The following is a 56203-nucleotide window of genomic DNA, read 5'->3' on the forward strand; positions in this document are numbered from 1 at the left end:
TCCGGCCACCTGGCGAAGAGCACCCCGCAGATCGAGGACTTCCTCCGCAGGAGCCCCGCCAAGATGCAGGCCGTCGGGCGGCTCGCCTCGTACGGGTCGTGGCTCAACCTCTACCTCTGCGAGGCCACCGTCACGGGTGTCACCACCTCCGACGGCTCGAAGCCGCCCACCGGTATCCCGCTCACGGAAGCGAGGTGCCGCGGATGAGACGCCTCCTCGCACCGCGCGTGCCCCGGGCCCGTTTCCGCCTCACGCCCGTACGGGAACGCAACCCCGTCCTCACCGGCCTCGTCGGGCTCCTCGTCCTCGCCCTCATCGGCCTCGGCGCGTACAAGATCGACGCTCTCGTGGCCCGCACCGCGTACACCGCCGACTTCACCGAGGCCGCCGGCCTCGACGAGGGCGACGAGGTGCGCGTCGCAGGCGTCAAGGTCGGCGCGGTGACCGGCGTCGCCCTCGACGGCGCCAAGGTCAAGGTCACCTTCGAGGTAGACGACGGCACCTGGATCGGTGACGCGAGCACCGCCGCCATCGCCATCAAGACGCTCCTCGGCGAGAAGTACCTCGCCGTCGACCCGCTCGGCACCCGCCGTCAGAACCCCGCCACCCGCATCCCCGCGTCCCGCACCACGTCCCCGTACGACGTCACCCAGGCGCTCAACGGCCTCGGCGACACCATCAACGCCATCGACACGCGGCAGCTCGCGGCGAGCTTCGACGCCCTCTCCGCCACCTTCGAGAACGCCCCGCCCGACGTGCGCAGCGCCGCCGAGGGCCTGTCGGCGCTGTCGCGGACCGTGTCGTCGCGTGACACCCAGCTCGCCGAACTCCTCAAGGGAAGCAAGCAGCTGGCCAAGACCCTGGCCACCAAGAAGAGCAGCTTCGAGACCCTCCTGGAGGACGGCGGCCTGCTGCTCGGCGAGATCCAGGCCCGGCGCGACGCCATCCACCAGCTCCTCACCGGCGCCCGGAACCTCGGTACCCAGCTCACCGGGCTCGTCCAGGACAACAACCGGCAGCTCGGCCCCACCCTGGAGTCGCTGAGCCGGGTCACCGGAGTCCTGCTGAAGAACCGGCAGAGCCTCGACCGCACCCTGGCCCTGGCCGGCCCGTACTACCGGCTCGTCGGCAACACCCTTGGCAACGGCCGCTGGCTCGACACGTACGTCTGCGGCCTCGTCCCCAGGAACTACCTCCCACCCGGCACGCCCCCGGCCACCGGATGCATGCCGCCCAAACCCACAGGGGGTGCCAGGTGAACCTCAGACGCGCCATCGGCCTCGGCGCCGGCCTCGGCGCCGGCCTCGCCGTCGTCGCGGTCGCGGCGGCCTCCGGCCTCCAGGCCCTCGACGCGGCGCACACCACCCGCGTCACGGCCTACTTCGACCGGGCCACCGGGGTGTACGAGGGCTCCGACCTGCGCGTCCTGGGCGTCAAGGTCGGCACCGTCGGAGCCGTCCGCCCGAAGGGCAAGGAGGTCGAGGTCACGCTCCTGCTCGACGAGGGCGTCCGCGTCCCGGCCGACGCCCACGCGGTACTCGTCGCCCCCAGCATCGTCTCCGACCGGTACATCCAGCTCGCCCCCGCCTACACGGGCGGGCCCCGGCTGCGCGACGGAGCCGTCCTGCCCGCCGCCCGCAACGCCACACCCCTCGAAATCGACCAGCTCTACGCGTCGATCAACCAGCTCAGCCAGGCCCTCGGCCCCGAGGGGGCCAACGCCCAGGGCGCCCTCGCGGACCTGCTGGGCACCGGCGCCGCCAACCTCCGGGGCAACGGCAAGGCGATAGGCGACTCCATCGAGCAGTTCGGCAAGGCCGCCAAGACCCTCGACTCCAGCAGCGACGACCTCTTCGACACCCTCGCGTACCTCCAGTCCTTCACCACGATGCTGAAGGACAACGACGGCGAGGTGCGCACGGCGGAGCGGCGGCTCGCCACCGTCACCGGCTTCCTCGCCGAGGACAAGGAGAACCTCGCCGCCGTCCTCAAGGAGCTCTCCACCGCCCTCGTCCAGGTGAAGACCTTCATCGAGAAGAACCGCGGCAGCCTGAAGCGGAACGTCGACATCCTGCTGCCGATCACCCGCACGCTGGCCGACCAGCGCGCCTCACTCGCCGAGGCCCTCGACACCGCGCCGCTCGCCGCGGGCAACGCGCTCAAGGCGTACGACCCGCTGCACCGCACCCTCAACGGACGCGCCGACATCAACGAGCTCAGCATGGGCTCCGGCGGCTCCGGCGGCTCCGGCGGTTCCGGGGCGCCGGGGCTGGTCCCCGTCGAACCGGCCCGCCGCAAGGACCTGCCCGTCCTCCCGCTCCCCGCGGTCGGCCAGGTCTACGGCACGGCCGAGGACGGAGCCGCGCGGTGAAACGACCCACCACCCGTACCACGACGACCACCACGGGCGTGGCCGCCGTCCTCGCCCTCGCCGTCGGCTTCACCGCGACCGCCGTGAGCTGCGACCCGCCGGCGGGCCCCGAGCTGTCCGGCATCGAGCAACTGCCCCTGCCCGGCGGCGCCGACCTCGGCGACCATCCGTACGAGGTCACCGCGGAGTTCGCGGACGTCCTCAGCCTCGTACCGAACGCGGCGGTCAAGGTCAACGACGTCGCCGTCGGCCGCGTGACGAGGATCGCCCTGGCCGGCGGGGCCGGGAGCGACGCGTGGTCGGCCCGGGTCACCCTGCGCGTCAACGGCGACGTACGGCTGCCCGCCAACGCCCACGCGCAACTGGAGCAGTCCAGCCTGCTCGGCGAGAAGTACATCCAGCTCTCCGCGCCCTCGAAGGCGGCCGGGGGCACGCTCGCGCACGGCGACCGCATCCCGCTGAGCCGCACCAACCGCAACCCCGAGGTCGAGGAGGTCTTCGGCGCCCTGTCCATGCTCCTCAACGGCGGCGGCGTCCAGCAGCTCAGAACCATCACCGCCGAGCTCTCCAAGGCGCTGCGCGGCAACGAGACCGAGGTCCGGTCCCTCCTCATGCGCATCGACACCCTCGTCACCAGCCTGGACGGCAACAAGGCCGACATCACCGCGGCCCTCGACGGCGTCAACCGGCTCTCGGCCACCCTCGCCACCCGCGAGCGGGACGTCGGCAAGGTGCTCACCGGACTCAGCCCCGGCCTGAAGGTGCTGGAGCGCCAGCGCGCCTCCCTGCTCACCATGCTCGGCGCCCTCGACACGCTCTCCACCGTCGCCGTCGACACCGTCAACCGGACCAAGGCCGACCTGGTCGCCGACCTCAAGGCGCTCGGACCGACCCTGCGGGCGCTGGCGGATGCGGGCAAGGCGCTGCCCGACTCGCTCCAGGTGCTGCTCACCTACCCGTTCACGGACGAGGTGCTGCGCGGCGTCAAGGGCGACTACCTCAACGTCTACCTCGACGTCGCCGCCGCACCCGGCACCCAGCTCGTACCACCGCTGGTCCCGCCGCAGGACCCGGCGGCCGCCGGGCCACCCCTGCCCCTGCCCCTACCGCTGCCGTCGGCCGGGAGGAACTGATGCCGACCCTCGCCATCCGGCTGAAGAACCTCGCCTTCCTCCTCATCGCCGTCGTCGTCCTCGGCTACGTCGGCGTGCGGTACGCCGACCTCGGCCGGTACGCGGGCTTCCGCGACTACTACACCGTCCGCGTCCAACTCGACGCGACGGGCGGCCTGTTCACCCACTCCAACGTCACCTACCGGGGTGTCTCCGTGGGCCGTGTCGGCCCCATCGAGCTCACCGGTGACGGAGTCGAGGCGGAGCTGCGCATCGACGACTCGGCGCCCCCCATCCCGGCGGACCTGGAAGCCGTCGTCGCCGGGCTGTCGGCCGTCGGCGAGCAGTACATCGACCTGCGGCCGGCCGGTTCCGGCGGCCCGTACCTGCGCGACGGCACCGTCATTCCGCGCTCCGACACCCGTACGCCCCCGCCCGTCACCACCGTGCTCAGCGGGATCGGCGACCTCGCCGCCTCCGTCGACCTGGAGTCGCTGCGCACGGTCGTCGACGAACTCGGTACGGCACTCAACGGCCGCGGTGACGACCTCCAGGCGCTGCTGGACGGCGGCGACGCCTTCGTACGCGCCGCCGACAAGGCGCTGCCCGCCAACACCCGGCTGGTGATCGACGCCGAGACGGTCCTGCGCACCCAGGCCGAGGAGGGCGAGGCCCTCACCTCCTTCGCCTCCGGAGCCCGGGAGCTCGCCGCGGAGCTCAAGGGCTCGGACGCGGACCTGCGCAGGCTCATCGCCGCCGCGCCCGGTGCGGCCGGCCAGGTCAGCACACTGCTGAAGGACCTCGACCCGGCCTTCGGAGTCGTCCTCGCCAACCTCCTCACCGTCTCGGAGGTGGCCGTGACACGCCAGCGCGGCATGGAGGAGTTCCTGGTCACCATGCCCGCCCTCGCCGCCGCCGGGGCGACCGCCGTCACCCCTCAGGGCGCCAACTTCGGCATGTCGGTGACCTTCTTCCAGCCCCTGCCCTGCACCACCGGTTACGGCGGGACGCCCTACCGCAACGGCCTCGACCTGTCGGCCCCGCCCGCCCTCAACACCCAGGCGCGCTGCACCGCACCGCCCTCCAGCGGCGTCAACGTCCGCGGCTCCGCGAACGCGCCCCGGGGCGGACGCCCATGAGGACGGGCTCGGGGACAGGGATGGGGACGGGGATGGGGACGGGGCTGATCCGGTACGGGTGGTGGGCGGCCCTTCTCGTCGCGGCGCTGCTCTGCGGCGCCGCCGGATGGTCGTACGCGCGTACCGCCGGCGACGAGGGCCGCGCCTACGCCGAGGCGCGGGACACCGCCCTCGCGACCGGGCAACGGCATCTGGCCGTGCTCAACAGCCCCGGCCGGCGCGCATGGCTGGAGGTGTCGGCGGGGGAACTGCGCGAGGAGCTGAGCAGGACCGGCCCCTCCTCGGACGCGTCCGGCACGTCGGTGCGCGCGACCGTCACCGGCGCCGCGCTCACCGCGTTCGACCACCGCGCCGGGACCGCCCGTCTCATCGCGACCGTACGGGTGGAGACCGGCCCGTCGGCCAGGGACCGCAGACGGCTGGAGGCCGAGCTGCTCCGTACGCCCGAGGGCTGGAAGGTCACGGCGCTGACCGCGGTCCCCGCCGCCGGGGCCTGAGAGGAAGGGGGAGGGGTGACAACGAGCGAAGAGGCCCAGGACCGGAGCCCCCGGTACCGCCGTACGGCCGCCGCCCTGCTCACCGTCCTGATGCTGCTGGCGGGAGCGTGGCTGTTCTGGCGCACCGAGGAACTGGCCGACTCCCCGGCCCTGGACAACCGCGCGCTCGCCGACACGCGGGCCACCGAGCGGGTCGTCGGCGACGTCAGCGGCGCGCTCGGGCGAGTCTTCTCGTATGCCCCGCAGGACACCGCCTCGACCCGGCACGCGGCGCGGCAGCTTCTCGCGGGCAAGGCGGCACGGCAGTACGAGGTGCTCTTCGCCGAGGTCGAGCAGCGGGCCGCCCGGCAGAAACTGACGCTCACGACCCATGTCGTACGCGCCGGAGTCACGCGGCTCACCGACCGCGACGCGCACCTCCTGGTCTTCCTCGACCAGGTCGCCCAGCGCGCCGGGAAACCCGCCACCACGGTCGCCGCCCAGCTGTCCGTCACCGCCGAACTACGGGGCGGCCACTGGCGGATCGTCGACATCACCGCACGTTAGAGAGGCCGTCACATCCATGCCCATGCTTTCGGAACGTACGCGCAACGCCACGCCGAGGAAGCCGCTCCTGGCACCGGCCCTCGCCCTGGCCCTCCTCGCGGTCGGCGGCGCCGGCTGGGCGGGCTGGGCCGGCTGGTCCTGGTACGCGGCCGCGCACGACGACTCGGCCGCGTACGCGAAGACGCGGGACGAGGTCCTCGCCGCCGGGGAGCAGGCCGTACAGAACATGAACACCCTCGACCACCGCGACCTGCGGCGCGGGCTCGACACCTGGCAGGACTCGGCCACCGGCGACCTGCGCACCCAACTGACGGAAGGCCGCGCGCAATTCGAGCGGCAGATCCGCGAGGCCAAGACCGTGACCAGCGCGAAGGTGCTGTCCGGCGCGGTGACCGAGCTGGACACGCGCGCCGGCCGGGCGCGCGTGATGGTCGCCCTGCGGATCACCGTGACCCCGTCCGGGGGCAAGCCCGCGGCGAAGCAGAGCCGGCTGCTCGGCGAACTCACCCGCACCCCCGAGGGGTGGAAGCTCAGCGCGCTCGGCCAGGCGCCGGTCGGCAACACCGCCGTGCAGCCCGTGGACTGACCAGCGGACCGGCCAGCGGACCGGCCAGCGGACCGGCCGGGGACTGACCAGCGGACTGACCAGTGGACCGAGAGGAGCCCCGTATGTCGTCGACGACCCGACACCTCATCAACCGGCAGCGCCGCCTGGCGGCCGCGCACACGACCCGGGCCACGCCGGGCCCCGTGGGCAGGTCCCCGGCGCCGCCGCGGGCGCCGTCGCCCCGCCGCAGGTTACCCGTGGTGCTCGGCGCGCTCACCGTGCTGCTGGGCGGCGTCGCTGCCTGGGCCGGCGGCGAGGCGACGGCCCTGCGCGACGACCCGGCCGTGCGCAACACCGCCCTCACCGACGTGGCCCGCACCAGTGAGGTCAAGGGCCAGGTGACGAAGGCGGTGGGCGAGCTCTTCTCGTACAACTACGCCACCCCCGCCGAGGCCGACCGGGCCGCCAAGACACATCTCACCGGCAGGGCGGTCGAGCAGCACCGCGCGATGCTGGCACCCGTACGCGAACAGGCGGCGCGGCAGAAGCTCGTCCTCACCACCACCGTCACGGAGAGCGGTGTGGAGCGGATCAACGGCGACCGGGCCCGGGTGCTCGTCTACGCCGACCAGACCAACACCCGTACCGCGGGCACCGCGGCCGCGGCCGCGGCCAAGAAGGACGCCACGACGTACGGCGCCGCTATGTTCGCGGTGGAGGCGGTACGCGTCGGCGGCGCCTGGCGGATCACCGCCATCGACACCCTGGGGGCGGCTTCATGAGCGGACGGGCCGGGAACAGGCGTGTGCGGGGGCGTGCTCGTGGGCGTGCACGGCGGGCGGTGACCGGGACCGCCGCGGCCCTCGCCGCGATGGCCGCCCTCACGGCCTCGCAGGCCCCCGGCTTCGTACCGCCCCGGGCCGCTCACCCCAACGATCCCGTGGCGCGGCACGACACCGCCCCGGTCCCGCCGTCCGACGACGCCTACCACACCGAACTCCCGCCGCTGACCTCGCCCGTGGCGCCCGGAACCGCTCCGACGCCGGGGGCCTGGGCCGGGGCCGGGATCGCGGCCGGGGTCGCGGGCGGACCGCCGGTGAGCCTGGGGCCGGTCCAGGCGGGCATCCCGGCGACCGTGCTGGCCGCGTACCGGCGCGCCGCGTCCGCCGTGGCCCGCACCGACCCGGGCTGCCGACTGCCGTGGGAGCTGCTCGCCGCGATAGGCAAGGTGGAGTCGGGCCAGGCGCGCGGCGGCCGGGTCGACGCGCACGGCACCACGCTCGCGCCGATCCTGGGCCCGGTCCTCGACGGCGTGGGTTTCGCCCGGATCACGGACACCGACGACGGCGTGTACGACGGGGACCGCACGTACGACCGGGCGGTCGGCCCGATGCAGTTCATTCCCTCGACGTGGGCCCGGTGGGGCACCGACGGCAACGGCGACGGGCGCGCCGACCCGGACAACATCCACGACGCGGCGCTGGCCGCCGGACACTACCTGTGCGCCGGGAACCGGACGCTGACCGTCCGGAGCGACCTCGACCGGGCCGTCCTCAGCTACAACCACTCGTACGCCTATCTGCGCACCGTGCTGTCGTGGCTCGCCTTCTACCAGCGGGGCGCGCACCCGGTGCCGGACGGGACGGGCGTGCTGCCGGTGAGCCCGGGGGCGGGTACGGGGGCGAGGCCGGGGCCGGCGACGCCGTCCGTGCCGGCGCCCGCGCCGAGCCCTCGTCCGGGCGGCGGCATCGTGGTGGGCCCGCAGCCCTCGCCGCGCCCGACTCCCACCCCCCGGCCGCCCAGCCGCCCTTCCCCTTCCCCTTCCCCTTCCCCTTCGCCGACGCCGTCACCCTCGCACCCGACTCCCAGCCCCACGCCCACGGACCCCGGCCCGTCACCGTCACCCTCCCCGTCCCCGACCCCGACGCCGACGCCGACGCCGTCCCCGACGCCCACCGCCCCCGCCTGCCCGCCGCCCACGCCGACCGCGTCCCCGTCGCCCAGCGCCACTCAGCCCCCGGACCCCGACAGCACCGCGCCCAGGTCGTACGAGACCGGCTCCTCCAACTGCGCGTAGCCGCAGCTCTCCGGCGTGCGGTCCGGTCGCCAGCGGCGGAACTGCGCCGTGTGCCGGAAGCGGTTGCCCTCCATGTGGTCGTAGCCCACCTCGCACACCCGCTCGGGCCGCAGCGGAACCCAGGACAGGTCCTTCTTGCCCGACCAGCGGCTCGGCGCCCCGGGCAGCCGGGCGGTCTCGTGGGCGGCCTCGTCCGCCCAGGCGGCCCAGGGGTGGCCGTCGGGCGTGTCCATGCGCAGTGGCTCCAGCTCCTCCACGAGCTCCGCGCGCCGCTTGTCGGAGAACGCGGCGCAGACCCCGACGTGCTGGAGCGCGCCCTGGTCGTCGTACAGGCCGAGGAGCAGCGAGCCGACGACGTTCCCCGTCTTGTGGAACCGGTAACCCGCCACGACGACATCGGCGGTGCGCTCGTGCTTGATCTTGTACATGAGCCGGGCGTCCGGACGGTAGGGGAGGTCCAGCGGTTTGGCGATCACGCCGTCGAGTCCGGCGCCCTCGTACTGTTCGAACCAGTGCCGGGCCACGTCGATGTCGGTGGTGGACGGCGCCAGGTGGAGCGGGGCGTCGACGCCCTCCAGGGCCTCGGTGAGCAGCGCCCTGCGTTCGGTCAGCGGCGCGTCCAGCAGCGCCGCGTCACCGAGGGCCAGCAGGTCGAAGGCGATGAGCCGGGCGGGCGTCCGCTCGGAGAGCATCTTCACGCGGGAGGCGGCCGGGTGGATGCGTTCGGTGAGCTTGTCGAAGTCGAGCCGCCCCTCATGGGCGATGACGATCTCGCCGTCGACGACACAGCGCTCGGGGAGCCGCTCCGGGAGGCCCGTGACCAGCTCGGGGAAGTACCGGGTCAGCGGCTTGCCGGTACGGCTCCCGATCACCAGTTCGTCGCCGTCCCGGTGCACGATCGCACGGAAGCCGTCCCACTTGGCCTCGTAGTGCATGCCGGGCGGGATCTTCTTGACGGACTTGGCCAGCATCGGCTTGACGGGTGGCATCACCGGCAGATCCATGGCCTGATTCTGCCTCTATCTCGCTACTCGCGCCCGTCTGTACCGATATGCGAGGTGTGTACCCGGCCCCTACTGTGGCGCGTATGGGAAACGCGGTGGAGCTGGAGGTCGGCGGACGTACCGTGCGCCTGTCGAACCCGGACAAGGTCTACTTCCCGGAGCGCGGCTTCACGAAGCTGGACGTGGCCCGCTACTTCCTCGCCGTGGGCGACGGCATCGTCCGCGCCCTGCGCGACCGGCCCACCACCCTGGAGCGCTTCGTCGACGGGGTCGAGGGCGAGTCCTTCTTCCAGAAGCGCGCCCCCAAGAACCTCCCCGACTGGATCCCCACGGCCCACATCACCTTTCCCAGTGGCCGCTACGCCGACGAGATCCGCCCCACCGAGGTCGCGGCCGTGATCTGGGCGGCCAACCTCGGCACGCTCACCTTCCACCCCTGGCCGGTGCGGGGCGACCGCACCGACCACCCCGACGAGCTGCGCATCGACCTGGACCCGCAGCCCGGCACCGGCTTCCCGGAGGCGGTGGACGCCGCGCACGAGCTGCGGGCCCTGCTGGAGGAGTACGGCCTGCGCGGCTGGCTGAAGACGTCCGGCGGGCGCGGCCTCCACGTCTTCGTGCCGATCGAGCCGCGCTGGGAGTTCACCGGCGTGCGCCGCGCCGCCATCGCGCTCGGCCGCGCCCTGGAACGGCGCATGCCGGGCCGGGTCACCACCGCCTGGTGGAAGGAGGAACGGGGCGAAAAGATCTTCTTCGACTACAACCAGACGGCGCGCGACCGCACCATCGCCTCCGCCTACTCCATCCGCCCCCGGCCGCACGCCCCGGTCTCCGCCCCGCTGCGCTGGGAGGAGCTCGACGACGTCGACCCGCGCGACTTCGACCTGGCCACCATGCCCGTGCGGTACGCCGACCACGGCGACGTCCACGCGGACATGGACGACCACGCCTTCACCCTGGACAGCCTGCTGGAGCTGGCCGACCGGGACGAGCGCGACCACGGCCTGAGCGACATGCCGTACCCGCCGGACTACCCGAAGATGCCGGGCGAACCCAAGCGGGTCCAGCCGAGCCGCGCCAAGAAGGCGGCCGACTGACCCGGTTCGCGCGGCGGCTCACGTCGAGGCTCACGTCGAGGCGCCGAAGAGCCGCTCCAGGTGCGCGTCCAGCCGGCCCACGGCCTCCTCGCCCGTCTGGACCCCGAGGAGCGTGTACGCCGTCAGGCCGTCCACCAGGCTGATCAGCACCATCGCCTCGGTGTACGGGTCGAGCGCCGATGCCAATTCGCCCCGCTCCTGGGCGGTGCGCAGGAGCCCGGCGAAGAACTCCGCGAGCCGGGGGATCCCTTCCCGGGCCTCGGCGCGCAGGCGCTCGTCGTGGACCGCCCGCGCGAAGTACGCCGCGCCCACCAGCGCGCCCACCCTGCTCTTCTCGTCCAGCGGCAGCATCCCCGCCAGGCACTCCCGCAGCACGGCCCGCGGCGGCGGCTCCTGACCGAGGCCCGCCGCGAGCGTGCCGATGCGTTCGCGGATCCGCCGGTCCGCCAGGGTGTTGATGTGGCGCAGGGCGAAGAGGAGCATCTCGTCCTTCGTGCGGAAGTAGTGCTGGAGCCTGCCCAGCGAGATGTCCGCCTCCGCCGCCACATCGCGCAGGCTCACACCGTCGAGGCCGCGCGTACTCGCGATGCGCCAGAGCGCCTCCGCGATCTCCAGGCGTCTCGCCTCGTGGTCCACCTTCTTCGGCACCGCACCACCCAACCTCTCCGCGGCACGTGGGACGCGGTACGCCCCCGGCCGCTTTTACAAGTCACTTGTACCGTTGTAGCGTATCGCTATCCAATACAGTTGACTTGGAAAGCGGTCCCTGACCCATGTCTCTTCACGCCGCCCCACGCCTGAGGCCGCCCCGCCACCGGGCCCACCCGCTGGCCCGCCGTTGGTGGACGGTCCAGGCACTGGTCTCCGTGAGCGGGCCGATGCTGCTCACCGCCCTCGCGCTCGGCCTCCTCTCCGCGCTGTTCTTCTCCGGCGCGCTGCCCTGGCTCGCGCCCCTCCTGCTGGTCACCCTCGTGGTGCCCGCGCTCGGGTACCTGCTCCTCATGCCGCGCCGCCGGTACGCCACGCACGGCTGGGAGCTCGGCGCGAACGCCGTCTACGCGGCCGGCGGCTGGATATGGCAGCGCCGCCGGATCGCCCCGCTGTCCCAGGTGCAGACCGTCGACACGGTCCGCGGGCCGATCCAGCGGTGGTACGGCCTGACGACGCTCACCGTCACCACCGCCTCGACCGCGGGAGCCGTCAGGATCGCGGGGCTGTCCGAGGCCGACGCCGAGGAGCTCGCGCGGCGCATCGGCCACGCCGCGCACACCGCCCGCACCGCGCCCGGCGAGGCCGAGGGGATGGCCGTCGGCGCGGTCGACGGCGCGGTCGACGGCGCGGTCGACGGCGTGGCCCGGGGCGTATCGGAGGCAGGAGCGTGAGCCGCCGCGCGGACGTCGGGCGGCGCCCGGCCGCCCGCACCCTGCTGGTGCGGTGCGGCTGGCTGGCCCCACCACTCGGATCGCTCGCCCTCACCGTGCTCGTCACCGGCGGCAGCGTTCCCGTGGGCGCCCGCATCACGCTGGCCGCCCTCGCCGTCTCGTTCGCCGCCGTCACCGCCGCCGGTCTTGTCCGCTGGTCCCGGACCCGCTACCGGCTCACCGCCGAGGCGTTCACGCTGCACAGCGGGGTGTTCAGCCGACGGCGGCGCACGATCCCGCTCCACCGGATCCGCAACGTCGACCTGACCGCGACCCCGCTGCACCGCCTGCTCGGCCTCAGCGTCGTACGGGCCGCCACCACCGCCGCGGACGGCGAACAGGGCGGGTTCACCCTCGACGCGGTCACGGTCCGCGAGGCACACCGGCTCAAGGCCGCCCTGCTCGCGCAGGCCGACCCCCGGGACGTCACCGGCGCCCCCGTACTCAGCCGCATCGACTGGCGCTGGCTGCGCTACGCGCCGCTCACCTTCTGGGTGTTCGGCGGTGTGGGCGTCGCCGTCGGAACGGCCTACCGGATCCTCGACGGCATCGGCGTCGATCCGTGGCGCACGGTCCTCGTCCAGGACCTGTTCGCAGAGTTCGGCCACCGCGCGCTGTGGCTGACCGTTCCCGCGGCCCTGGCCGTCGTGACCGCCCTCGGGTCCCTCGGCGCCCTCGCCGTGTACGTGGAGAACTGGTGGGGCTACAGCGCCGCCTGGACCGACGCGGACACGCTCACCGTACGGCGCGGACTGCTGACCACCCGCTCGGTGGCGCTGGAACGCAGCCGGCTGCACGGCGTACTGCTCCGCGAACCGCTGCTGCTGCGGGCCGCCGGAGGAGCGAGCGCGGCCGCGGTGGCGGGCGGCCTCGGCGACAAGGAGGAGGCCCAGGCGCGCGGCGTCCTGCTTCCGCCGGCACCGCGAGCCGAGGCCCTGCGCGTGGTCGCCGGCGCACTGCGCGCCCCTTCGCGCCTGGTGGACTCGGTCCCGCTGACCCCCCATCCCCGCGCCGCGCTGCGCCGCCGGATGTCACGTGGGCTCCTGCTCGCCGTCCTGCCGGCGACGCTCGTCCTCCTCGTCCTCGGAGCGCTGCTCACGCCGGTGCTCCTGCACGCCGCCTGGGTGTACGCACTGGTCGCGACCGCCGTGACGGCGCTGCTCGCCCGGGACGCCTACGCGAGCCTCGGGCACGCCCTGCACGGCTCCCACCTCCTCATCAGGTCCGGTACGTTCCGCCGCGACACCCTCGCCCTGGACCGCTCCGCGCTCGTCGCCTGGACGTTCACGACCTCGCCGTTCGGCCGCCGCGCCGGACTCGTCACGCTCACGGCGGCCGTGGCCGCGGGGGCGCACGGCTACCACGTGCGGGACGTGGCGGCCGACGACGCCGTGGCCCTCGCCGCCGCGGCCCGGCCGGGAATCCTGGAGGAGTTCCTCGAACCGGACGGGCCCCGCCTCTGAGTCCGGGGCCCTCTGACTCCGGGGCCCTCTGACTCGGGGCCCCTCTCTGACTCCAGGCCCCGGACCGCGTCGCCGTCCGGGGCCCGGAGCGTGGTCGCCGTCAGCGGCTCCGGAGTGTCGTCGACCTCGTCAGAGCTCCTTGATCCGGATGTCGCGGTACGAGATGACGTCGGTCGTGCCGTGGACCTGGAGCCCGATGTAGCCGGTGGCGTACCGCCGGCCGTCCGTGCCCGGGTCGTCGGCGCGCGGCGGGGAGAACTCCTGGCCGCCGGTGTTGTCGAACTCGTTGATCAGGACACCGTTGCGGAACACCGAGTAGTGCTGGCCCTCCACCCGGATCTCGTAGTCGTTCCAGGTGCCCTTCGGGGTGACGCCGGCGCCGCCGAGCCCGACCCGGTCGAACCCGTACACCGAACCGGTCTTGTACAGGTCGCCGTCCGGCCGGTCCAGGACCTGTATCTCGTGCCCGAACTTGATGGCGACCCACTCCGGCCGCGGCTCCTCGGGGTGGTCGTGGACGTACGGGAAGCGCACGAAGACACCGGAGTTGGCGTTCCCCGCCCCGGGGGCGTCGTCCCGCCACTGGAGCTTCAGCGAGAAGTCCCCGTACTGCCGCTGCGGGAACCACAGCATGCCCATGCCCGGGACCGCCGTACTGCTCGTCATCGAGCCGTCGCCGTTCAGACCGAACCTGCCGCCGCCGACGTGCTGCCACCGGGCGAACGTCTCCGCCGAGCCGTCGAACAGCGTGCGGTAGCCGGTGGTCTGCCCGGGCTTGCCGATGCCGGACTCCTTGGCCGCCCGGTAGATCGTGCGGTGCTCGCGGGCGTCGACGACCCCTTCGGTGAGCAGCCGGTCGAGGACCGTGTCCACGTGCTTGAGGAAGAGCGCGTGCGACGCCCAGTCCTTCTCGTCCTCGATCAGCTCGTTGATGGTGCAGCGGCCCCGCGTCATCCGGTTCGGCACCCCCGAGTCGATCGTGCCCACGATGACCGTGAGGCGCTCGTCGTACTCGGGGCAGTGGGGCGCCGGGACGCCGCCGCCCTCCGCGACGTCGAAGCCGACCTGCCGGGCGGCCGAGGTGTTGCCCGCCTTGTCCGTGGCCCGGTGCAGCAGGGTGTGGTGGCCCACCCGGTCCACGACCACCGGAACCGTGTACGCCAGGTACGGGCCGCCGTCCAGCGAGTACTCGGTCTTCTCCACCCCGGAGCCCGCGTCGGTCGCCGTGACCGTCACCGTGGCGCGGCCGATGTACGCGCCGTCCGCGTTCTTCTCGCCCGTCACGGCGGCCGTCGTCTCGGGCGGCGTCTTGTCGTCCGTCGGCGGGGCGACCACGGTGAAGTCGACGGTCTTCTCGGCGGCCGTGTTCCCCGCCCGGTCCGTGGCCCGGTAGCGCACGGTGTGCGTGCCGGTCGCGTGGACCATCACGGGCGCGGTGTACGTCTGCCAGGCGCCGCCCGCCCCGACCGCATACTGGATGGTGTTGACGCCGGACCCGGCGTCGGAGGCGGTGACCGTGACCGTCGCCATCCCCAGGTACCTGCCCTCGGCGTCCTTCTCGCCGCTGACCGTCGCCGACGTCTCCGGGGGTGTCCTGTCGTCCGTCGGCGGGGCGACCACGGTGAAGTCGACCGCCTTCTCGGCGGCCGTGTTGCCCGCCTTGTCGGTGGCCCGGTAGCGGATCCTGTGGGCGCCGACCTCATGGACCATCACGGGTGCGGTGTACGTCTGCCAGGTGCCACCCGCCCCGACCGCGTACTCGATCCGGTCCACGCCCGACCCGGCGTCGGTCGCCGTGACGGTGACGTTGGCGTGGCCGATGTACGCCCCGTCGGCGTTCCGCTCGCCCTCCACCTTCGCCGTCGTCTCGGGTGCGGTGGTGTCCTCGCCACCGCCCGCCTCCGTCACCGTGAGGATCCCCTGCATCGCGCCGTGGCCGGGGATGGTGCAGAAGAAGCGGTAGCGACCGGGCGTCAGCGTGACCTGGGCGGTGTGCCTGCCGCCCTGGTCGTCACTGGGGTTGGCCAGGATGTTCAGCCGGACGTCGTTGTTGTACTCCGGGTCGGAGACGTCGAACGTCAGGGTGTGCGGCATGCCCGTGGTGTTGCCGGTGGCCACGCTGTTCTCGAAGACGATCGTCGCCGGGCCCGCCACCGCGGTGGCGGGGAAGGACAGGTAGCGGTCGATGGGATCACCGGCGGTCCAGGTCAGCACCTGCTCCGCCGTGGCCGCCGCACGGCCGTCCGGGCGTGCGTACGCGGCGGTCGAGGCCAGTCCCACCATCATCAGCACGGAGGCGAGCAGCGCCGTCCACATCGTCGGATAGCGGTGTCTCACTGCGCGGCCGCCTTCCTCGCCAGGTCCTCGGCGGCGGGCGTCGGCCCGCCGCCCCGGTACGTCACGCGCCACAGCGCGGATTTGGAGTCGGAGGTGAAGAAGCCGCGGCCGTAGTCGAGGACGTACAGGGAGCCGTCGGGCGCGAACTTCCAGTCCATGAGGTTGCGGATGCCGTTCGGGCCCACCGGGATGATCTTCTTCAGGGACTCCGCGTGGACGGGCAGTCCGCCCTTGCCGACCGTCCTCGGGTCCATCAGCACGGCGTGGCGCGGCTGGTCCCCGTCGTAGAAGTCGCCCACGAACCACTTGCCGTCCCAGTACGACGGCCATGCGACAGTGCTCGCGCTCGTGGCGTCGTACCGGTACACCGGCCCGTTCATGGTCGCCTGCCCGCCGCCTTTGAGCCACGGCAGCAGCAGTCTCTGCTCCTCCGTCTTGTAGCTGGGCACGCCGCTCGCGTTCCTCGGGAAGTCGGGGCCGCCGCCCTGCGGTGAGTACCAGATGGAGTTGGGTGTGACCGGCGGCAGGTTCACCAGGCCGTCGTTGTGGGGCGACTCGTTCTTCGGCGCGGAGCAGTCGTACCAGCCGAGCGGCTTGCCGGGCTCGGGCAGATTGCGGTCGCGGTAGGGCTGGTTGTTGCCCATGCAGTACGGCCAGCCGTGGTTGCCCGCCTTGGTGATGGCGGTGAAGGTGTCGTACTTGGCGGGGCCCCAGGTGGTCGACGGCGCTTCGGCGTCGGGGCCGACCCACCCGGCGTACAGGATGTCCGTCGTCTTGTCGACGAAGATGCGCGCCGGGTTGCGCACGCCCATCACGTAGATCTCGCCGCGCGTCTTGCCGCCGCCCTCGTCCGGCTCCTTCCCCGTGAAGAGGTTGCCCTCCGGGATCGTGTACGTGCCGTCGTCCTCGGGGTGGATGCGCAGGATCTTGCCGTTGAGGTTGTTGGTGTTGCCGGAGGTGCGGCGGGCGTCGGCGAAGGAAACGCCCTTGAAGGCCGGTTCCGGATTGTTGCCGGAGTAGCCGCCGCTGAAGCCGCTGGAGTTGTTGTCGCCGGTGGCGATGTAGAGGTTCTCCTGGGAGTCCCAGGCCATGCCGCCGCCCGCGTGGCAGCAGCTGTGGATCTGCACCGGCCACCTGAGCAGCACTTTCTCGCTGCGCGGGTCCAGCGTGTTCGTGGCGAGGTCGAGGGTGAAACGGGAGACGTACCGCTCCGCCATGTGGGTGTCGCGGTTGATCCGGGAATGGGGTGTGTAGTGCAGGTACACCCAGCCGTTGGACAGGAAGCCGGGGTCGAGCTCGATCCCGAGGAGTCCCTCCTCGTTCTTCGTCAGCTCGTCACCACCGCCCTTGTTGCCGAAGACCGTGAGCGCGCCCGCGAGCTGCACCTTCTTCGTCTTCGGGTCGTAGACGTGGATCTCGCCGCTGCCCTTGCCGATGTCCGGGTCGTTCCAGTCGGTGACCACGGGCTGGGAGGAGTCGGCGCCGCCGCGGCCGATGTAGAGGACGCGCCCGTCGGGCGCGGTCACCAGCCCGTGCGGTTCACCGATCTGGTCGTTCCTGCCCGGCTGGTTGGGCGCGGTCAGACGCTCGCTCGCGTAGTTCGCGTCGATGGTGGCCTTGCAGTCGGCGCGGACCAGCCGGGTGGTCCACAGCAGGGCGCCGCGCAGGTGTTCGCGGAAGTCGGTCTCGGCGAACGACTCGGCCGTACCGCCCATGCCCGTGTAGAAGGAGCGGCCGCCGTCGTAGTCACGGCACCAGGAGACGGGGTGGTCCCAGCCGTTGGCGCCCGCGCCCGGCCGGTAGGTGCTCTCGCGCACCCGCGCCACCGTGTGCACGCTGCCGGAGGGGTTGACCGCCCAGTTGAACCACTTGTCGGGACGCTTCCAGTTCAACGGGAGCTGCCGGGTGGCAGGGTGCTGCCGGTCACCCACCTCGACGGTCGCGCGCTGTACGGGCGTGGGGCCGCCGGCGGCGGGCCGGGCGCCGACCAGCCCGGTGAACCAGTCGGAGTACGGCTCCGAGCGTGCCGCGTCGTGGATGCCGAGGAACCCGCCACCGGCCTCCATGTACGCCTCGAGGCCCGCCTCCTGCTCCGGGTCGAGCACATCACCGCCGCCGGTCAGGAACACGACCGCGTTGTACCGCCCGAGCCGGGTGGCGTCGGTGAAGACGGAGCCGTCGTCCGTCGCCTCGGTACGGAAGCGCTGCGCGGCCGGCCCGGACTGGCCGATCGCCTCTATCGCGGCGATACCGGCGTTGACGGTCGGGGACTCCGTGGTCGCCGAGGCGTGGAAGACGAGCACGCGGACGTTGGCGCCACCCGGCGGCGACGGGAGGGACAACGTTGTCCGTGCGTGTTCCGGGTGCGGCTGGGCGGTGGCGGCCGTACCGCTGAGCAGCGAAGCCGCCAGGCCGGCGACCGCCAGGACCGCGGCCGCACGGCGGCGTGTTCTTGACCGGTGATGTGGTGCACGGTGCATGTGTTCACCCACCCCTCTGTGGTCACAGCAAACGACGACGAAGCTAGACCTCTTTCCCTGACACGCCAATAGCTTGGCACCGATCGCGCGAACTTTGTCCTGGCTGTGGAAAAACGAATCGCCCGCGGCTACGGTGTGGCCGTCCCGGGGTACTCAGCCCCCGTCAGTCTCGGCACCGTACTGGGGAGTTCGGCATGGACAGACGGAGCTTCAACCGGCGTCTCCTGGCCTCGGGAACGGCTGCGGCGACCGGCGTGACATCGTTGTCCGCGGCCGCCGCGCCGACCGCCGTCCCGGCCGCGGCGCCGACCGCGACGCCCTTGCGGACGGCACCGGCGGGCGGCCAGGTGCGGCACCTCAAGCTGTACGCCGAGAAGCTGGCCGACGGTCAGATGGGGTACGGCCTGGAGAAGGGCAAGGCCACGATTCCCGGCCCGCTCATCGAACTCAACGAAGGCGACACCCTCCACATCGAGTTCGAGAACACCATGGACGTCCCGGTGAGCCTCCACGTCCACGGCGTCGACTACGACACCGCCAGCGACGGTACGAAACTCAACCGCAGCCACGTCGAACCCGGCGGCAGCCGCACGTACACCTGGCGCACCCACGCCCCCGGCCGCCGCAAGGACGGCACCTGGCGCGCCGGCAGCGCCGGTTACTGGCACTACCACGACCACGTCGTCGGCACCGACCACGGCACCGGCGGCATCCGGAAGGGCCTGTACGGGCCGGTCGTGGTGCGGCGCCAGGGCGACATCCTCCCCGACAAGCAGTTCACGATCGTCTTCAACGACATGACCATCAACAACCGGCCCGGCCATCAGAGTCCGGACTTCCAGGCCACCGTGGGGGAGCGGGTCGAAATCATCATGATCACCCACGGCGAGTACTACCACACCTTCCATATGCACGGTCACCGCTGGGCGGACAACCGCACCGGCATGCTCACCGGCCCCGACGACCCCAGCCCCGTCATCGACAACAAGATCACCGGCCCCGCCGACTCCTTCGGCTTCCAGATCATCGCGGGCGAGGGAGTGGGCGCCGGCGCCTGGATGTACCACTGCCACGTCCAGAGCCACTCCGACATGGGCATGGCCGGTCTGTTCCTGGTGGCGAAAGCGGACGGCACCATCCCCGGCTACGAACCGCACCACCCGACGGGCGGCCACACGGCCCACTGAGGGGTATCAGCCGGCGAGGTCCAGGCCCTCCCAGTCCACGGCAGACGCGTGCCGCAGGAAGATTCGCGCGCCCCGGCAGACCCTCCGGCACCGCGCGACCTTCCGCCCGTCGGACCGTACGAGCCGGCGCTCCATCACCGGCTCGACGGAGGTGTCCGTCAGCCGCCCGTACGTGAGCAGATCGGCCGGCTTGCCGCTGCCGCCCAGGAACACCACCCGATCCCCGTGCACGGCGAGCGCGGTGGCCATCCGCACCGGAGCCGAGCGCACGCGCACCTCCTCGCCCCGCACCTCCAGGAGGGGGCCCGCGCCGTACGGCGTCGACCAGGCGGCATCCCCGTCCACGTTCAGGGAGTAGACGTCCCAGATGTACTGGTTCCCGGCGGGCGGGGCGTACGCCCACCGCGGCTCACCGGTACCGCTCCACCGCCGCAGCCCCGGCCGGCTGAGCGGGTCGTCCCCGTAGACCCCCTCGTCGAAGTAGCCCACCCACAGGTCCCCGGCCTCATCGGCGAGCATGTGCTCGATGCCGTCCCCCACACGGAACGTCCACGACGGCTTCCCCAGCGCGTCGAAGACCTGCACATGCTGTTCGTCGGGGCGACTGCGCCCGGCCGCCAGCACGAATCCGCCGTCCGGCAACGCGTCGATCATGGGCCACCGTGGCCGCACCGCGCTGAGCACCGTCTCCTCCGTACGCCCCTCGTCCACCGTCACCATGACGGCGTCGTATGGCCCTTCACCGGTGCTGCCTCCGGCCTCGCCGAGCAGCCAGTGCGCACGTCCGTACGCGTCGACGGTGCTGGCGATGACCGGCATCTCGCGGTACGCACGCGGCAACCGCGCGTACGGCGTCAAAGGGGTGGTCTTCATGCTGCTGACTCCTCGGAACGTCTCCTGACGCGGGCCTCCACGGGTGAACCCGGAGGACCCGGCGGCGCGTTCGCCGAGGGGCGCGGTACGGGGCGCCTACGCGGCATGAGCCTTTCTGATCGTCATGATCCGATCATACGCACACGGCATGGTGCCCTTGCCGATCACGTCACGGAAGCCCATGCTGACGAGGAGCGACCCGCGGTGCGCCGTGTTGATCATCCGTTGAGGCGTCGTTTATCCCACCGGGGCAGCGTGTTCGCCATGCCGATCCACACCAATGCCTCGACCACGATCGACCACGAACTCTCCTGGCAGGAGACCGCCCTCTGCGCCCAGACGGGCCCGGAGCTCTTCTTCCCGGACCCGGGCTCCTCCACGCGCGACGCCAAGCGCCTCTGCGCGGCGTGCGAGGGCCGCGAGGCCTGCCTCGAGTACGCGCTCACGCACGACGAGAGGTTCGGCGTCTGGGGAGGCCTCTCGGAGAAGGAACGGCACGCACTGAAGCGCAGCAGCCGCTGAACCTACCTCCGCCGAGCCCTGCCGCCCTTGACGAGACCGGCCTGCTCCGCGAGCACGTCATCCCCGGGGGCTCCGCCCGGCACGCCGTCCCCCATGTCCTCGGGTACGACTCGCACGGGGTAGTGCCCGCCGACGGGCGAGACGACGCCGCCGTAGCGGGGGTCCCCGGCGAACCAGATCATGTCGGGCTGGGGGTTCTGCTTGCGGGCCAGTTCCACCGAGAAGGGCGTGATCCGGAGGGTGGGCGCGTAATGCTCACTGAACCGGATGCAGATCACGACTGGTCGTTCCAGTGACCGCGGAGGATATGAGCACGGATACGCTACCCAGGGGTACGTGCTCAGGATTGCCTTTACACGCTGCGTCTGTCGCAGCGCCACCATTGCCAGTGGCAGCATGAGCGGATAGAAGAGCACGCACATGATGGTGAGCCCGATCGACCTCCATGCGATGCATGCGTAGAAGGAGACCGCCGCCAGAGCTGCTGTGAAGAAGAGCCAGACCCAGCGTTTGATGACTAGGCGGCCATGCCCGCGAATCGTCGGTGCGTGATCAAAAGCCCTCTTCAGTAGGGGTGCCGGTGTCGGTGGTGGTGTCACGTGAGAAACTCCAGAAGCCGTGAAGTAGGTGCCGCGCTTGCTGCATTGGAGTCGTCTTCGGGATGCGAAAACGACAACGTGTGAGCAATCCCCTCGAGGATGTCGGTGTAGGAATCCGCATGACGGGTGGCCGCGCTCGCCAAGTCGGCGACCACGACATGAGAACCGCACGGGTACGGCACCGCGATGCGCGCTTGAAATACTTCACCCGCCCGGAGTGAGATCCCGGCACGCTGCACGAGATCCATTGGAAGGACCAACGTCCCTGCGACCATCGCCGCGGGGACTCCGGTGGGCAGCTCGAGAAGTCTGCAATTCCGTGTTCGCCATGCGGACGAGTCGGCCAGCGCGATGCCCGTACGAGCAGCGGCCACGTGTGGTGAGGGAGCCGTTGTGCTGATCGTGGAGAGCGAGAAGAGTGACATGCACGCTCCGTGGGCGCCATCGGGGTGCAGCCCGAAAGCCAGAAAAGCGGTCCCTTGGTCGAACAGTGCCGTAATGAGTTCCGTCAACACGCGTGCGTCACGCAACGCTTGGTCGGCCTCCGGTGCTTGCCCCAGCAGTGGCGTAACGACTGAGGTGACGGCCCGCGCAAGGCCTTCGTCAGTGATGGTTTCGAGGGAGTGGAAACCGGGAGGCAATCGAAACCAGACTGGGGGAGCGTTGTCTTTCGTGCTCATGAATCCGCCTTACAGTCTGTCAACGGGAGAGCGCGGCCCATGCGTGCGCGATCCTGGCCGCCGATGTCGGGGCATCTTCGATGGCGACCCTCGTACCGTCGACTGCCGTAGCCGCGTTCGAGGCCGTGTCGTTTTCGTCGAGGGATGAGTAATGGCTGGCGGCAGTCACCGTGCCCGTCGCCGGCACGCCGTACTTGACACTGCTTCTCACCGTTGGGTGTGCTTCTCGGAGTGCCCACTCCGTAAGAGGATTCTCAATGGTCCGGAGTTCGTCCATCGAACTCTTGGAAGCGCTGGCGAACTCGCGTGCTCCTGCTCCCACACCCGCAAGGGATTCAGACCCGGCCAGGGCAGAACTCGCACGAACCGCCTTGGCGCCCTGTGCCAAGGCCGCAACACCTGGGACAGATCCCAGGGCATCGCCGGTGAGAGTGACGGCGTTGTCCCAGAAGTCGGCGTCGAACTCCCCCTTGGTGAAGCCATCTCGTAGTGAGGTGCGCACCTTGTCGTTCGAAAGATGCATAGCCAGCGCTCCCATGCTCGCTCCGGTGGCGAGGATCATCAGACCGAGGCCAACCGGTGGAAAAGCAACCCCCAGCACAAGGCCGGCGAAGCCCATGACGGCGGATGCGTCGGACAGCACATCGCCGAGGTCCTCGCTGATCCAGTCGAGAGCCTTGCTCAACACCCCCGGCTCCTCCGGAGCCAGCCGGTCCGTCGCCTCGTTCAGGCACTTCGCCACACGCGCCGCCTCCGCCCTGTGGGTTTCCTCCAGCTCGCGGGCGAGGCGGCGGACGTGGTGCAGGGCTTCGCGGGCCTCGGTGAGGGCTGTCGTCGCGGCGTGGAGGTCGGAGGGGGAGGCGTCCGCGCGGGAGGTGGTCGCGGCGTGGGTGGACTCCGCGGTGCGCAGGGACTTCGTGTGGAGGGCCGCCTGGGTCTCGTAGCGGTGGGCCGTCGTCTGGTAGGAGACCAGGCTGTCGTGCCAGGTGCCCAGGCGGTCCGCCGCCTTCGTCAAGGAGCGGTGGGCGTTGCCCAGGTAGCGGGGGAGTTCGCCGTCCAGGGCCTCGCGGAAGGCGTCCGCGGCCTCGCCCGCCCAGTAGGAGCTCTCGCCCAGGAGCTGCCGCACCAGGCGGTGCGCCGTACCCAGCGCGGCCGCGGAGGACGTCAGCTTCGACCGGAGCGCGGCGATCTCCGCCGGGCTGCCCGGTGCCGGGTTCCAGCCCAAGTGGGGGAAGGCGGCGTCAGTCACGCGGGCCCACCGCCCGGAACGCCGACGCGATCGCGTGGTCGAGTTGCACGTACCCCTGGTGGCTCAGCCGCACCCCCTCGTGCACGGCCTTGATCCGTACGCCGAGCTGCTCCGCGCCGTACTTCCAGCGGTCCTGGAAGCCGTCGCAGGCCTCGTCCAGTTCCGGCGTACCGAGCTGATCGGCCCGTACGTGCTCCAGCGCGCGTCTGGCCTCCGCGAGGGAGGTCAGCGATTCGCCCAACGCACGGGAGAAACGGCCCAACTGGTCATGATCGACACGGAGATGCGGGTCCATGGCGGACCACCCTGGCAGATCTGCAGCAATGCGCCGAAACGCCGTAACCCTCCCGGGTGGTGCTCGTGGCCCGGCTGATCGACGGGGAACGTTTCTCCGTACGTCTGCACGTCAGCGGCACGGGGACCGCAGGGGCCGTAGGGCCGCACGCGTGCGCGGCGCCCCCGTCGCAGGTGACGGAGGCGCCGCGCGAACCGCATGCTCCCGGAGGGCTCGCGTCAGCCGCCCGCGCGTGCCGCCAGCCGCGCCTTGCGCGCCGCGAGCTTCTCGTCGAACTTCCGTGCCTCCGCGTCCAGGCCGCTCATGTACAGCCCGAGCTCCTCCTGCGCCTTCAGGCCCTCCGGGCCGAGCCCGTCGATCTCCAGGACCTTCAGGAAGCGCAGCACCGGCTGGAGCACGTCGTCATGGTGTATGCGCATGTTGTAGATCTCGCCGATGGCCATCTGCGCGGCCGCCCGCTCGAAGCCCGGCATGCCGTGCCCCGGCATCCGGAAGTTGACGACCACGTCCCGTACCGCCTGCATGGTCAGGTCCGGCGCGAGCTCGAAGGCGGCGCCCAGCAGGTTCCGGTAGAAGACCATGTGCAGGTTCTCGTCGGTCGCGATGCGCGCCAGCATCCGGTCGCAGACCGGGTCCCCGGACTGGTGGCCGGTGTTGCGGTGCGAGATGCGCGTGGCGAGCTCCTGGAAGGCGACGTACGCGACCGAGTGCAGCATCGAGTGCCGGTTGTCCGACTCGAAGCCCTCGCTCATGTGCGCCATCCGGAACTGCTCCAGCTTGTCCGGGTCGACCGCGCGCGAGGCGAGCAGGTAGTCGCGCATGACGATGCCGTGCCTGCCCTCCTCCGCGGTCCAGCGGTGCACCCAGGTGCCCCAGGCGCCGTCGCGCCCGAAGAGGGTGGCGATCTCGTGGTGGTAGCTCGGGAGGTTGTCCTCGGTGAGCAGGTTGACGACCAGCGCGATCTTGCCGATGTCGGTCACCTTGGACTGCTCGGGCTCCCAGGCCTCGCCGTCCTCGAAGAGGCCGGGGAAGTTGCGGCCGTCCGACCACGGCACGTACTCGTGCGGCATCCAGTCCTTGACGACCTTCAGGTGGCGGTTGAGCTCCTTCTCGACCACCTCTTCCAGGGCGTACAGCAGCCGGGCGTCGGTCCACGCGTCCGAACTGCCGAGGTGGGGAGAGGTGAGGGTCATGCGGCTACTCCTGGGGACGTGACATACCTACGGCTTCGTAGGTTACGAGACCGTAGGTTAAGGGCGCTGTAAGCCCCAGCCAAGCCCGGGTCCGGTCATGGGTCGTTACGGTGGGTCATACGCCCTGGTCACGTCCGTCAATCGAGTGACGGAGCCGCAGATTCCGGTGTTGCCGGACGCAGCTCGCCGTCCATTTCCAGCCATCGCGTGATGCCGATCGACTCCAGGAACGCCATGTCGTGGCTGGCCACGATCAGCGCCCCCTCGTACGCGTCGAGCGCCGCCGTCAATTTCCGTACGCTCGCCATGTCGAGATTGTTCGTCGGCTCGTCCAGCAGCAGCAACTGAGGAGCCGGCTCGGCCAGCAGCAGCGCGGCGAGCGAGGCCCGGAACCGTTCGCCACCCGAGAGCGTCCCGGCGGGCTGGTCGGCCCGCGCGCCCCGGAACAGGAAGCGCGCCAGCCGGGCCCGAATGCGGTTGGGCGTGGCCTCGGGGGCGAAGCGGGCGACGTTCTCCACCACGCTCAGGTCGTCGTCCAGTACGTCGAGCCGCTGGGGCAGGAACCGCAGCGGGACGTGCGCCACCGCCTCGCCCGACACCGGCTCCAGCTCCCCGGCGATCGTGCGCAGCAGCGTCGTCTTGCCCGCGCCGTTGCGCCCGACGAGCGCGATGCGCTCCGGGCCGCGCAACTCCCACTCGCCGCTGACCCGGGCCCCGTACCGCAGCTCCAGGTCGCGCAGGAGCAGCACGCCGCGGCCCGGCGGGACCGTGGTGTAGGGCAGCTCCACGCGGATCTCGTCGTCGTCCCGGACCGCCTCCACCGCCTCGTCGAGCCGCTCCTTGGCCTCGGCGAGCTTCTGGGCGTGCAGGATGCGGTGCTTTCCGGCCGATTCCTGGGCGGCTCGCTTGCGCGCGTTCATGACGATCTTCGGCTCGCGCTTGCTGTCGAACATCTTCTGCCCGTACCGCTTGCGCCGCGCCAGTTTCATGTGCGCCTCCGACAGTTCCCGCTTCTGCCGCTGTACGTCGGCCTCGGCGACCCGCACCATGCGCTCGGCCGCCTCCTGTTCGGCGGCGACGGCCTCCTCGTACGCGGAGTACGGCCCGCCGTACCAGGCCACGTCACCGTCCCGCAGGTCGGCGATGCGGTCCACCAGCTCCAGCAGTTCGCGATCGTGGCTGACCACGACCAGGACGCCCGACCAGGACCGCACCGCGGCGTACAGGCGGCGGCGCGCGTACAGGTCGAGGTTGTTCGTCGGCTCGTCCAGCAGCAGCACATCGGGCCCGGCCAGCAACAGGGCCGCCAGCCGCAGCAGGACGCACTCGCCGCCCGAGACCTCGCCGATGGTGCGGTCCAGGCCGATGTGGCCGAGGCCGAGCTGGTCGAGCAGGGCGCGGGCCCGCTCCTCGACGTCCCAGTCGTCGCCGACCGCCGTGAAGTGCTCCTCGCTCGCGTCCCCCGCCTCGATGGCGTGCAGCGCGGCGCGGGTGGCGGCGATGCCGAGGGCCTGATCGACGCGGAGGGCGGTGTCGAGGGTGGCGTTCTGCGGCAGGTAACCGACCTCGCCGGCCACGCGGACCGAGCCCTCGGACGGGGTCAGGTCTCCGGCGATCAGCTTCAGCAGGGTCGACTTGCCGGAGCCGTTGAGGCCGATCAGGCCGGTCCTGCCGGGGCCGACCGCCAGCTGGAAACGGTCGAGCACCTCGGTGCCGTCCGGCCAGGAGAAGGACAGGTCGGTGCAGGTGATGAAGGTGGGAAAGGTAGACATACGGGTCTCCCGGTTGCATGAGGAAAAGGGGTGGGGCAACGGGTGAGACACCGCGGGCAGTGGCAGTGCAGCAGCGGTCGCTGTCGCGGGACGGCTCGTCCGGCTCGTACGGCTGGCGCAGCGCGTACGGCTCTATGCCGAGGTCGCACACATCAGTGCGCACACCGCCGAGAACGCGGGGTGCGACACGGTGTCTCGAGACCTCAGACGAGCAACATCCTACTCCGATCGACGACGACAAGGGCCGGGAAGGACGCTACGCCCGGACGGCTCCGGGCGGCAACGGAATTACGGGCGGCCGCGCCGGAGCGCCGGTCAGCGGGCGTCGCGCAACAGCTCGTACAGGTCCTCGTCGAGGTCGAGGAACCGGTGCTCGCAGCCGGTGGGTACGAGGTGCTGGGCCCGCTGGAGGAACCGGCGCACCTCCGAGGTGCGCACGTGCACCATCGCGACGCCCTCCGGCGCGTGGAACTCCACGACCGTGCGGTCGTAGCCGTACGGTCGGACGCGGACGTCCCCCAGGCCGGCCGGCTGGTCGACGCCGGCGGCCAGCAGCTCCCGCGAGAAGGCCCAGGCCACCTCGGTGCCCTCCAGAGTGGCGGGGGCGGGGAACGCCATCTGAACGGCGAACGGGTCCTTCCGGTCGTAGCGGAGAGTGGCCGAAACGGTCTCCATACAGGGCGCGGACGCGACCAGGCGGGCCTGCACGGCCTGCTCGATGACGGTGGACAAGGCCTGCTCCCTCACACGTGGCTTGGGGTACGTCTCTTTACACGGGTGAGGACGATGGATTCGGCCAAGGCGTGCATTGACGAGTGGCGTGACCTGTGTCACCGTCCACCGCCATGACGCCCATGGGGAAGACGAGACCAACGGTGAGAACGGTGCGGCCGGGAGGACGCAGCGGAGTGACCCCGGGGGCCGCCTTGGCCGTGGCGGCACTCAGCGTGGCCCTCACCGCGGCCCTGACCGCCGCGCCGCCCACCGCCCTGGCGACGCCCGCCCCGGCCGAAGCGACGCCGGCCCGGGAGGCGCCCCGGGAACATGCTCGGGAACGCGCTGGGGAACGCGCTGGGGAAACCGTCCACGAGGCTCCGGTCTGGTCCCCGCGGCCGACCGGTACGGACGTACGGTTCCGGGGCCTCGCGGCCGTCAGCCGCACCGGTGCGTGGGTGGCCGGCTCCCGGGGCACGGTGCTGCGCACGGCGGACGGCGGCCGCAGCTGGCGGAACGTGTCGCCGCCGGGCGGGGAGGCGCTGGAGTACCGCGACATCGAGGCGTTCGACCACCGCCGCGCGGTGGTGCTGGCGATCGGCGAGGGTGAGGCGTCCAGGATCCTGCGCACCGACGACGGCGGCGCCACCTGGACCGAGTCCTTCCGCAACACCGACCCGCGCGCCTTCTACGACTGCGTCACCTTCCTCGACCGCCGGCACGGGCTCGCCGTGAGCGACCCGGTGGACGGCCGGTACCGCATTCTGGCGACCCGTGACGGTGGCCGGTCCTGGCGCGTCCTGCCGAACGCGGGGATGCCCGCCGCGCTGCCCGGCGAGGCCGCCTTCGCCGCGAGCGGACAGTGCCTGGTGAGCTCGGGCCCGCGAGACGTCTGGCTGGCCACCGGAGGCGGCGCCACCGCACGCGTACTGCACTCGTCGGACCGTGGCCTGAACTGGACCGTCGCCGACTCCACCGTCCCGGCCGGTGACCCGGCGCGCGGTGTGTTCGCCCTCGCCTTCCGCGACCGGACGCACGGCCTGGCGGTAGGTGGCGACTACCGGACCGGGCAGCCGTCCCCGCAGGCGGCCGCGGTCACCGGGGACGGCGGCCGCTCCTGGCGGCAGGCGCACACCCCGCCGCCCGCCTACCGCTCCGGCGTGTCCTGGCTGCCGCACAGCCGGTCCGCCGCGCTCGCCGTCGGCCCGACGGGCACGGACCTCACCACGGACGGCGGCCGCACCTGGCACACGGTCGACTCCGGGGCGTACGACACCGTCGACTGCGCCGCCGACGGGGGCTGCTGGGCCTCGGGCGAAAAGGGCCGGGTGGCGCGCCTGCAGCGGCCGACCCACCCCTGACGCGTCTACGCGCCCCCGCCCGCGCGGGGGCGCGGCGGCGTCAGGACGACAGCGGCTGCTGGCGGTACGCGGCGAGCTCGGGCGCGGTCCTGGTCGCTATGAACTCGGTGATGCGGTACTCGCACAGGCCGGCCGTGACGAAGGGGTCGGCCGCCGTGATCTTCTCCATGTGCGCGCGGTCGTCCCCGACGGCCAGCAGCACGCCGCCGTCGCGCGGGTTCTTCCGGCCGGAGGCGATGAAGACACCCGACGCGTAGTGCTCGTCAACCCAGGCCATGTGGGCGTCCAGCTGCGCCTCGACGGCCTCGAGCGGCCCCGTGTAGGTCAATTCCAGTACGAACATGTGCGCCAGGCTACCCGCCTCCGCCGACAAGCCCTCGGGGGCTGTGGATAACTCAGGCGTGACCGAAAATCGCCCCCTAACGAGGCGATACCTCACGGAATATCCGCAGATACATCCCACTCCTAGGTGAAATTCGGCCGAACCTCCTGCCCTCCGGTCCGGAATCGCCCCCTCCCGCCCTACGGTGAGCGCGCTTCATGCTCCAAGCCCCACGAGCAGCGCAGAAGAGGGACCATGCGCCGTACCGCCAAGACCCTGCTGGCCGCCGCCGGTGCCGTCACCGCCGTCGCCCTCTCGCCCTTCACCGCCCAGGCCACCTCGTACAGCGGAGGCAACTACGGTGCCTACGCCTACGAGGGCTCGTACCCGACCGTCTCGGGCTGCTCCGGCACCTTCGCGCTGAAGTACACGACCGGCGCCTCCGGCATCACGCTCAAGTACTTCTACTCCTCCAAGTGCGGCTCCTTCGCCCGCATCGAGAACGCGCCCCAGGGCTGCGTCGCCGTCGCCCAGCGCGCCGACGGCGGGGGATGGGTCTCCGAGAGCGTCGACCCCGGCATCAACTACGCCTACACCAAGATCGCCAACAACCTGAACGGCCGTCTCTCCCGGGCCATCCTCTCCTGCAACGGCCACGACCTGGCCTCCACGCCCTGGTACTGATCCGACCCCCGGGCCCCCGGCGCGCGGACGGCCGTAAGGTGACCGTCATCATGACGATCATCCCCGTGCCCGCCGACTGGCCCGCCCGCGAGACCGAAGCCCTGGCCGTCCAGGACGCGCTGCGCAGCCGCGTCGTCCTGGACGAGCCGGGCCCGCCCCCGGGCACCGGCCACGTCACCGGTGTCGACGTGGCCTACGACGACGAACGCGACCTCGTCGCCGCGGCGGCCGTCGTCCTCGACGCCCGCACCCTCGACGTCGTCGACGAGGCCACCGCGGTCGGCCGGGTCTCCTTCCCGTACGTCCCCGGCCTGCTGGCCTTCCGCGAGATCCCCGCGGTCCTGGCCGCCCTGGACGCCCTCACCGCCGACCCGGGGGTGGTGGTCTGCGACGGATACGGCCAAGCGCACCCGCGCCGCTTCGGGCTCGCCAGCCACCTCGGCGTCCTCACCGGCCGCCCGGTCATCGGCGTCGCCAAGAACCCCTTCACCTTCACGTACGAGCAGCCCGCGTCGCAGCGCGGCGCGTCCAGCCCGCTGCTCGCGGACGGCGAGGAGGTCGGCCGGGCGCTGCGCACCCAGGACGCGGTCAAGCCGGTCTTCGTCTCGGCAGGACACCGCGTCACCCTGGACAGCGCCTGCGCGCACACCCTCCACCTGACGCCCCGCTACCGCATCCCCGAGACCACCCGCCGCGCCGACGCCCTGTGCCGCCGCGCCCTGAAGGAGGCGACGGCCTGAGCGCGCGTCCGGTCAGCGGGCATCGGCCACCCGGAAGACGATGCCCGCCGCCCGCAGCCGGTCCAGCAGCGCGTCGCCCATGGCGACGGCCGTCGTGACCTGGCCGGCCGTCTTCGGCAACGGGTCGAACGCGAGGCACAGCGCCGACTCGGCGAGCATCTTCGCCGTCTCGTCATAGCCCGGGTCGCCGCCCGCCACCTCGGTGAACACCCGCCGTCCGCCGCCCTCGCCGACGAACCGCACGCTGAACCAGCTGCGCGCGCGCCGCTCCGCGTCGGGGCCGGTCCCCGGTTCGTAACGCTCCATCAGCCGGCGCCGTACGGCGGGCAGCTGCGCGAGTGCGACGCCCGCGCCGACGGCCGCCGCTCCGCCGACCGCCATGGGCAGGGTGCGGACGGCGGCGTAGTGGCGGTAGCGGAAGTCGGGCCCGTACCTGGGGAGTGCGGTCGCCGAGCGCTCCACGATCCGCGGGTCGAGGGTCGGCAGGGGCAGCGCCCACGCCCCGGTCTCGCGGCTGAACCGGGGACCGGCCAGCGGCGCCCGTGCCCGGCGCCCCACCAGCCGCGGTTCGTGCAACCGCCGCTCCCGCGCCGCCCGGATCATCTGGCGCCCGCGCCCCATCGCCGTGAGCGCGGAGGCGAAGGTTCCGCCGGAGAAGAAGGCGTTGGTCCGGACGAAGCCGTCGACGCGCAGCGGCACGTCCTTCGGCAGCTGCCGGACCGTGAAGTACACGCCGAGGTCGTACGGCACCGAGTCGAAGCCGCACGCGTGCACGATACGGGCGCCGGTCTCGCGGGCCCGCGCGTCATGGCGTACGTACATCAGGTCCGTGAACTCCGCTTCGCCGGTCAGGTCCACGTAGTCCGTGCCCGCCTCGGCGCAGGCGGCCACCAGGGGCTCGCCGTACCAGATGTACGGCCCGACGGTGGTGGCCACGACCCTGGCGGACTCGGCGAGTTCGCGCAGGGACCCGGGCTCGGCGGCGTCGCCGTGCAGCAGGGGCAGCTCGGCGCAGGCGGGGTTGTCGGCGGCGAGCCGCTCACGCAGCCGTTCCAGCTTGTCCCGGTTGCGCCCGGCGAGCGCCCAGCGGCAGTGCGCGGGCGCGTGCGCGGCCAGATAGCGGGCGGTCAGCTCCCCGGCGAAACCGGTGGCTCCGAAGAGCACGACGTCATAGGGGCGCGTGCCCTGTGCCGGGGCCTCGTGCGCTGGGGCGCCCTGTGCCGGGGCCTCGTCCGCGCGTGCCCCCTGCGCCCGTTCTGTGCTGTCCCGTCTGTCCATCCAGCCCTCCGCGTCCCAGGAGCCCCACGCGTGCAGTGCGTGCCGCGCTGTTGTCGGTGGCAGAGGCTAGCGTGGGTGTCAGCGGTAATCGTCCGGGTGGTCCTGCATCCAGACGTTGATGCGGTCGCGGGTGCCGATCAGCTCGCTCTGGTGCTTCTTGAGGTTGTCGAACGAGGTGTCGCCCTTGAGGGAGGTTCGCAGCGCGGCGATCCACGCGATGGGTTCGGTGAAGTGGCCGGGACCCTTGGGGTCCGCCTTCATGGCACGGTCCAGGCCGTCGAGCTCCTCGTGGACGCGGTCGAGGAAGTAGGCGCAGTTGCCGGGGGTGCAGCTGTCGCCGAGCGTGGCCTGGAGCCCGGCGAAGGCGTCGCGCACCTTCTCGGGACCCGGGTCGGCACCGGCGCCGGAACCCGAATCGGCGCCGGAACCGGAATCGGCGCCGGAACCGGAATCGGCGGCCGAGGAAGCGGCGTCCGCCTCCGTACCGGCCTCGGGGGCCGCCGCTCCGTGCTCCGGTGCCGCCGGGGCCGTGGCCGTGGTCGGCGCCCGGCCCCCGGCCGGCTCGCCGCCGCCGGAACAGGAGATCAGCAGGGCCGCCACGGGCGCGGCGAGCAGGGCGAGGGGCCAACGGCCGGATATACGCATGTCGCGAAGCTAGCAAGCGGGTTGGGCCGGAACCGGACCGGGTCGGCCGGCCCCCGAAGCGGAGTTGTCCACAGGCCTTGTGCGCAGTGGAACGTGTTCTTAGCATCAGTGCTGTTACAGCAGTTGTGTCACACCATGCTGGGGGTTTGAATGGCAGCGACAGGCACCGGCCCGCTCGCCGGAGTGCGCGTGGTCGAGCTGGCGGGCATCGGCCCCGGCCCGTTCGCCGCCATGCTCCTGGCCGACCTGGGCGCCGACGTCGTACGCGTCGACCGGCCCGGCGGCGCGGGGCTCGCGATCGACCCGGCGTACGACCTGACCAACCGCAACAAGCGCTCCGTCCTCATCGACCTCAAGGCCGACGGCGCACCGGAGCGGGTGCTCGACCTCGTCGAGCGCGCCGACATCCTCATCGAGGGCTTCCGCCCCGGCGTGGCCGAACGGCTCGGGATCGGCCCCGAGCCGTGCCTGGCCCGGAACCCGAGGCTGGTGTACGGGCGGATGACCGGCTGGGGCCAGGACGGCCCGCTCGCCCAGCGCGCCGGCCACGACATCGCGTACGTCGCCATCACCGGCACCCTCTCCATGATCGGCAAAAGCGACGAACCGCCGACCGTGCCCGCCAACCTCCTCGGGGACTACGCGGGCGGCGCCCTCTACCTCGTCGTCGGCGTGCTCGCCGCGCTCCACCACGCCCGCGCGGAGGGCGGCAGTGGGCAGGTCGTCGACGCGGCGATCACCGATGGGACCGCCCACCTCGCCACGATGATCCACGGCATGATGGCGGCCGGCGGCTGGCAGGACCGGCGCGGCGCCAACCTCCTGGACGGCGGCTGCCCCTTCTACGGCACCTACGAGACCGCCGACGGCGCGTACATGGCGGTCGGCGCGCTGGAGCAGCGGTTCTACGACGAGTTCACCGCGCTCCTCGGCATCGAGGACACCGCACCCGCCCGCAAGGACTTCGCCCGCTGGGACGAGCTGCGCGCGGCCGTGGCCCGGCGGTTCAAGGAGAAGACCCGCGCCGAGTGGACCGCCGTCTTCGAAGGGTCCGACGCCTGCGTCGCACCCGTCCTCTCCCTGCGCGAGGCGCCCGCACACCCGCACCTCGCCGCCCGGTCCACCTTCACCGACCACGGCGGCATCACCCAGCCCGCACCCGCGCCCCGCTTCTCCGCCACGCCCGGGGCCGTACGCCGCCCACCCGCGCGGCCGGGCGCCGACACCGACGAGATCGCCCGCGACTGGGGCGTACCGAGCATCCGTACCGACGAGACCAGGGGGACCGGGTGAAACGCCGGATCTTCAGCGCCGAGCACGACGCCTTCCGCGACACCGTCCGCACCTTCCTCGCCAAGGAGGTCCTGCCGCACTACGAGCAGTGGGAGAAGGACGGCATCGTCGCGCGCGACGCCTGGCGGGCGGCGGGCCGGCAGGGCCTGCTGGGCCTCGCCGTGCCCGAGGAGTACGGAGGCGGCGGGACCGCCGACTTCCGCTACAGCGCCGTCCTCGCCGAGGAGTTCACCCGCGCCGGCACGCCCGGCTTCGCCATCGGCCTGCACAACGACATCATCGGCCCCTACCTCACCGGTCTCGCCACCGACCAGCAGAAGCGGCGCTGGCTGCCCGGCTTCTGCACCGGCGAGACCATCACCGCCATCGCCATGACCGAGCCCGGCGCCGGATCCGACCTCCAGGGCATCCGCACCACCGCCGAGGACAAGGGCGACCACTACCTGCTCAACGGCTCCAAGACCTTCATCTCCAACGGCATCCTCGCCGACCTCGTCATCGTCGTCGCCAGGACCACCCCCGAGGGCGGCGCGCACGGACTGTCCCTCCTGGTCGTCGAGCGCGGCATGGAGGGCTTCGAGCGCGGCCGCAACCTCGACAAGATCGGCCAGAAGTCCCAGGACACCGCCGAGCTGTTCTTCCACGACGTACGCGTCCCCAAGGAGAACCTGCTCGGCGAGGTGAACGGCGCCTTCATCCACCTGATGACCAACCTCGCGCAGGAGCGGATGGCGATAGCGGTCGCCGGCATCGCCGCCGCCGAGCACCTGCTGGAGATCACCACCGACTACGTCAAGGAGCGCGAGGCGTTCGGGCGGCCGCTCGCCAAGCTCCAGCACATCCGCTTCGAGATCGCGGAGATGGCCACCGAGTGCGCCGTCACCCGCACCTTCCTGGACCGCTGCATCGTCGACCACGCCGACGGGGAGCTGGACGCCGTCCACGCCTCGATGGCCAAGTGGTGGGCCACCGAGCTGCAGAAGCGGGTCGCCGACCGCTGCCTCCAGCTGCACGGCGGCTACGGGTACATGGCCGAGTACCCGGTGGCCAGGGCCTTCACGGACGGCCGCATCCAGACCATCTACGGCGGCACGACCGAGATCATGAAGGAGATCATCGGCCGTTCCCTGCTCGACCACCCCTCCCGAAAGGCCTGACCAGTGAGCACCGAAGCGTACGTCTACGACGCGATCCGCACCCCGCGCGGGCGCGGCAAGGCCAGTGGCGCCCTGCACGGCACCAAGCCCATCGACCTGGTGGTCGGACTCATCCACGAACTCCGCGACCGCTTCCCGGGCCTCGACCCGGCCGCCGTCGACGACATCGTGCTCGGCGTCGTCGGCCCGGTCGGCGACCAGGGCTCCGACATCGCCCGCATCGCGGCCATCGCCGCCGGACTGCCCGACACGGTCGCCGGCGTCCAGGAGAACCGCTTCTGTGCCTCCGGCCTCGAAGCCGTCAACATGGCGGCGATGAAGGTCCGCTCGGGCTGGGAGGACCTCGTCCTGGCGGGCGGTGTCGAGTCGATGTCGCGCGTGCCCATGGCCTCCGACGGCGGCGCCTGGTTCAACGACCCGATGACCAATGTGGAGACCAACTTCGTCCCGCAGGGCATCGGCGCCGACCTCATCGCCACCATCGAGGGCTACTCGCGGCGCGACGTCGACGAGTACGCCGCGCTGTCGCAGGAGCGGGCGGCGGCCGCCTGGAAGGAGGGCCGCTTCGAGCGGTCCGTCGTCCCGGTCAGGGACCGCCGCAGCGGCCTCGTCGTCCTCGACCGCGACGAGCACATGCGCCCCGGCACCACCGCCGACTCCCTCGCCTCGCTCAAGCCGTCCTTCGCCGCCATCGGGGACATGGGCGGCTTCGACGCCGTCGCGCTGCAGAAGTACCACTGGATCGAGAAGATCGACCACGTCCACCACGCCGGCAACTCCTCCGGCATCGTCGACGGCGCGGCGCTCGTCGCCATCGGCAACAAGGAGGTCGGCGAGCGGTACGGGCTGACGCCCCGCGCGCGCATCGTCTCCGTGGCGGTCTCCGGATCGGAGCCGACCATCATGCTCACCGGCCCCGCGCCCGCCAGCCACAAGGCCCTCGCCAAGGCCGGGCTCACCATCGACGACATCGACCTGGTCGAGATCAACGAGGCGTTCGCCGCGGTCGTGCTGCGCTTCGTCAAGGACATGGGCCTGTCGCTGGACAAGGTCAACGTCAACGGCGGCGCCATCGCCCTGGGCCACCCCCTCGGCGCCACCGGAGCCATGATCCTCGGCACCCTCGTCGACGAACTGGAGCGCCAGGACAAGCGCTACGGCCTCGCCACGCTCTGCGTCGGCGGCGGCATGGGCATCGCCACCGTCGTCGAGCGCGTCTGACCGTCCCGTCCTCACCCCTTACGGAGAGCAGCACATGACCGAGAGCACGACCATCCGCTGGGAACAGGACGAGACCGGCGTCGTCACCCTCGTCCTGGACGACCCCAACCAGTCCGCCAACACCATGAACCACGCCTTCCGCGCCTCCATCGCGGCGGTCGCCGAGCGCGCGGAGGCCGAGAAGGACTCGATCCGCGGCATCATCTGGACCTCTGCCAAGAAGACCTTCTTCGCGGGCGGCGACCTCAAGGACATGATGAAGGCCGGGCCCGAGGACGCCCAGCGGGTCTTCGACACCTCCACCGAGATCAAGAGCGCGCTGCGCCGCATCGAGACGCTCGGCAAGCCCGTCGTCGCCGCGATCAACGGCGCGGCGCTGGGCGGCGGTTACGAGATCGCCCTCGCCTCCCACCACCGCATCGCCCTCGACGCGCCCGGCTCCAAGATCGGCCTGCCCGAGGTCACCCTGGGCCTGCTCCCGGGCGGCGGCGGCGTCACCCGCACCGTGCGGCTCATGGGCATCGCCGACGCCCTGCTGAAGGTGCTGCTCCAGGGCACCCAGTACCCGCCGCAGCGGGCCCTGGAGAACGGCCTGGTCCACGAAGTGGCCGCCACCGAGGAGGAGATGCTCGCCAAGGCGCGCGCGTTCATCGACGCGAACCCGGAGTCGCGGCAGCCCTGGGACGTACCCGGCTACAAGATCCCGGGCGGTACGCCGTCGAACCCGAAGTTCGCCGCCAACCTCCCCGCCTTCCCGGCCAACCTGAGGAAGCAGCTCAACGGCGCCCCCTACCCGGCGCCGCGCAACATCCTCGCGGCCGCCGTCGAGGGCGCCCAGGTGGACTTCGAGACCGCCCTGACCATCGAGGCGCGGTACTTCACCGAGCTGGTCACCGGGCAGACCGCCAAGAACATGATCCAGGCGTTCTTCTTCGACCTCCAGGCGGTCAACGCCGGCCGGAGCCGCCCCCAGGGCGTCGAGCCGCGCACCGTCCGCAAGGTCGCCGTCCTCGGCGCCGGGATGATGGGCGCGGGCATCGCGTACGCCTGCGCCAAGGCCGGCATCGACGTCGTCCTCAAGGACGTGTCGCTCGAAGCGGCCGAGAAGGGCAAGGGGTACTCCGTCAAGCTCCTCGACAAGGCGCTCGCGCGGGGCAGGACGACCGAGGCCAAGCGCGACGAGCTGCTGGCCCGGATCACCCCGGCCGCCGACCCGGCCGACCTGGCCGGCTGCGACGCCGTCATCGAGGCCGTGTTCGAGGACACGGCGCTCAAGCACAAGGTGTTCCAGGAGATCCAGGACATCGTCGAGCCCGACGCGCTGCTGTGCTCCAACACCTCCACCCTGCCGATCACGCTCCTCGCCGAGGGCGTCGAGCGCCCGGCCGACTTCATCGGTCTGCACTTCTTCTCGCCGGTCGACAAGATGCCGCTCGTCGAGATCATCAAGGGCGAGCGGACGGGCGACGAGGCGCTGGCGCGCGCCTTCGACCTCGTACGCCAGATCAAGAAGACGCCGATCGTCGTCAACGACTCGCGCGGCTTCTTCACCTCGCGCGTCATCGGCCAGTTCATCCACGAGGGCGTGGCGATGGTCGGCGAGGGCGTGGAGCCCGCCTCCGTCGAGCAGGCCGCGGCGCAGGCCGGGTACCCGGCGAAGGTGCTCTCCCTGATGGACGAGCTGACGCTCACCCTCCCGCGCAAGATCCGGGACGAGACCCGGCGGGCGGTCGAGGAGGCGGGCGGCACCTGGCCGGAGCACCCGGCGGACGCGGTGATCGACCGGATGGTCGACGAGTTCGGCCGCACCGGCCGCAGCGGCGGCGCGGGCTTCTACGACTACGACGCGGACGGCAAGCGGCAGGGTCTGTGGCCCGGTCTGCGCGAGCACTTCGGCGGCGGCGCGGTAGCGGTCCCCTTCGAGGACATGAAGGAGCGGATGCTCTTCTCCGAAGCGCTAGACAGCGTCCGCTGCCTGGAGGAAGGCGTGCTGACGTCGGTCGCCGACGCCAACATCGGCTCCATCATGGGCATCGGCTTCCCGGCCTGGACCGGCGGCGTGCTCCAGTACATCAACGGCTACGAGGGCGGCCTGCCCGGCTTCGTGGCCCGGGCGCGCGAGCTCGCCGAACGGTACGGGGACCGGTTCCAGCCGCCGGCGCTGCTGGTGGAGAAGGCGGAGCGGGGCGAGACGTTCGGCGACTGAGCCCCCCGGCCCATCGGGGCGGCCGCGCTGGTCAGCGGGCCGGCCGCTCCGATGCCGGCGAGCGTGGTGCCGTGGCGGCGGGACGGCTCCGGAGTCAGGGGGACCGTCTTTGGCGGGGCGGGTGTGTGCCGTCGTCAAGGCGGGGGAGTCAAGCCGCCGGCACTCCTCATCCCGGTCGTGCCGTACATCGATGGGAGTACGCACGTACGCCGATGGCGCAGGCCCGGATGACAAGCGGGGGACGATGCTGCGGAGGAAGCGAAAACCTACCGTTGGGCCCATGCCCAAAACCATTTCTCTGGCCGGCTTCGCCGTCGCCGTCCTCGCTTTCGTGGTGTCCGATGCGGTCAACAGGGGGTACGACCCGCTGGACGAGACGATCAGCAGATATGTCAACCTGCCACACGGCTGGTTGGTGACCGTCGGCCTGCTGGCGGCCGCCGTGGGGTCGGCGGCCCTGGCGGTCCAGGCCACCGGCAGTGGATGGGGCGGGTGGCTGCTCCACTTCTGGGCGGGATGCGTCCTGGTCTCGGCTGTCTTCCCCGCCGACCCGCCGGGCAACTGGGACCGTCCCTCACTCGCCGACGCGGTGCACGGGACGGCCGCTTGGGTGGGATTCCTCGCGCTGGCGGTCGCCATCGTACGGCTGACCGCGGTGTGGCGACACGAGCCTGCCTGGGCGTCGAAGACGCGTGGGCTGACGGTGCTCGCGTGGGCGTCGTCAGTGGCGTTCGTGCTCTTCGCCGTGGCCATGGTGGACAAGGCGGCCTTCACCCACACCGCCCCGCTGGGACTGGCCGAGCGCGTCGTCATCGCCGTCAACCTGACCTGGCTCGCGTTGGCCGCCATCACCTTGGCGGTCCCCCGGCCCTCGACGTCGGGCACTATGGGCCGGATGACGACGGGCATCAGCAAGTGAGCTCACGGCCGTGGAGCGGGTGGCGGGCGCGACTGGTGGACATGGCGTTGGCGCTGCTGACCGCCGTGGGTGTCGCCGCAGGCCCCGCCGCGATGGGCGCACCCCTATCGTGGCACGGTACGTTCGCACTCGCGCTGATCCTGGGCGGACTGCTGTCGGCGCGCAGGCATCGCCCCCTGCTCGTACTCGTCCTGTCCGCCACCGCACTTGTCGGCTGGCAGACCGTCGGCCTGTTCGAGGGTGGCTGGATCTGGCCCCTGTCCGCCGCGCTGTTCACCGCCGCGCTCAGTCGCCCGGGCTGGTCTGCCGGTGTTGGGGCGTTCAGCCTGGTGTGCGGCCTGGCCTCGCAGGGTCTCGATGCCCCCGAGGTCCTTGCCCGAGGTGGCGTCGAACTGCTCTGGCTGGCCTTGGTGCTGGCCGCGGCGAGTGCATGGCGCCAGTACGGCCGCTGGCGTGCCGAGCACCGGGCCCGCCTGGTCCAGCTGGAACAGACGCGGCTGGCAGAGCAGCGCTTGCGCATCTCCCGCGAGGTCCACGATGTGGTGGCCCATACCCTGGCCATCGTCGGCGTCCACCTGAACGTCGCCGTCGAAGCCCTGGACGACGAGCCCGAGGAGGCACTCGATGCTCTGCGCACCGCGATCTCCGTACGCAACCAGGCCATGAGCGACCTGAAGGCACTCGTGGGCGAACTCCGCGAGGCCCCACAGCACGGATTGGAGTCCGTCGCCGATCTGGTGGAGCACGCCCGCACCGCCGGGTTGGCGGTGCGCTACAACCTGGAGGGCGATCCCACCGCCGTCCCTGCCGCACAGGCGCTCACCGCCTACCGCGTCATCCAGGAGGCCGTGGTCAACACGCTGCGCCACTCCGACGCGGGACACCTCACCATCCAGGTGCACGCCCGGTCGCGAGAGCTGAAGGTCACCGTCGCCGACGACGGGCGCTCGGCTACGGGATTCACCGAGGGGCACGGTCTGACCGGGATGCGCGAACGCGTCACGGTGCTCGGCGGAACGCTGAGCGTCGACGCCGGCACCGGTACCGGCGCCGGTACCGGGTTTGCCGTACAGACGGTTCTGCCCCTGACGGCAACATGACAGGCTCGGCCCATGACCATCAGTGTGTTGCTCGCCGACGATCAGGTGCTCGTGCGGGCGGGGTTCCGCAGCCTGCTCGGCCGTGCCAAGGTCTTGTCCGTCGTAGGCGAGGCCGCCTCGGGGGAGGAGGCGGTGCGGCAGACTGCCCTGCTGCGGCCTGATGTCGTGTTGATGGACATCAGGATGCCGGGAATGGACGGCATCGAGGCCGCCCGCCGCATCGTGACCGAGCTGCCCTCGACCAGAGTGATCATCCTGACCACGTTCGACACCGACGAGCACGTCTTCGAGGCGCTGCGGGTAGGCGCGAGCGGGTTTCTCACCAAGGACGTCGAACCCGCCGAACTGCGCCGGGCGGTCGAGGTCGTGGCGGCGGGCGACTCCCTGCTGTCGCCGAGCGTCACCCGTCGCGTCATCGAGCGCTTCGCGCACCGCCCCCGCGCGGCCGCGACACTGGCCGCGCTGACGGCACGCGAAAGCGATGTCGTCAGGCTGGTGGCGGAAGGCCTGTCCAATGACGAGATCGCCGCCAGGCTGGTGATCAGTCCGCTCACCGTGAAGACCCATGTTTCCCGGGCCATCACCAAGCTGGGCGTACGGGACCGTGTACAACTGGTCATCCTCGCCTACGAGCAAGGGCTGGTCGGCGGCGCCGCCAACGGGCGAACACCGTGGCCCTGATGCCCCCCGCCCCCGTCACTCCGCTCGGAAGGCGGCGCGCAGCTCCTCCTTCAGCGAGCGCTGGAACGCCGTGACCAGCGCCTGCACCACCAGCGGCTGCATATGGGCGGACAGCGACTTCATCGCGGCCAGGTGCTCCGGATCCGACTCGCGCTGTCGGTACGGGTTCCACACCTCGTCCCGGAACAGCCGCGTCAGCTCCTGCGCCGCCGAACGGGTGTGCTCCAGCAGGACCGTACGCGCGGCCAGGATCGTCTCGTGCGCGATCGGCACGTCCAGCAGCTGCCACCCGAGTCGCAGCAGCCCGGCGTCCACCCGGTAGGTCTCCGGGTCCTCCGTCCGCGCCAGAACGTCCATCGCGGTCAGCCGCGCGAGGTCCTCCTCCGACAGTGCCCGGCCCGCCCGCCGCTCCAGCTCCGCCCGCGACAGTTCCTCCGGCGCGTCGGGCGCCCAGGTCGCCACGAGCGCCCGGTGGATGGCCAGATCGTGGGCGCTGAGGTCCGGAGGCAGCTGCTCCAGGTACCGTTCGATGGCGGCCAGCGTCATCCCCTGGTGCTGCAACTCCTCGATGAGCGCCAGCCGCGACAGGTGCTCGGGACCGTAGAGCCCCACCCGGCGCGGCCCGATCACCGGGGGTGGCAGCAGCCCGCGCGTGCTGTAGAACCGCACGGTGCGCACGGTGACTCCCGCCCGGGCCGCCAGCTCGTCGACGGTGAGCGTCGGCTGCTGCCGGGGCTCCTCGGTCTCGGTCGCCATGGGGCCTCACTTCCAGTGGTGCGGCGTGCGATGCTTCGGTGAAACAGTATTGCTGTCTCACCAATGATGTGAAAGTAGGGATCCGCGATGCCGGACAGCGAACGGGCCGCGCTGACGGAGCTGTGGCGGCGGCGTTGGCCCGGCTGCGGTCCGGTGGGACACCTGCTCCGTGGTGCACATGCGACGGTGTGGGTGCGCTTCCACAGTCTGCCGGGCTCCCAGCGCTACCCCGAGGACGAGAGCGAGTACACGACCGTCCTGGAGCGCCACAACACCGTGCTGGACGAGCTGTTCGCGGGGGCGGATGTGTACGTGATCCGCGCGGTATGGACGAACGGCCCCACTGTCCCCCCGCACGCACCCGAGGCGGGCTATTGGCAGTCCTTGTTGGCGGAGGACGACCCCGATCCGGACTTCCGTATCCACTCCCACCTCTTCACGGAACGCCGCCCCTGGCGGCGAGGGTGCATCGACGGCCTGTTGCGCCAGGTCGCCGACGACGAGGTGGCCGATGTCCTCATCACCGACACCGGCATGGAACGCGTCTACCACCCCTACGACGGTGGTGCTGATGTCCTGCTCACCACTCCTGCGGAGCGGGACAGGCTTCGCGACCGGCACGCCGACTGGCTTTCCGATCACCCGGTCGGCCTCTGAGGAGCACGCCGCCGCAATTGTCAGTGGCGTCTCGTACGGTGGTTCGCATGACGGGGATGACGGAAACCGCGCGGGTTTCGTACGTACAGGGGGACGCCACCACGCCGGTGGGCAAGGGCGTCAAGATCATCGCGCATGTCTGCAACGACCTGGGCGGCTGGGGCAAGGGCTTCGTCCTCGCCCTCTCGCGGCGCTGGCCGGAGCCGGAGGCCGCCTACCGGCGCTGGCACAGGGAGCGGGCCCGTAATGACTTCGGTCTGGGGGCCGTTCAGTACGTCCAGGTGGGGCCGTATCTGTGGGTGGCGAACATGGTGGGGCAGCGGGGGATCCGCACGGGCAGCAAGGGGGTGCCCGTGCGGTACGAGGCGATCGACACCGCACTGGACAAGCTCGGCGCCAAGGCCGCCGACCTCGGCGCCTCGGTGCACATGCCGAGGATCGGCTGCGGGCTGGCGGGTGGGAAGTGGACCCGGGTGGAGCCGCTGATAGCCGAGCGGCTCGTGGCGCGAGGCATACCGGTGACCGTGTACGACCACGCCGGCTGAGCCCGCGCCAGTTGGTGCGGTCGGCAGTCCGGACGCATCCGTCCGCCCGCGTCCGGTCCCGGCGGCGGGCGTCGGCTCCGCCGAGCCGTCGGCGCGCCCGCCCGTAGGCGGACGCGCCGCTGCCGGGCCGGCTTCGGTGGCGGAGCCTGTACGCGGCCGGAGGTCGAACGCGGCGGGCCTGGGACGGAGCAACGGGACGATGGTCCAGCAGCCGTTGCCGCAAGGGAGGATGTACCAGCGCTGCACGTCGGCCCGCCGCCCTCTTCGTTGAGCGGGCGGGCGCCCTCGATGGCCATCTGCCTTTCGTGGCCCGTCATGGCGCGTCGTCGCGCATTCCCGTCCCCGGCGCTCGCCGGCGGCCGGGGCGGCTACGCGCTCCGGCCGCCCACGGCCGGGAAGTGGTGCGTCAGCGCTTCATGCGGGTCCGCGTCCGCCGCGTGGCCGTGGTCCACGTGGACGGTCACCGCGGTCAGGCGCGGCACGGCGTGCAACAAGGCGTGCTCCGCCGCTACCGCCACCGCGTGCGCCTGGACGACCGTCAGCGACGGGTCGACCACCACGGACGTCTCGGCGCGCAGCGCATGGCCCAGCCACCGCATGCGCACGGCTCCCGCGCCCCGCACGCCCTCGACATGGGAGAGCACATGCTCCGCACGGTCCACCAAGGCCGGGTCCACCGCGTCCATCAGCCGGTGCCAGACCTCCCGCGCCGCGCCCCGCAGCACCAGCAGGATCGCGGCCGTGATGGCGAGCCCGATCAACGGGTCCGCCCACCGCCACCCCACCGCCGCGCCGCCCGCGCCCAGCAGCACGGCCAGTGAGGTGAACCCGTCCGTCCGGGCGTGCAGCCCGTCGGCGACCAGTGCGGCCGACCCGATGCGCCTGCCCGTACGGATGCGGGCGCGCGCCACCCACTCGTTGCCCGCGAAGCCCACCAGCCCGGCCGCCGCGACCGCCGGCAGATGGCTGACCGGCTGCGGCTCCAGCAGCCGCCTCACCGCCTCGTACCCGGCGAACACCGCCGACGCCGCGATCACGAGCACCACGAACACACCCGCCAGGTCCTCGGCGCGCCCGAAGCCGTACGTATAGCGGCGCGTGGCGCCCCGGCGGCCCAGCACGAAGGCGAGCGCGAGGGGCAGTGCCGTCAGCGCGTCCGTCGCGTTGTGCACGGTGTCACCGAGCAGCGCCACCGAACCCGACAGGACGGCGACGACCGCCTGGGCGACGGTCGTCGCGGCCAGCACCCCGAAGGAGAACCACAGGGTGCGCAGCCCCTCCGTCGACCCTTCCAGCGCGGCGTCGATCCGCTCGTGAGGGTGGTGATGATGGCGGTGGTGGTGTCCGTGGCCCGTCATGGACACCACCATGGCAGCTCAACAGCCCTGCAGCCACTACGGTGATACGCCCTCCGACCAGCTGCAAAGCGGTCGCGACTGCGAGCCGTCGGCCACTCGCGGGCCCTGGTCCGCTATCGGCCGGACGCCACGACCGGATAGTGGTCGGACAGGTTCGTGTACGTGTACCGCGTGCCCCAGCTCGACACCGTCCAGGGCGCGCTCTGCTCCTTGATCACTTCGTTGGTCCAGCCGGCGGGCCGCGCGTGACCGGCGCGGTGCAGGACGTAGTCCAGGTCCTCGCGCGGGTCGTCGGGGTAGCGCTCCGCGGCGATCGAGTTCTGCTCGGTGTCGAAGGAGTACGGGTGCCCCGTGCGCGCGTCCGCGCCCGCCAGCCCCGCGTCACCGAGCATCGCGGCGTACTCGGCGCTGTGCGAGTCGACGTTGAAGTCGCCGGCCACCAGCACCTGCTCGGACGCCGGGATGTTCTTCGCGTCCAGGAAGGCGTCCATCGCCTTGAACTGGCGGCTGCGCACCTGCGCCGCCTCGCCCGCCGAGCAGCCCGGGTCCGTCGACTGGGCGTGCGTGCCCACCACATGCACGCGCGCGCCGTTCACGTTCAGCACCGCGTAGACGAAGCCCTTGTTGGAGTACCAGTCCGCCCCGCACGCGTCCTTGTAGACGTACTGCTCCTTGCGCACGATCGGCCACTTGCTGAGCACGGTGACCCCGCCGTCCTCCGGCGTCGTCGCCGAGTACGCGCCGCTGGTGGCGTCCCAGCCGTCCTTGCCGCGCCCCATCACCGGCGTCTGGTACGGGTACTGAGCGGCGGAGTTGCGCAGGAGCGCGTCGGAGGCGCCGTTGTCGAACGCCTCCTGGAGCACGACGACGTCATTGCCCTGGTAGAAGCCCGTCTTGGGGATCTCCGCCGCGCGGTGGTCCTGGCCCCAGTTCGGGTAGAGGGTCTTGCTGAAGAGGAACGCGTTGTACGAGAGGACCTTGAGGCTCGGCGTTCCGGCGGCGGACGCGGCGGAGGCCGACGGGCCGGTGGCGGCCAGCGTGGCGGCGGCGAGCGCCACGGGCACCGCGGCGGACAGGGAGCGGCGGATGAGGGAACGGCGGACCAGAGAACGCGGCACGACGAACTCCTGAGAAGTGAGGGGGGGTTGGACGTGGCGCCGCACATCACATCATCTGCGGTTACTTTCCGGTAGCCATTGGATGGACCTTTCCCGACACGTGAGCGAAAGGGCGCGGCTCCTCAGCGCCCCGCGGCGGGCGACGTCCACACCGTGCCGCGCGCCTCGTACTCGAGCATGGCCTCCAGACCGGTCGCTGCGTCCGGACCCAGCTCCCGGCGTACGAGCCAGAGGGCCAGGTCCAGGCCGGACGTGACGCCGCCGGCCGTCACGAGGTCACCGTCGTCGACGACCCGGGCGTTCTTCACCACGCCGCCCTGGTCCTGGAGGTCCTGCCGTGCCCTGTGGTGGGTGGTGCAGGGCCGGTTCCGGGTCAGACCGGCCGCCGACAGCAGCATCGTCCCCGTACACAGCGCGCTGATGGTGAGGCCGGGGCGCGCCGCTGCGGCCAGGGCCCTCGGCAGCGTGCCGCGCTGGATCTCGGCCCAGACGCCGGGGCTGTCCCTGCGGGCGTACCCGCCGCCCGGCACGACCAGCAGGTCCGCCCGGTGCGGTGCCCAGGGGCGAACGCGGTGGACCTCCGTGCCGTACGCGGCCCTGACGGCCGTGGTCGCGCTCCCGGTGACGCTGACGTACCCGACCTCGACCGGCCGGTCGGTGAAGAAGGCGGCGGCGGAGAAGACCTCGTAGGGCGCGATGAAGTCGAGCTCCTCGACACCCTCGTACAGGACGATGTGCACGCGCAGGGGCCCGACGCTTCCGGCGGCGGGCGGCTTCGGAGCGGCCGACGCGGAAGGCGCGGCGGCGGAGGCGGGTGCGGCGGCCGCCGCACCCATGGCCAGGGTCGTGGCGCCGACCGCGGTCGAGGCACGGAGCAGGTCACGGCGGTTCATGCAGGTCTCCCAGGAGTGTGGGGCGGGTCGGTGGACAGGTGGTTCGGCCGCGGTGCTCGGACCTGACGGCTGATGGCTGATGCCTGGTGGCTGACGGCTGACGGCTGATGGCTGACGGCTCCGAGGGCGGCGGAAGGCTCACGCCCGCTCGGGGGCCCGGTGCCGGGAGCGCCACACGGTGCCGCGACGCTCGTACTCGAGCACCTCCTCGGCGAAGACGGCCGTCTCGTGGCCGTAGAACCGTTCGACGAGCCAGAGCCCGAGGTCGATGCCCGAGGTGACGCCCCCGCAGGTCACCAGGTCGCCGTCGTCGACGACCCGCCCGCCGACCACCTGCGCGCCCTGAGCGCGGAGGTCGTCCTTGGCGATGTGGTGGGTGGTGCAGGGCCGGCCCTTGGTGATGCCGGCGGCGGAGAGCAGCATCGTCCCGCTGCACACGGCCGCGAGGACCAGCCCCGGCCGCCGGGCCTCCGCGAGTGCCTTGGGCAGCCTGCCGCGGTCGATCTCCTTCTGCAGGCCGGACCCCGGACCGTACCCGCCGCCCGGCACGACGATCAGGTCGGCCGAGGACGGCGACCAGCGCGCCCGGCAGACGATCTCCATGCCCGCGGTGGTGACGACCGTCCGCGGTCCGTCCGCCGTGACGAAGGTCTGCTCGACCGGACCCCGGTCCCCGACGATGCCGAAGACCTCGACCGGTCCCGCGAAGTCCTGCTCCTCCACGCCGTCGTACAGCACCGTGTGTACGCGCAGGGGCTCGCGACGCCGGCGGCCCGGGCCCGCCGGTGAGCCGGCCGCCGCGGGGCCGGCGCCCGCGAGGCCGGAGCCGACGGCCCCGATGCCGACCGCGGCGGCGGCGCTCGAACGCAGCAGATCGCGCCTGTGCATGGATCCTCCAGAAAGAGTGGGAAGCACCCCGGGGGACACCGCATGCGGCCCCTGAGGTGCGACGACGGGCCCAGTCTTCCGACGGAGGACGCGAGGGGACAGTGGCCTGGGTGCCCATGTGGCGCAAGATGCGGCCACGGCGCGCACGCGCGCCCCTCGCCACCGGAAGCCTCACACCCGGAAGCTCGCGCGGTACGCCTTCGGGGTCGTGCCCACCTGCCGGGTGAAGTGGTGCCGGAGAGCCTCGATGGACCCGAAACCGGTGCTCTCCGCGATCCGGCCGATCGGTACGTCGGTGGTCTCCAGCAGTTCCCGGGCCCGCTGCACGCGGTGTGCGAGCAGCCACCGCAAAGGGGTCGTCCCGGTCTGCGCCCGGAAGCGCCGCGCCAGACTGCGCCTGCTCATCGCGGCCTGGGCGGCGATGTCGGCGATCGCCAGCGGCCGGTGCAGGTTGTCGCGCATCCACCGCAGCGTCCCGCCGAGGTCGTCCGTGTCGGTTCCGGGCTCCCGATGCTCGATGAACTGGGCCTGACCACCCTCCCGTTGCGGAGCCATGACGATCATGCGGGCCACGTCGGCGGCGACCGCCGCACCCTGGTCCCGGCGCACGATGTGCAGGCACAGGTCGAGGCCGGCGGCGATGCCCGCGGAGGTCAGGACGTCCTCGTCGTCGACGAACAGCACGGACGGGTCCACCGTCACCTCGGGGAACCGCGCGGCGAGGTCGTCGGCGAAGCGCCAGTGCGTCGTCGCCCGGCGCCCTTCGAGCAGCCCGGCCCGGGCCAGGACGAAGGCGCCCGTGCAGATGGAGGCTATGCGTGCTCCCGAGGCCGCCGCCTCCCTCAGCAGCCGGACCACCCGCGGATGCGGCGCCTGGTCGGCGGCGATGCCCGGCACGATGAGGGTGTCCGCGCCGCGGGCGTCCGCCAGCCCGTACGGCGCGGTGAGGCGGAAGGGTTCCGCTTCACCCGCCCGCGTGGTGACGGCGCGGTCCGCGCAGACCCTGATCTCGTACGCGGGCGTTCCGTCGGGCCTGCGCGCGAAGGCGAACACCTGGCAGGGGATGGTCAGGTCGAACGCTGACACCCCGTCAAGAGCGAGTACGGCAACCACATGCATGGGGCCGCACGGTACGCCGGGCGCTTCACCCCGCCCCGACCGGGCTGCTCCCACCGACGCGCGGCCGCCGCGTCAACTCCCGTCCACACTGCTCGTGTCCCGCCCCGCCCGGTGGGGACGGATCGAGATGAGTCGGTAGGATCCGGACATGGACTCGACGGTGACTCTTGCCCGGAACACCGAGGTGTTCCCCTTCGATCTCGGACCGCTCAACCCCGTGTGGGCCGAACTCCTCATCGGTGTCGTGTTCTTCGGCGCCACCTTCCTCATCATGGCCACGGTGATCCTGCCCCGGATCAACCGCACCCTGCAGCAGCGCCAGGACGCCATCGAGGGCGGTACCGACCGCGCCGAGGAACTGCGCGAGCAGGCCGCCCAGCTCCGTGCGCAGTACGAGGCCGAGCTCGCCTCGGCGCGGCACGACGCCGCCCGCATCCGCGCCGAGGCGCACGAGCAGGGCGCGGCTGCCCTCGCCGCCGCCCGCGAGGAGGGGGCGCGCGAACGCGAACGGATCCTCGCCGCCGGGCACACCCGCATCGCGGAGGAACGCGCCGCCGCCGAGTCCCGCCTCAGCGACGACGTGGAGGCATGGGCACGCACCCTCGCCGAGCGGATCATCGGCGAACCCGTCCCCGCCCGCCCCGCCGACCGCCGCTGACCCCGGGCCCTCAGGCCCGAAGCCCCTGGCCCGAGCCGGGGGCACCGGCGCCGGCACTGGCACCGGCCCCCACGCCCCCGCCTCCGCCGCCCACCCTCGGTGATCGATACTGGTAGCGGGGCCCACCCCGGGCCCCGGAACCGCACCGAGGAGCACGTCTGCCATGGCAGCAGCAGACCCGCCACCGCCACCCCCCGGCGGCGTGCTGTGGACCCTCGCGGGCGACATCCGCGGCCTGCTCATGCTGCCCGCCGCGCTCACCCTCCAGGTCGCCCACCCCGCCGTCGGCGCCGGCGTCGACGAGCACTCCGTCTTCCGCACCGATCCCTGGGGCCGCGGCGAACGCTCCCTGCGCTCGCTCCAGCTGTGGGTGTACGGGGGCGAGGCCGCCGCCGAGGAGGGCCGCAGGCTCCGGCGGCTCCACAAGACCATCCAGGGCACCGACACCCGCGGCCGCCGCTACCACGCCCTCACCCCGGCGAACTACGCCTGGGTCCACGCCACCGGCTTCCCCGTCTTCCACCACGCCTACCGCTACCTCGTGCGCCCCATGACCGAGGCGCAGGAGCGGCGGCTGTACGCCGAGTGGCTCCAGGTCGGCCGGATACTCGGCCTCCACGACCGCGACATGCCGCAGACGATCGAGGACTTCTGGCCGTACTACCGCAAGATCCTCGCCGAGGAGATCGAGGCCACCGTCGTCGTCCGGGAGCTGGTCGCCACCGACAGCCCGGTGCCCCCGCCCGACCGTGGACCGCTCCCGACGCGGCTCCTCCTGCGCGCCCTGTGGCCGGTGCTGCTCCCGCCCCTCACCCGCTTCCGCCGCTTCGTCACCATCGGCTTCATGCCGCCCGACGCGCGCGCCGCGCTCGGCCTGGAGTGGACGGACGCGCAGGAGCGCGCGCTGCGCCGCTTCGGCCGGGTCGTACGAGCCGTGGTCCCTGTCCTGCCCGAGCGGTTGCGCTACCTCCCGCTGGCGCGTGAGGCCCGCCGACGGCACCGTCTCAGCTCGGCAGCCCGCCCCGCGCGATGACGTCCGCGTACCACCGCGCGCTGTCCTTCGGCGTACGCCGCTGGGACGCGAAGTCCACGTGCACGATGCCGAACCGTTTGCCGTAGCCGTACGCCCACTCGAAGTTGTCCAGCAGCGACCACAGGAAGTAGCCGCGCACGTCCACCCCGTCCGCCAGCGCCCGGTGCACCGCCGCGAGGTGCGCGTGCAGGTACGCCACCCGCTCGGGGTCGTGGACGTCGCCCGACGGGTCGGCGCAGTCGTCGTACGCCGCGCCGTTCTCCGTCACCAACAACGGTACGGAGGGCAGCTCGTCCCGCAGCCGTACCAGCAGCTCGTACAGTCCGTCGGCGTCCACCGGCCAGTCCATCGCGGTACGCGGCCCCGGCGCCGGTACGAAGCGGACGTGGGCCTCCGCGCCCGGCCAGGGCGACGGCGCGTCGCACGTCCCCGCCCCGACGACCGTGGGGGAGTAGTAGTTGATCCCCAGTGAGTCGACCGGCGCGGACGTCACCTCCAGGTCCCCGTCCCGTACGAACGCCCAGTCCGTCAGCCCGGCCGTGTCCGCCACCAGGTCCGCCGGCAGCCGCCCGTGGAACACCGGGTCCAGGAAGAGCCGGTTGCCCAGCGCGTCCACCCGCCGCGCCGCGTCCTGGTCGGCGTCCGAGTCCGAAAGCGCCCTCACCGCGTGGAGGTTCAGCGTCAGCGACACCTCCGCCGACGCCGGGAGCGAGGCCCGCAGGGCCCGCACCGCGAGCCCGTGCGCCAGGTTCAGGTGGTGTGCCGCGCGCAGCGACGCGACCGGCTCCGTGCGGCCCGGCGCGTGCACCCCCGAGGCGTACCCGAGGAACGCCGCGCACCACGGCTCGTTCAGCGTCGTCCAGGTGGCGACCCGGTCGCCCAGCGCGCCCGCCACCAGCGCGGCGTAGTCGGCGAACCGTTCCGCCGTCTCCCGCTGCGGCCAGCCGCCCCCCGTGGCGGAGCCGCTGATGTCAGCGGTTTCCAGCTCCTGCGGAAGGTCCCAGTGGTAGAGCGTGGCCACCGGCCGGATGTCCGCCGCCCGCAACTCGTCCACCAGCCGCCGGTAGAAGTCCAGACCCTTCTGGGCCGCGGGCCCCCGCCCCGTCGGCTGCACACGCGGCCACGCCACCGAGAACCGGTAGTCCGTCACCCCCAGGTCCTTCATCAGCGCGACGTCCTCGCGCATCCGGTGGTAGTGGTCGGCGGCGATGTCACCGGTGTCGCCGTTGCGCACGTTGCCCGGCGTACGGCTGAAGGTGTCCCAGATGGATGGCGTCCGGCCGTCCTCGTCGGCGGCGCCCTCGATCTGGTACGCGGCCGTGGCCGTGCCCCAGCGGAAGCCGGCCGGGAAGCTGAGCTCGGTCATGAGACTCCCAACGAAAGGTGGAGGGGAAAGGAAGGGTCAGCCCTTGACGGCGCCCTGCATGATGCCGCCGACGATCTGGCGGCCCAGCAGGCCGAAGACAAGGAGCACGGGGAGGGTGCCGAGCAGGGTGCCCGCCATGATCACGGACTGGTCGTGTACGTAACCGCCGCCCAGCTGGCGCAGCGCGACCTGCACGGTCGGGTTCTGGGAGGACAGCGCCACGATCGGCCAGAAGAAGTCGTTCCAGGCCGCCATGAACGTCAGCATGCCCAGCACCGCCATCCCGGGCCGCGCCACCGGCACCACGATCGACCAGAAGATCCGCGCGTTCGACGCGCCGTCCACCCGCGCCGCCTCGATCAACTCGTCCGGCAGGGACTGCACCAGGAACTGGCGCATGAAGAACACCCCGAACGCCGACACCAGCCCCGGCAGGATCACGGACTGCAGCTGGTTCACCCACTCCAGCTTCGCGATCAGCATGAACAGCGGGATCACGCCCAGTTGGGGCGGAATCATCATCGTGCCCACCGTCACCGCCAGCAGCGCCCCCTTGCCGCGGAAGCGCAGCTTGGCGAAGGCGAAGCCGGCGAGCGTGCAGCACAGCACCGTGCCGACGGTGATCGAACCCGACACGATCAGGGAGTTGAGCAGGGCCGTGCCGATGTCCGCCTCCTCCAGCACCGCCTCGACGTTCCTCATCAGGTTCGGGCCGGGGAGCAGTGACGGCGGCACCTGCGCCAGATCCGCGTTCGAGCGGCTCGCGGCGACGATCGTCCAGTAGAACGGGAAGGCGGAGACCAGCACGGCGGCGATCAGGATCGCGTACGCGACCCTCCCCCCGTGGAGCGTGCGCCCCGCGCGTCGCTTCACGCTCATCGGACGGCCTCCTTGCGGGCGCGGCGGCGAACGACCAGGGCGTTGACCCCGACGAGGACCAGGATCAGCAGGAACATCACCCAGGCGACCGCGGCCGCCCGGCCCAGGTGGAAGAAGCCCCAGCCCTGCTCGTACAGGTACAGACCGAGCGTCTGGTACTGGTGCGAGATACCGCCCGACACGCTGCCCTCGAAGAGCAGCGGCTCCCCGAAGAGCTGCGTCGCCCCGATCGTCGACACCACCACGGTGAACACGATCGTCGGCCGCAGGCCCGGCAGCGTGACGTGCACGAACTGCCGCCAGCGCGACGCGCCGTCCATCTCCGCGGCCTCGTACAGCTCGGTCGGGATGGACTGCATGCCCGCGAGGTAGATCAGGGCGTTGTAGCCGGTCCACCGCCAGATGACGATCGTCGACACCGCGACCTGCGAGGCGACGGTACCGGTCTGCCAGTCCACCGGGCCGAACCCGACCACGCCCAGCAGGTGGTTCACCAGGCCGAAGTCCCGCCCGAAGAGCTGCGCGAACACCAGCGTCGCGGCGGCGACGGACGTCGCGTACGGCAGCAGCATCGCCGTCCGGAAGAACGTCCGGCCACGGAGTTTGTAGTTCAGCAGGTGCGCCAGGCCTAGCGCCATCACCAGCTGCGGGACCGTCGACAGCACGCCGATGGTGAAGGTGTTGCGCAGCGAGAGCCAGAAGAAGTCGTCGGTGAAGAGCGCGGTGTAGTTGGCGAGGCCGCGCCACTGCATGTCACCGGGGGTTTGGAGTTCGACGCGGTAGAGCGAGACGAAGGCGGTGTAGAGGAGGGGGAAGAGCCCGAAGGCGGCGAAGAGGGTGAAGAACGGCGCGATGTACGCGTACGGCGAGGCCGCCCGCCAGAGGCGCCGGTACGTCGCGCCGCGCGCGGCGGCGGGTGGTGCGTGGAGGGTCACGGTACGGGGCCCTTCGAAGTTCGGCGCGCGGCGGCTTGCGCTGCGCGATGCTTGCTGCCCGGTGGGTTTCCGGTGCGCGGTGCGTGCTGTCCTTGGGCGGGTGCGGGCCTCTGCGTGGGGCTTGCTGCCCGGTGGGCGCGGTCGGGGGCCGGGGGCTCCGGTGGGAGGTACTCGGGCTCTCGTTCACCGCGCTTCGCGCGAGTTCAGTCGTTTTACGCCCGAGCACCCCCCACGCTCCACCCCCGGCCCCCTCACGTGGTCGGTCGTTCCCGCCGCCGGTGCGCATCGCCCCTGGTGGGCGTCGTTGCGACCGCGGTCCGCACAGGGGCCGCGGTCCCGCGTAACGGGCGTCAGCGGCCACCGGCCCGCGGACGGCATTCGCCCTCGGGGTGGGGCCGTGCAGGGTCGTCCCCGCAGACGTTGGCGGCGCCGAGACCGTTCCGCGTCCGTAGAGGCCAAGGCCGCCGACGTCGTGGGGGTGCCCCCTCTGGGGGAGAGTCGAGCCCGGAGGGGTCCCGCCCCGCGCCCCACCGGCGGCAGCCGCCCACGCGGGTGCCCGCCGGGCACGGGATCGGACCCCCGAGAGGCCGAGCCGCCCACGCGGGTGCCCAGCGCGGCGCGGAACCGCACCCCCGGCAGGGCCAGGCCCCTGCGTGGGTGCCCGCCGGGCACGGGAAACCGGACCCCCGAGAGGCCGAGCCGCCCACGCGCGCCCTCGCCCCGGAAGGCTCAGCCCGTCGCGTTCGCGACGCCCTTCCTCGCGGTGGACCAGGCCTCGTCGGGTGGCGTGCCCTTGCGCTCGACCTCGCTCAGCGCGTTCGTGATCTGGTCCGCGACGTTCTTGTCGTGCACCCCCAGCACCTGCACCGGCGCCGCCTTCGCCGCCTCGCCGAAGATCCGGCCGATGGGCGCGCCCGAGAAGTACGGGTCCGTGGCGTCCGCGATCTTCGCGATGGCGCCCGTCGAGGACGGGAAGTTGCCCTGTGCGCGGAAGAGCTTGGCCTGCTGCTCCGGCGCGGTGAGCCACTGGATCAGCTCGTACGCCTCCTTCTTGTGCTTCGCCGCGCGCGGCACGGACAGGTACGAGCCGCCCCAGTTCCCCGCGCCGCCCGGCAGCTTGGCGATGTCCCACTTGCCGCGCCCGGCGTCGCCGGCCTGGCCCTTGATGTAGCCGAGCATCCACGCGGGGCACGGGATCGTGGCGAAGGACCCGGCCGCGAAGGCCTGGTTCCACTGCGGCGACCACTGGTCGAGCTTGGCGCTCAGGCCCGCCTCGGCCGCCTCGGCCGCGGTGTCCCACGCGGCCTTGACGGCGGGGTTCCTGTCGTAGACGAGCTCGCCGGAGGCGTTGTAGTACCGCTCCTCCTCCTGCCCGATCATGATGGTGAAGAGGCTGCCCACGCTGTCGAGCCACGCGCTCTTGCCGGGGGCCTTCGCCTTGTACTGCTTGCCCAGCTCCAGGTACCCGTCCCAGGTGGACCACCGCGCGGCCAGCTCGGTGCGGTCCGTGGGCAGGCCGGCCTGCTTGAAGAGGTCCGTGCGGTAGCACATCGCCTCGGGTCCCACGTCGGTGCCGAGCCCGAGCACGCGCCCGTCCTTGGTGGTCGCCGCCGACCACTTCGCCTCGGCGAACTGCCCCTTGAGCTTGTCCGCCCCGTACTTCTTGAGGTCCTCGAACTTGTCGGCCTGCTGCTGGGTGACGGAGGCGATGCGCCCGACCTCGATGCCCTGGACGTCGGCGAGGCCGCCGCCGCCCGCGAGCCGGGTCTGGAGGGACTTCCAGTAGTCCTGCTCGTCCTCGGTGTCGGTCTGCTTGATCGTGATGCCGGGGTGCAGCTTCTCGTACTCGGCGTAGAGCCCGGCCTCCTTGTAGCCGAAGGAGCCGAAGAGGTCGACGGTCAGCGTGACCCGGCCGTCGGACGCCTCGTCCGAGGCGCCGGCTCCGCAACCGGCGAGCAGGGCCCCGGTGAGCGCGACCGCGCCGAGACGGACGGCGGCCCTTCTGGCGGCTCGGGCGATGGGCATGGGAAGCCTCCCTTGGCTTCGGGGGAGCGGGACGGCGCGGAGAGCTGAGAGCGCTCTCAAACAACTGGGTCGGAGCGTCCCCCGTACGCCCCCGTGCCGTCAAGACTCGAACACGTAACAGCAGCGCGGTCCCGTCAACTCCCTCCTATGTCCCGTGTATTGACAGTCCCTTTCAGGAGTTTTACGTTCCTCGCCATATGAGAGCGCTCTCAACGCTCGATCCCCCACCCCCTCGAGGTGCTGTCCATGCCATCCCCGCGCACCCGATCAGCCGCAGTTCTCGTGGCCACCACCCTGGCCACCCTCGGCCTCGCCGGTCCCACCGCCGCCCCGGCCGCCGCCGCCACCGTCCCCGTCGGCGCGGGCGGTTACTCCGACACCCGCCCCGCCGGCACCTCCGGCCCCACCACCAACACCGGCACCCCGGTCACCCCAAAGGTCACGCCCGCCGCCCAGGGAAGACCCGTCCCCACCAATGACTGGTGGTCCTCGCTCGCCTTCCAGCGCTACGGGGACAACCCCTGGTCCACCCCGATGTACGGCCACCCCCTCACCTACCAGGCCACCGCCGCCGGCCTGGACATCGGCTACCCCACGGCCCCCGCCATCGTCGGCGACGGCCGCCAGTACGAGTACGCCCACAAGCGCGACCTCACCCTCGGTCTGACGGGGCTCAACTCGCCCGACACCAAGGCCGACGCGTGGTCCGACTGGACCGTCACCCCCTACTGGTCCGACGGCGCCCGCACGCTGCGTACGACCATCGGCCACGGCCTGCCCTTCGTCTACGCCAAGGGCACCGGCGGCAGCGCCCGCGTCACCACCGCCACCGCCCCCACCGTCTTCGCCGACCAGGGCAACGTCCTCGGCATCACCGTCGCCGGCCACCACTACGCCCTGTTCGCCCCCACCGGCACCGACTGGACCGTCTCGGGCTCCACGCTCACGGCGGCCCTCGGCGGCAAGGACTACTTCTCGCTCGCCGTCCTGCCCTCCACCGACGCGCTCGCCACCTACCGGAAGTACGCCTTCAGCTTCGTGACCGGCTCCCAGGTCGCCTGGAGCCACGGCGCGGGCACGGTCAGAGCCACGTACAGCCTCACCACCCAGCCGCAGGAGGGCACCGAGACCGGGACCCTGCAGGCCCTCTACCGCCACCAGTGGCTCAACACCACGGACGCGCTGACCCCG

General features: G+C 72.0%; 55 protein-coding genes (2 of these 55 only partly in view). 30 read left to right on the forward strand and 25 right to left on the reverse strand.

What is annotated here, in order from left to right; translation table 11 throughout:
* From AC07FJ_RS05940 to AC07FJ_RS05985, 10 genes are all read left to right on the forward strand, one after another.
* Positions 1-207: the end of an MCE family protein gene (locus AC07FJ_RS05940; protein WP_479045709.1), read on the forward strand. 825 nt of this gene lie to the left of the window's left edge; the window shows 207 of its 1032 coding nt (coding positions 826-1032); the start codon falls outside the window, past its left edge; the stop codon is at positions 205-207.
* Positions 204-1259 carry an MCE family protein gene (locus tag AC07FJ_RS05945; RefSeq protein WP_479045712.1) on the forward strand — a complete coding sequence of 352 codons (1056 nt, stop codon included), beginning with the start codon at positions 204-206 and terminating at the stop codon, positions 1257-1259. Before AC07FJ_RS05940 ends, AC07FJ_RS05945 begins: the two co-directional genes overlap by 4 nt.
* Positions 1256-2371, forward strand: coding sequence for an MCE family protein (locus AC07FJ_RS05950; RefSeq protein ID WP_479045715.1), 1116 nt, complete (start codon positions 1256-1258; stop codon positions 2369-2371). The genes AC07FJ_RS05945 and AC07FJ_RS05950 overlap by 4 nt, the downstream gene beginning before the upstream one ends.
* Positions 2368-3504 (forward strand): MCE family protein, encoded by a 1137-nt coding sequence (locus tag AC07FJ_RS05955; RefSeq protein ID WP_479045718.1) that lies wholly within the window; start codon positions 2368-2370, stop codon positions 3502-3504. Before AC07FJ_RS05950 ends, AC07FJ_RS05955 begins: the two co-directional genes overlap by 4 nt.
* Positions 3504-4622, forward strand: coding sequence for an MCE family protein (locus AC07FJ_RS05960; RefSeq protein WP_479045721.1), 1119 nt, complete (start codon positions 3504-3506; stop codon positions 4620-4622). The genes AC07FJ_RS05955 and AC07FJ_RS05960 overlap by 1 nt, the downstream gene beginning before the upstream one ends.
* A gap of 32 nt (positions 4623-4654) precedes the next feature.
* Positions 4655-5119 carry a hypothetical protein gene (locus AC07FJ_RS05965; RefSeq protein ID WP_479045724.1) on the forward strand — a complete coding sequence of 155 codons (465 nt, stop codon included), beginning with the start codon at positions 4655-4657 and terminating at the stop codon, positions 5117-5119.
* A gap of 15 nt (positions 5120-5134) precedes the next feature.
* Positions 5135-5665, forward strand: a complete 531-nt coding sequence (locus AC07FJ_RS05970) for a hypothetical protein (RefSeq protein WP_479045727.1) — start codon at positions 5135-5137, stop codon at positions 5663-5665.
* Between the two features lie 22 nt (positions 5666-5687).
* Entirely contained in the window at positions 5688-6251 is a 564-nt protein-coding gene (locus tag AC07FJ_RS05975; protein WP_479045730.1) for a nuclear transport factor 2 family protein, read from the forward strand.
* An 83-nt stretch (positions 6252-6334) separates the two neighbouring features.
* Entirely contained in the window at positions 6335-6994 is a 660-nt protein-coding gene (locus AC07FJ_RS05980) for a hypothetical protein (protein WP_479045733.1), read from the forward strand.
* A gap of 59 nt (positions 6995-7053) precedes the next feature.
* On the forward strand, positions 7054-8289 hold the full coding sequence (locus AC07FJ_RS05985; protein ID WP_479045736.1) for a lytic transglycosylase domain-containing protein: 1236 nt from the start codon (positions 7054-7056) through the stop codon (positions 8287-8289).
* On the opposite strand, the gene AC07FJ_RS05990 is transcribed toward AC07FJ_RS05985, so the two are convergent.
* The gene (locus AC07FJ_RS05990) at positions 8223-9293 is read right to left on the reverse strand and encodes an ATP-dependent DNA ligase (RefSeq protein WP_479045739.1); all 1071 of its coding nucleotides are present in this window, start codon (positions 9291-9293) and stop codon (positions 8223-8225) included. The genes AC07FJ_RS05985 and AC07FJ_RS05990 overlap by 67 nt on opposite strands.
* 83 nt (positions 9294-9376) lie before the next feature.
* On the opposite strand from AC07FJ_RS05990, the gene ligD reads away from it, so the two are divergent.
* Positions 9377-10390 carry a non-homologous end-joining DNA ligase gene (gene ligD / locus AC07FJ_RS05995; protein ID WP_479045742.1) on the forward strand — a complete coding sequence of 338 codons (1014 nt, stop codon included), beginning with the start codon at positions 9377-9379 and terminating at the stop codon, positions 10388-10390.
* Positions 10391-10420: 30 nt separating this feature from the next.
* Here ligD and AC07FJ_RS06000 read toward each other — a convergent pair whose 3' ends face one another.
* Positions 10421-11038, reverse strand: a complete 618-nt coding sequence (locus tag AC07FJ_RS06000) for a TetR/AcrR family transcriptional regulator (RefSeq protein ID WP_479045745.1) — start codon at positions 11036-11038, stop codon at positions 10421-10423.
* Between the two features lie 125 nt (positions 11039-11163).
* Between AC07FJ_RS06000 and AC07FJ_RS06005 the strand changes: the two genes are divergently transcribed.
* The gene (locus tag AC07FJ_RS06005; protein ID WP_479045748.1) at positions 11164-11772 is read left to right on the forward strand and encodes a PH domain-containing protein; all 609 of its coding nucleotides are present in this window, start codon (positions 11164-11166) and stop codon (positions 11770-11772) included.
* Complete coding sequence (locus tag AC07FJ_RS06010; RefSeq protein WP_479045752.1) at positions 11769-13274, forward strand: PH domain-containing protein; 1506 nt, start codon at positions 11769-11771, stop codon at positions 13272-13274. Before AC07FJ_RS06005 ends, AC07FJ_RS06010 begins: the two co-directional genes overlap by 4 nt.
* A gap of 129 nt (positions 13275-13403) precedes the next feature.
* Here the strand turns inward: AC07FJ_RS06010 and AC07FJ_RS06015 are convergent, their stop codons facing one another.
* Complete coding sequence (locus tag AC07FJ_RS06015) at positions 13404-15590, reverse strand: OmpL47-type beta-barrel domain-containing protein (protein ID WP_479046901.1); 2187 nt, start codon at positions 15588-15590, stop codon at positions 13404-13406.
* A gap of 17 nt (positions 15591-15607) precedes the next feature.
* The gene (locus tag AC07FJ_RS06020) at positions 15608-18091 is read right to left on the reverse strand and encodes a ThuA domain-containing protein (protein WP_479045755.1); all 2484 of its coding nucleotides are present in this window, start codon (positions 18089-18091) and stop codon (positions 15608-15610) included.
* Positions 18092-18285: 194 nt separating this feature from the next.
* Between AC07FJ_RS06020 and AC07FJ_RS06025 the strand changes: the two genes are divergently transcribed.
* Positions 18286-19278, forward strand: coding sequence for a multicopper oxidase domain-containing protein (locus tag AC07FJ_RS06025; protein ID WP_479045758.1), 993 nt, complete (start codon positions 18286-18288; stop codon positions 19276-19278).
* A gap of 6 nt (positions 19279-19284) precedes the next feature.
* On the opposite strand, the gene AC07FJ_RS06030 is transcribed toward AC07FJ_RS06025, so the two are convergent.
* On the reverse strand, positions 19285-20151 hold the full coding sequence (locus AC07FJ_RS06030; RefSeq protein ID WP_479045761.1) for a hypothetical protein: 867 nt from the start codon (positions 20149-20151) through the stop codon (positions 19285-19287).
* A gap of 264 nt (positions 20152-20415) precedes the next feature.
* Between AC07FJ_RS06030 and AC07FJ_RS06035 the strand changes: the two genes are divergently transcribed.
* Positions 20416-20673 carry a WhiB family transcriptional regulator gene (locus AC07FJ_RS06035; protein WP_361415452.1) on the forward strand — a complete coding sequence of 86 codons (258 nt, stop codon included), beginning with the start codon at positions 20416-20418 and terminating at the stop codon, positions 20671-20673.
* A 2-nt stretch (positions 20674-20675) separates the two neighbouring features.
* Here the strand turns inward: AC07FJ_RS06035 and AC07FJ_RS06040 are convergent, their stop codons facing one another.
* The 7 genes from AC07FJ_RS06040 to ssgD all read right to left on the reverse strand — a co-directional run bounded on the left by AC07FJ_RS06040 (position 20676) and on the right by ssgD (position 27193).
* On the reverse strand, positions 20676-20951 hold the full coding sequence (locus tag AC07FJ_RS06040) for a hypothetical protein (protein WP_479045764.1): 276 nt from the start codon (positions 20949-20951) through the stop codon (positions 20676-20678).
* Positions 20952-21268: 317 nt separating this feature from the next.
* On the reverse strand, positions 21269-21952 hold the full coding sequence (locus AC07FJ_RS06045; protein WP_479045767.1) for a hypothetical protein: 684 nt from the start codon (positions 21950-21952) through the stop codon (positions 21269-21271).
* Between the two features lie 19 nt (positions 21953-21971).
* Positions 21972-23201, reverse strand: coding sequence for a putative T7SS-secreted protein (locus tag AC07FJ_RS06050; RefSeq protein ID WP_479045769.1), 1230 nt, complete (start codon positions 23199-23201; stop codon positions 21972-21974).
* On the reverse strand, positions 23194-23463 hold the full coding sequence (locus tag AC07FJ_RS06055; protein WP_479045772.1) for a hypothetical protein: 270 nt from the start codon (positions 23461-23463) through the stop codon (positions 23194-23196). The genes AC07FJ_RS06050 and AC07FJ_RS06055 overlap by 8 nt, the downstream gene beginning before the upstream one ends.
* A 251-nt stretch (positions 23464-23714) precedes the next feature.
* A complete protein-coding gene (locus AC07FJ_RS06060; RefSeq protein WP_479045774.1) occupies positions 23715-24689 on the reverse strand; it encodes an acyl-ACP desaturase in 975 nt (324 codons plus the stop codon).
* 137 nt (positions 24690-24826) lie between these two features.
* Entirely contained in the window at positions 24827-26461 is a 1635-nt protein-coding gene (locus tag AC07FJ_RS06065) for an ABC-F family ATP-binding cassette domain-containing protein (RefSeq protein ID WP_479045775.1), read from the reverse strand.
* 315 nt (positions 26462-26776) lie between these two features.
* Positions 26777-27193, reverse strand: a complete 417-nt coding sequence (gene ssgD, locus AC07FJ_RS06070) for a spore wall synthesis regulator SsgD (protein WP_361415438.1) — start codon at positions 27191-27193, stop codon at positions 26777-26779.
* A gap of 194 nt (positions 27194-27387) precedes the next feature.
* Between ssgD and AC07FJ_RS06075 the strand changes: the two genes are divergently transcribed.
* Positions 27388-28536: a WD40/YVTN/BNR-like repeat-containing protein gene (locus AC07FJ_RS06075; protein ID WP_479046903.1), complete on the forward strand. Its 1149-nt coding sequence runs from the start codon at positions 27388-27390 to the stop codon at positions 28534-28536.
* Positions 28537-28576: 40 nt separating this feature from the next.
* Here the strand turns inward: AC07FJ_RS06075 and AC07FJ_RS06080 are convergent, their stop codons facing one another.
* Complete coding sequence (locus tag AC07FJ_RS06080) at positions 28577-28879, reverse strand: YciI family protein (RefSeq protein WP_479045777.1); 303 nt, start codon at positions 28877-28879, stop codon at positions 28577-28579.
* Between the two features lie 234 nt (positions 28880-29113).
* Here AC07FJ_RS06080 and AC07FJ_RS06085 point away from each other — a divergent pair, with 234 nt between their 5' ends.
* Together AC07FJ_RS06085 and AC07FJ_RS06090 are read left to right on the forward strand one after the other, a co-directional pair.
* Complete coding sequence (locus AC07FJ_RS06085) at positions 29114-29542, forward strand: hypothetical protein (RefSeq protein WP_479045780.1); 429 nt, start codon at positions 29114-29116, stop codon at positions 29540-29542.
* Positions 29543-29592: 50 nt separating this feature from the next.
* On the forward strand, positions 29593-30282 hold the full coding sequence (locus tag AC07FJ_RS06090; RefSeq protein WP_479045783.1) for an endonuclease V: 690 nt from the start codon (positions 29593-29595) through the stop codon (positions 30280-30282).
* 12 nt (positions 30283-30294) lie between these two features.
* On the opposite strand, the gene AC07FJ_RS06095 is transcribed toward AC07FJ_RS06090, so the two are convergent.
* The gene (locus tag AC07FJ_RS06095; RefSeq protein WP_479045785.1) at positions 30295-31560 is read right to left on the reverse strand and encodes a saccharopine dehydrogenase family protein; all 1266 of its coding nucleotides are present in this window, start codon (positions 31558-31560) and stop codon (positions 30295-30297) included.
* Positions 31561-31638: 78 nt separating this feature from the next.
* On the reverse strand, positions 31639-32205 hold the full coding sequence (locus AC07FJ_RS06100; RefSeq protein WP_479045788.1) for a hypothetical protein: 567 nt from the start codon (positions 32203-32205) through the stop codon (positions 31639-31641).
* Between the two features lie 150 nt (positions 32206-32355).
* Between AC07FJ_RS06100 and AC07FJ_RS06105 the strand changes: the two genes are divergently transcribed.
* The 7 genes from AC07FJ_RS06105 (at position 32356) to AC07FJ_RS06135 (ending at position 40782) form a co-directional block, all read left to right on the forward strand.
* Positions 32356-33498, forward strand: a complete 1143-nt coding sequence (locus AC07FJ_RS06105) for a CaiB/BaiF CoA transferase family protein (RefSeq protein WP_479045791.1) — start codon at positions 32356-32358, stop codon at positions 33496-33498.
* Positions 33495-34655, forward strand: coding sequence for an acyl-CoA dehydrogenase family protein (locus AC07FJ_RS06110; RefSeq protein WP_479045793.1), 1161 nt, complete (start codon positions 33495-33497; stop codon positions 34653-34655). The genes AC07FJ_RS06105 and AC07FJ_RS06110 overlap by 4 nt, the downstream gene beginning before the upstream one ends.
* A gap of 3 nt (positions 34656-34658) precedes the next feature.
* Positions 34659-35876: an acetyl-CoA C-acetyltransferase gene (locus tag AC07FJ_RS06115; protein WP_479045796.1), complete on the forward strand. Its 1218-nt coding sequence runs from the start codon at positions 34659-34661 to the stop codon at positions 35874-35876.
* 34 nt (positions 35877-35910) lie between these two features.
* Positions 35911-38082 (forward strand): 3-hydroxyacyl-CoA dehydrogenase NAD-binding domain-containing protein, encoded by a 2172-nt coding sequence (locus AC07FJ_RS06120; RefSeq protein ID WP_479045799.1) that lies wholly within the window; start codon positions 35911-35913, stop codon positions 38080-38082.
* Positions 38083-38362: 280 nt separating this feature from the next.
* Positions 38363-39001, forward strand: a complete 639-nt coding sequence (locus AC07FJ_RS06125; protein ID WP_479045802.1) for a DUF998 domain-containing protein — start codon at positions 38363-38365, stop codon at positions 38999-39001.
* A 41-nt stretch (positions 39002-39042) separates the two neighbouring features.
* Positions 39043-40101 carry a sensor histidine kinase gene (locus AC07FJ_RS06130; RefSeq protein ID WP_479045804.1) on the forward strand — a complete coding sequence of 353 codons (1059 nt, stop codon included), beginning with the start codon at positions 39043-39045 and terminating at the stop codon, positions 40099-40101.
* 12 nt (positions 40102-40113) lie between these two features.
* On the forward strand, positions 40114-40782 hold the full coding sequence (locus tag AC07FJ_RS06135) for a response regulator transcription factor (RefSeq protein WP_479045807.1): 669 nt from the start codon (positions 40114-40116) through the stop codon (positions 40780-40782).
* A gap of 15 nt (positions 40783-40797) precedes the next feature.
* Here the strand turns inward: AC07FJ_RS06135 and AC07FJ_RS06140 are convergent, their stop codons facing one another.
* Positions 40798-41538: a MerR family transcriptional regulator gene (locus AC07FJ_RS06140; protein WP_479045810.1), complete on the reverse strand. Its 741-nt coding sequence runs from the start codon at positions 41536-41538 to the stop codon at positions 40798-40800.
* 87 nt (positions 41539-41625) lie between these two features.
* Between AC07FJ_RS06140 and AC07FJ_RS06145 the strand changes: the two genes are divergently transcribed.
* Complete coding sequence (locus AC07FJ_RS06145) at positions 41626-42195, forward strand: DUF3885 domain-containing protein (protein ID WP_479045812.1); 570 nt, start codon at positions 41626-41628, stop codon at positions 42193-42195.
* Positions 42196-42251: 56 nt separating this feature from the next.
* Positions 42252-42740, forward strand: a complete 489-nt coding sequence (locus AC07FJ_RS06150) for a macro domain-containing protein (protein WP_479046905.1) — start codon at positions 42252-42254, stop codon at positions 42738-42740.
* Between the two features lie 368 nt (positions 42741-43108).
* Here the strand turns inward: AC07FJ_RS06150 and AC07FJ_RS06155 are convergent, their stop codons facing one another.
* The 5 genes from AC07FJ_RS06155 to AC07FJ_RS06175 all read right to left on the reverse strand — a co-directional run bounded on the left by AC07FJ_RS06155 (position 43109) and on the right by AC07FJ_RS06175 (position 48116).
* Complete coding sequence (locus AC07FJ_RS06155; RefSeq protein WP_479045814.1) at positions 43109-44098, reverse strand: cation diffusion facilitator family transporter; 990 nt, start codon at positions 44096-44098, stop codon at positions 43109-43111.
* 113 nt (positions 44099-44211) lie between these two features.
* On the reverse strand, positions 44212-45186 hold the full coding sequence (gene sph, locus AC07FJ_RS06160; protein ID WP_479046906.1) for a sphingomyelin phosphodiesterase: 975 nt from the start codon (positions 45184-45186) through the stop codon (positions 44212-44214).
* 152 nt (positions 45187-45338) lie between these two features.
* The gene (locus tag AC07FJ_RS06165; RefSeq protein WP_479045817.1) at positions 45339-46109 is read right to left on the reverse strand and encodes a DJ-1/PfpI family protein; all 771 of its coding nucleotides are present in this window, start codon (positions 46107-46109) and stop codon (positions 45339-45341) included.
* A gap of 138 nt (positions 46110-46247) precedes the next feature.
* Positions 46248-46997, reverse strand: coding sequence for a DJ-1/PfpI family protein (locus AC07FJ_RS06170; RefSeq protein ID WP_479045819.1), 750 nt, complete (start codon positions 46995-46997; stop codon positions 46248-46250).
* A gap of 171 nt (positions 46998-47168) precedes the next feature.
* The gene (locus tag AC07FJ_RS06175) at positions 47169-48116 is read right to left on the reverse strand and encodes a GlxA family transcriptional regulator (RefSeq protein WP_479045821.1); all 948 of its coding nucleotides are present in this window, start codon (positions 48114-48116) and stop codon (positions 47169-47171) included.
* Positions 48117-48264: 148 nt separating this feature from the next.
* Between AC07FJ_RS06175 and AC07FJ_RS06180 the strand changes: the two genes are divergently transcribed.
* Together AC07FJ_RS06180 and AC07FJ_RS06185 are read left to right on the forward strand one after the other, a co-directional pair.
* Positions 48265-48774 carry a F0F1 ATP synthase subunit B family protein gene (locus tag AC07FJ_RS06180; protein WP_479045823.1) on the forward strand — a complete coding sequence of 170 codons (510 nt, stop codon included), beginning with the start codon at positions 48265-48267 and terminating at the stop codon, positions 48772-48774.
* Between the two features lie 163 nt (positions 48775-48937).
* Positions 48938-49807 carry an oxygenase MpaB family protein gene (locus AC07FJ_RS06185; protein ID WP_479045825.1) on the forward strand — a complete coding sequence of 290 codons (870 nt, stop codon included), beginning with the start codon at positions 48938-48940 and terminating at the stop codon, positions 49805-49807.
* Here the strand turns inward: AC07FJ_RS06185 and AC07FJ_RS06190 are convergent.
* From AC07FJ_RS06190 to AC07FJ_RS06205, 4 genes are all read right to left on the reverse strand, one after another.
* Positions 49779-51173: a GH1 family beta-glucosidase gene (locus tag AC07FJ_RS06190; RefSeq protein ID WP_479045827.1), complete on the reverse strand. Its 1395-nt coding sequence runs from the start codon at positions 51171-51173 to the stop codon at positions 49779-49781. The two genes, AC07FJ_RS06185 and AC07FJ_RS06190, sit on opposite strands and share 29 nt — an antisense overlap.
* A 36-nt stretch (positions 51174-51209) precedes the next feature.
* A complete protein-coding gene (locus AC07FJ_RS06195) occupies positions 51210-52052 on the reverse strand; it encodes a carbohydrate ABC transporter permease (protein WP_479045829.1) in 843 nt (280 codons plus the stop codon).
* On the reverse strand, positions 52049-52987 hold the full coding sequence (locus tag AC07FJ_RS06200) for a carbohydrate ABC transporter permease (protein ID WP_479045832.1): 939 nt from the start codon (positions 52985-52987) through the stop codon (positions 52049-52051). The genes AC07FJ_RS06195 and AC07FJ_RS06200 overlap by 4 nt, the downstream gene beginning before the upstream one ends.
* Positions 52988-53716: 729 nt before the next feature.
* A complete protein-coding gene (locus AC07FJ_RS06205; protein ID WP_479045834.1) occupies positions 53717-55012 on the reverse strand; it encodes an ABC transporter substrate-binding protein in 1296 nt (431 codons plus the stop codon).
* Between the two features lie 246 nt (positions 55013-55258).
* Here AC07FJ_RS06205 and AC07FJ_RS06210 point away from each other — a divergent pair, with 246 nt between their 5' ends.
* Positions 55259-56203, forward strand: the 5' end (the start) of a protein-coding gene (locus AC07FJ_RS06210; RefSeq protein ID WP_479045836.1) for a glycosyl hydrolase. The gene runs 1827 nt beyond the window's last position; 945 of the gene's 2772 nt are visible here — the first part of the coding sequence; the start codon lies at positions 55259-55261; the stop codon falls past the right edge of the window.

The organism is Streptomyces sp. NPDC045998 (assembly GCF_056430285.1).

Coding starts and splice junctions, on each gene's coding strand:
- AC07FJ_RS05945 (WP_479045712.1), top strand. CDS start 204: ATGAGACGCCTCCTCGCACCGCGCGTGCCCCGGGCCCGTTTCCGCCTC.
- AC07FJ_RS05960 (WP_479045721.1), top strand. CDS start 3,504: ATGCCGACCCTCGCCATCCGGCTGAAGAACCTCGCCTTCCTCCTCATC.
- AC07FJ_RS05965 (WP_479045724.1), top strand. CDS start 4,655: ATGGGGACGGGGCTGATCCGGTACGGGTGGTGGGCGGCCCTTCTCGTC.
- AC07FJ_RS05975 (WP_479045730.1), top strand. CDS start 5,688: ATGCTTTCGGAACGTACGCGCAACGCCACGCCGAGGAAGCCGCTCCTG.
- AC07FJ_RS05980 (WP_479045733.1), top strand. CDS start 6,335: ATGTCGTCGACGACCCGACACCTCATCAACCGGCAGCGCCGCCTGGCG.
- AC07FJ_RS05990 (WP_479045739.1), bottom strand. CDS start 9,293: ATGGATCTGCCGGTGATGCCACCCGTCAAGCCGATGCTGGCCAAGTCC.
- ligD (WP_479045742.1), top strand. CDS start 9,377: ATGGGAAACGCGGTGGAGCTGGAGGTCGGCGGACGTACCGTGCGCCTG.
- AC07FJ_RS06005 (WP_479045748.1), top strand. CDS start 11,164: ATGTCTCTTCACGCCGCCCCACGCCTGAGGCCGCCCCGCCACCGGGCC.
- AC07FJ_RS06015 (WP_479046901.1), bottom strand. CDS start 15,590: ATGTGGACGGCGCTGCTCGCCTCCGTGCTGATGATGGTGGGACTGGCC.
- AC07FJ_RS06020 (WP_479045755.1), bottom strand. CDS start 18,091: ATGCACCGTGCACCACATCACCGGTCAAGAACACGCCGCCGTGCGGCC.
- AC07FJ_RS06025 (WP_479045758.1), top strand. CDS start 18,286: ATGGACAGACGGAGCTTCAACCGGCGTCTCCTGGCCTCGGGAACGGCT.
- AC07FJ_RS06030 (WP_479045761.1), bottom strand. CDS start 20,151: ATGAAGACCACCCCTTTGACGCCGTACGCGCGGTTGCCGCGTGCGTAC.
- AC07FJ_RS06035 (WP_361415452.1), top strand. CDS start 20,416: ATGCCGATCCACACCAATGCCTCGACCACGATCGACCACGAACTCTCC.
- AC07FJ_RS06045 (WP_479045767.1), bottom strand. CDS start 21,952: ATGAGCACGAAAGACAACGCTCCCCCAGTCTGGTTTCGATTGCCTCCC.
- AC07FJ_RS06060 (WP_479045774.1), bottom strand. CDS start 24,689: ATGACCCTCACCTCTCCCCACCTCGGCAGTTCGGACGCGTGGACCGAC.
- AC07FJ_RS06065 (WP_479045775.1), bottom strand. CDS start 26,461: ATGTCTACCTTTCCCACCTTCATCACCTGCACCGACCTGTCCTTCTCC.
- AC07FJ_RS06080 (WP_479045777.1), bottom strand. CDS start 28,879: ATGTTCGTACTGGAATTGACCTACACGGGGCCGCTCGAGGCCGTCGAG.
- AC07FJ_RS06085 (WP_479045780.1), top strand. CDS start 29,114: ATGCGCCGTACCGCCAAGACCCTGCTGGCCGCCGCCGGTGCCGTCACC.
- AC07FJ_RS06090 (WP_479045783.1), top strand. CDS start 29,593: ATGACGATCATCCCCGTGCCCGCCGACTGGCCCGCCCGCGAGACCGAA.
- AC07FJ_RS06095 (WP_479045785.1), bottom strand. CDS start 31,560: ATGGACAGACGGGACAGCACAGAACGGGCGCAGGGGGCACGCGCGGAC.
- AC07FJ_RS06100 (WP_479045788.1), bottom strand. CDS start 32,205: ATGCGTATATCCGGCCGTTGGCCCCTCGCCCTGCTCGCCGCGCCCGTG.
- AC07FJ_RS06105 (WP_479045791.1), top strand. CDS start 32,356: ATGGCAGCGACAGGCACCGGCCCGCTCGCCGGAGTGCGCGTGGTCGAG.
- AC07FJ_RS06120 (WP_479045799.1), top strand. CDS start 35,911: ATGACCGAGAGCACGACCATCCGCTGGGAACAGGACGAGACCGGCGTC.
- AC07FJ_RS06125 (WP_479045802.1), top strand. CDS start 38,363: ATGCCCAAAACCATTTCTCTGGCCGGCTTCGCCGTCGCCGTCCTCGCT.
- AC07FJ_RS06130 (WP_479045804.1), top strand. CDS start 39,043: ATGGCGTTGGCGCTGCTGACCGCCGTGGGTGTCGCCGCAGGCCCCGCC.
- AC07FJ_RS06135 (WP_479045807.1), top strand. CDS start 40,114: ATGACCATCAGTGTGTTGCTCGCCGACGATCAGGTGCTCGTGCGGGCG.
- AC07FJ_RS06140 (WP_479045810.1), bottom strand. CDS start 41,538: ATGGCGACCGAGACCGAGGAGCCCCGGCAGCAGCCGACGCTCACCGTC.
- AC07FJ_RS06145 (WP_479045812.1), top strand. CDS start 41,626: ATGCCGGACAGCGAACGGGCCGCGCTGACGGAGCTGTGGCGGCGGCGT.
- AC07FJ_RS06150 (WP_479046905.1), top strand. CDS start 42,252: ATGACGGAAACCGCGCGGGTTTCGTACGTACAGGGGGACGCCACCACG.
- AC07FJ_RS06155 (WP_479045814.1), bottom strand. CDS start 44,098: ATGACGGGCCACGGACACCACCACCGCCATCATCACCACCCTCACGAG.
- AC07FJ_RS06165 (WP_479045817.1), bottom strand. CDS start 46,109: ATGAACCGCCGTGACCTGCTCCGTGCCTCGACCGCGGTCGGCGCCACG.
- AC07FJ_RS06170 (WP_479045819.1), bottom strand. CDS start 46,997: ATGCACAGGCGCGATCTGCTGCGTTCGAGCGCCGCCGCCGCGGTCGGC.
- AC07FJ_RS06175 (WP_479045821.1), bottom strand. CDS start 48,116: ATGCATGTGGTTGCCGTACTCGCTCTTGACGGGGTGTCAGCGTTCGAC.
- AC07FJ_RS06180 (WP_479045823.1), top strand. CDS start 48,265: ATGGACTCGACGGTGACTCTTGCCCGGAACACCGAGGTGTTCCCCTTC.
- AC07FJ_RS06185 (WP_479045825.1), top strand. CDS start 48,938: ATGGCAGCAGCAGACCCGCCACCGCCACCCCCCGGCGGCGTGCTGTGG.
- AC07FJ_RS06190 (WP_479045827.1), bottom strand. CDS start 51,173: ATGACCGAGCTCAGCTTCCCGGCCGGCTTCCGCTGGGGCACGGCCACG.
- AC07FJ_RS06195 (WP_479045829.1), bottom strand. CDS start 52,052: ATGAGCGTGAAGCGACGCGCGGGGCGCACGCTCCACGGGGGGAGGGTC.
- AC07FJ_RS06205 (WP_479045834.1), bottom strand. CDS start 55,012: ATGCCCATCGCCCGAGCCGCCAGAAGGGCCGCCGTCCGTCTCGGCGCG.